The sequence below is a fragment of the Providencia sp. PROV116 genome, from assembly GCF_028482485.1.
Lineage (GTDB): Bacteria > Pseudomonadota > Gammaproteobacteria > Enterobacterales > Enterobacteriaceae > Providencia > Providencia rettgeri.
The window spans coordinates 1-57671 of the sequence record NZ_JAMPQO010000032.1; the positions used below are offsets into that span (position 1 = coordinate 1).

At 34.7% G+C, this 57671-nt stretch carries 44 protein-coding genes and 3 pseudogenes (1 of these 47 running past the window's edge); 28 read left to right on the forward strand and 19 right to left on the reverse strand.

From position 1 onward, the window contains the following. Positions 1 to 267: 267 nt before the first annotated feature. The 6 genes and pseudogenes from PSE72_RS18445 to PSE72_RS18470 all read right to left on the reverse strand — a co-directional run bounded on the left by PSE72_RS18445 (position 268) and on the right by PSE72_RS18470 (position 8544). Entirely contained in the window at positions 268 to 453 is a 186-nt protein-coding gene (locus PSE72_RS18445; protein ID WP_272691051.1) for a hypothetical protein, read from the reverse strand. A gap of 520 nt (positions 454 to 973) precedes the next feature. Next, complete coding sequence (gene lpxL / locus PSE72_RS18450; RefSeq protein ID WP_272691052.1) at positions 974 to 1900, reverse strand: LpxL/LpxP family Kdo(2)-lipid IV(A) lauroyl/palmitoleoyl acyltransferase; 927 nt, start codon at positions 1898 to 1900, stop codon at positions 974 to 976. 672 nt (positions 1901 to 2572) lie between these two features. Further along, the gene (locus PSE72_RS18455) at positions 2573 to 3898 is read right to left on the reverse strand and encodes an exo-beta-N-acetylmuramidase NamZ family protein (protein ID WP_442958895.1); all 1326 of its coding nucleotides are present in this window, start codon (positions 3896 to 3898) and stop codon (positions 2573 to 2575) included. A 51-nt stretch (positions 3899 to 3949) separates the two neighbouring features. After that, positions 3950 to 5038 (reverse strand): hypothetical protein, encoded by a 1089-nt coding sequence (locus PSE72_RS18460; protein WP_272691054.1) that lies wholly within the window; start codon positions 5036 to 5038, stop codon positions 3950 to 3952. Between the two features lie 31 nt (positions 5039 to 5069). Next, complete coding sequence (locus PSE72_RS18465) at positions 5070 to 6938, reverse strand: glycoside hydrolase family 3 protein (protein ID WP_272691055.1); 1869 nt, start codon at positions 6936 to 6938, stop codon at positions 5070 to 5072. Between the two features lie 459 nt (positions 6939 to 7397). Beyond that, a pseudogene (locus PSE72_RS18470) lies at positions 7398 to 8544 on the reverse strand (integrase core domain-containing protein). A 1562-nt stretch (positions 8545 to 10106) separates the two neighbouring features. On the opposite strand from PSE72_RS18470, the gene PSE72_RS18475 reads away from it, so the two are divergent. After that, complete coding sequence (locus PSE72_RS18475; protein ID WP_272691056.1) at positions 10107 to 10484, forward strand: helix-turn-helix domain-containing protein; 378 nt, start codon at positions 10107 to 10109, stop codon at positions 10482 to 10484. 529 nt (positions 10485 to 11013) lie between these two features. On the opposite strand, the gene PSE72_RS18480 is transcribed toward PSE72_RS18475, so the two are convergent. Further along, positions 11014 to 11316: a helix-turn-helix domain-containing protein gene (locus tag PSE72_RS18480; protein ID WP_272691057.1), complete on the reverse strand. Its 303-nt coding sequence runs from the start codon at positions 11314 to 11316 to the stop codon at positions 11014 to 11016. A gap of 1112 nt (positions 11317 to 12428) precedes the next feature. Here PSE72_RS18480 and PSE72_RS18485 point away from each other — a divergent pair. The 13 genes from PSE72_RS18485 to PSE72_RS18545 all read left to right on the forward strand — a co-directional run bounded on the left by PSE72_RS18485 (position 12429) and on the right by PSE72_RS18545 (position 23708). Continuing rightward, a complete protein-coding gene (locus tag PSE72_RS18485) occupies positions 12429 to 12770 on the forward strand; it encodes a helix-turn-helix domain-containing protein (RefSeq protein WP_123382859.1) in 342 nt (113 codons plus the stop codon). Between the two features lie 72 nt (positions 12771 to 12842). Further along, entirely contained in the window at positions 12843 to 13373 is a 531-nt protein-coding gene (locus tag PSE72_RS18490; RefSeq protein WP_110592980.1) for a fimbrial protein, read from the forward strand. A 76-nt stretch (positions 13374 to 13449) separates the two neighbouring features. Beyond that, positions 13450 to 13986 carry a fimbrial protein gene (locus tag PSE72_RS18495; protein WP_110592981.1) on the forward strand — a complete coding sequence of 179 codons (537 nt, stop codon included), beginning with the start codon at positions 13450 to 13452 and terminating at the stop codon, positions 13984 to 13986. A 100-nt stretch (positions 13987 to 14086) separates the two neighbouring features. Then, entirely contained in the window at positions 14087 to 16756 is a 2670-nt protein-coding gene (locus PSE72_RS18500) for an outer membrane usher protein (RefSeq protein WP_272691058.1), read from the forward strand. Positions 16757 to 16808: 52 nt separating this feature from the next. Continuing rightward, positions 16809 to 17585: a fimbria/pilus periplasmic chaperone gene (locus tag PSE72_RS18505; RefSeq protein WP_198634036.1), complete on the forward strand. Its 777-nt coding sequence runs from the start codon at positions 16809 to 16811 to the stop codon at positions 17583 to 17585. Between the two features lie 47 nt (positions 17586 to 17632). Then, positions 17633 to 18241: a fimbrial protein gene (locus PSE72_RS18510; protein ID WP_110592984.1), complete on the forward strand. Its 609-nt coding sequence runs from the start codon at positions 17633 to 17635 to the stop codon at positions 18239 to 18241. A 9-nt stretch (positions 18242 to 18250) separates the two neighbouring features. After that, entirely contained in the window at positions 18251 to 18787 is a 537-nt protein-coding gene (locus tag PSE72_RS18515) for a fimbrial protein (protein WP_110592985.1), read from the forward strand. A 15-nt stretch (positions 18788 to 18802) separates the two neighbouring features. After that, entirely contained in the window at positions 18803 to 19300 is a 498-nt protein-coding gene (locus tag PSE72_RS18520) for a fimbrial protein (protein ID WP_166685613.1), read from the forward strand. 10 nt (positions 19301 to 19310) lie between these two features. After that, positions 19311 to 19808, forward strand: a complete 498-nt coding sequence (locus PSE72_RS18525) for a fimbrial protein (protein WP_110592987.1) — start codon at positions 19311 to 19313, stop codon at positions 19806 to 19808. Beyond that, the gene (locus PSE72_RS18530; RefSeq protein WP_110592988.1) at positions 19805 to 20329 is read left to right on the forward strand and encodes a fimbrial protein; all 525 of its coding nucleotides are present in this window, start codon (positions 19805 to 19807) and stop codon (positions 20327 to 20329) included. Before PSE72_RS18525 ends, PSE72_RS18530 begins: the two co-directional genes overlap by 4 nt. 23 nt (positions 20330 to 20352) lie before the next feature. Further along, positions 20353 to 20895 (forward strand): fimbrial protein, encoded by a 543-nt coding sequence (locus tag PSE72_RS18535; protein ID WP_272691059.1) that lies wholly within the window; start codon positions 20353 to 20355, stop codon positions 20893 to 20895. 107 nt (positions 20896 to 21002) lie between these two features. Next, positions 21003 to 21944, forward strand: coding sequence for a hypothetical protein (locus tag PSE72_RS18540; protein WP_272691060.1), 942 nt, complete (start codon positions 21003 to 21005; stop codon positions 21942 to 21944). Positions 21945 to 23420: 1476 nt separating this feature from the next. Beyond that, on the forward strand, positions 23421 to 23708 hold the full coding sequence (locus PSE72_RS18545) for a helix-turn-helix domain-containing protein (RefSeq protein ID WP_272691061.1): 288 nt from the start codon (positions 23421 to 23423) through the stop codon (positions 23706 to 23708). Positions 23709 to 24082: 374 nt separating this feature from the next. Here the strand turns inward: PSE72_RS18545 and PSE72_RS18550 are convergent, their stop codons facing one another. Continuing rightward, positions 24083 to 27295 (reverse strand): hybrid sensor histidine kinase/response regulator, encoded by a 3213-nt coding sequence (locus PSE72_RS18550; RefSeq protein WP_272691062.1) that lies wholly within the window; start codon positions 27293 to 27295, stop codon positions 24083 to 24085. 305 nt (positions 27296 to 27600) lie between these two features. Here PSE72_RS18550 and PSE72_RS18555 point away from each other — a divergent pair, with 305 nt between their 5' ends. The 7 genes and pseudogenes from PSE72_RS18555 (at position 27601) to PSE72_RS18585 (ending at position 38128) form a co-directional block, all read left to right on the forward strand. Continuing rightward, positions 27601 to 28587, forward strand: a complete 987-nt coding sequence (locus PSE72_RS18555; protein WP_272691063.1) for a YbgA family protein — start codon at positions 27601 to 27603, stop codon at positions 28585 to 28587. A gap of 1078 nt (positions 28588 to 29665) precedes the next feature. Continuing rightward, positions 29666 to 30046 (forward strand): annotated as a pseudogene (locus tag PSE72_RS18560) (Fic/DOC family protein); the annotation flags it as partial. A 564-nt stretch (positions 30047 to 30610) separates the two neighbouring features. Beyond that, positions 30611 to 31336, forward strand: a complete 726-nt coding sequence (locus PSE72_RS18565) for a tyrosine-type recombinase/integrase (protein WP_110592995.1) — start codon at positions 30611 to 30613, stop codon at positions 31334 to 31336. Between the two features lie 433 nt (positions 31337 to 31769). Next, entirely contained in the window at positions 31770 to 32987 is a 1218-nt protein-coding gene (locus PSE72_RS18570; protein ID WP_110592996.1) for an AAA family ATPase, read from the forward strand. Then, positions 32977 to 33960: a ParB family protein gene (locus PSE72_RS18575; RefSeq protein WP_123382871.1), complete on the forward strand. Its 984-nt coding sequence runs from the start codon at positions 32977 to 32979 to the stop codon at positions 33958 to 33960. Before PSE72_RS18570 ends, PSE72_RS18575 begins: the two co-directional genes overlap by 11 nt. Positions 33961 to 34201: 241 nt before the next feature. Continuing rightward, the gene (locus tag PSE72_RS18580) at positions 34202 to 35140 is read left to right on the forward strand and encodes a RepA family replication protein (protein WP_198642057.1); all 939 of its coding nucleotides are present in this window, start codon (positions 34202 to 34204) and stop codon (positions 35138 to 35140) included. Between the two features lie 990 nt (positions 35141 to 36130). Then, positions 36131 to 38128 (forward strand): BCCT family transporter, encoded by a 1998-nt coding sequence (locus PSE72_RS18585; RefSeq protein ID WP_198635326.1) that lies wholly within the window; start codon positions 36131 to 36133, stop codon positions 38126 to 38128. Positions 38129 to 38199: 71 nt separating this feature from the next. On the opposite strand, the gene PSE72_RS18590 is transcribed toward PSE72_RS18585, so the two are convergent. The 9 genes from PSE72_RS18590 to PSE72_RS18630 all read right to left on the reverse strand — a co-directional run bounded on the left by PSE72_RS18590 (position 38200) and on the right by PSE72_RS18630 (position 47326). After that, a complete protein-coding gene (locus PSE72_RS18590; protein WP_272691064.1) occupies positions 38200 to 39057 on the reverse strand; it encodes a universal stress protein in 858 nt (285 codons plus the stop codon). A 2-nt stretch (positions 39058 to 39059) separates the two neighbouring features. After that, the gene (locus tag PSE72_RS18595) at positions 39060 to 40538 is read right to left on the reverse strand and encodes a SulP family inorganic anion transporter (protein WP_272691065.1); all 1479 of its coding nucleotides are present in this window, start codon (positions 40536 to 40538) and stop codon (positions 39060 to 39062) included. A 282-nt stretch (positions 40539 to 40820) separates the two neighbouring features. Continuing rightward, positions 40821 to 41246 carry a glutaredoxin-dependent arsenate reductase gene (arsC, locus tag PSE72_RS18600; protein ID WP_110593000.1) on the reverse strand — a complete coding sequence of 142 codons (426 nt, stop codon included), beginning with the start codon at positions 41244 to 41246 and terminating at the stop codon, positions 40821 to 40823. Between the two features lie 10 nt (positions 41247 to 41256). After that, the gene (locus PSE72_RS18605; protein WP_272691066.1) at positions 41257 to 42546 is read right to left on the reverse strand and encodes an arsenic transporter; all 1290 of its coding nucleotides are present in this window, start codon (positions 42544 to 42546) and stop codon (positions 41257 to 41259) included. 55 nt (positions 42547 to 42601) lie between these two features. Then, positions 42602 to 44353, reverse strand: a complete 1752-nt coding sequence (gene arsA / locus PSE72_RS18610) for an arsenical pump-driving ATPase (RefSeq protein ID WP_272691067.1) — start codon at positions 44351 to 44353, stop codon at positions 42602 to 42604. Positions 44354 to 44366: 13 nt separating this feature from the next. Beyond that, the gene (arsD, locus tag PSE72_RS18615; protein WP_110593002.1) at positions 44367 to 44732 is read right to left on the reverse strand and encodes an arsenite efflux transporter metallochaperone ArsD; all 366 of its coding nucleotides are present in this window, start codon (positions 44730 to 44732) and stop codon (positions 44367 to 44369) included. Between the two features lie 47 nt (positions 44733 to 44779). Further along, positions 44780 to 45115, reverse strand: coding sequence for a metalloregulator ArsR/SmtB family transcription factor (locus PSE72_RS18620; protein WP_110593003.1), 336 nt, complete (start codon positions 45113 to 45115; stop codon positions 44780 to 44782). Between the two features lie 697 nt (positions 45116 to 45812). After that, a complete protein-coding gene (locus PSE72_RS18625) occupies positions 45813 to 46220 on the reverse strand; it encodes a hypothetical protein (RefSeq protein ID WP_110593004.1) in 408 nt (135 codons plus the stop codon). A gap of 794 nt (positions 46221 to 47014) precedes the next feature. Beyond that, positions 47015 to 47326 (reverse strand): helix-turn-helix domain-containing protein, encoded by a 312-nt coding sequence (locus PSE72_RS18630; RefSeq protein ID WP_272691068.1) that lies wholly within the window; start codon positions 47324 to 47326, stop codon positions 47015 to 47017. A gap of 1430 nt (positions 47327 to 48756) precedes the next feature. On the opposite strand from PSE72_RS18630, the gene PSE72_RS18635 reads away from it, so the two are divergent. The 7 genes and pseudogenes from PSE72_RS18635 (at position 48757) to tnpA (ending at position 56099) form a co-directional block, all read left to right on the forward strand. After that, entirely contained in the window at positions 48757 to 49011 is a 255-nt protein-coding gene (locus PSE72_RS18635; protein ID WP_110593006.1) for a helix-turn-helix domain-containing protein, read from the forward strand. Between the two features lie 136 nt (positions 49012 to 49147). Next, the gene (gene ecpA, locus PSE72_RS18640; RefSeq protein ID WP_110593007.1) at positions 49148 to 49768 is read left to right on the forward strand and encodes a common pilus major fimbrillin subunit EcpA; all 621 of its coding nucleotides are present in this window, start codon (positions 49148 to 49150) and stop codon (positions 49766 to 49768) included. Between the two features lie 86 nt (positions 49769 to 49854). After that, complete coding sequence (locus PSE72_RS18645) at positions 49855 to 50538, forward strand: hypothetical protein (RefSeq protein ID WP_110593008.1); 684 nt, start codon at positions 49855 to 49857, stop codon at positions 50536 to 50538. Positions 50539 to 50557: 19 nt separating this feature from the next. Beyond that, the gene (locus PSE72_RS18650; RefSeq protein WP_198635236.1) at positions 50558 to 53053 is read left to right on the forward strand and encodes a TcfC E-set like domain-containing protein; all 2496 of its coding nucleotides are present in this window, start codon (positions 50558 to 50560) and stop codon (positions 53051 to 53053) included. A gap of 66 nt (positions 53054 to 53119) precedes the next feature. Then, a complete protein-coding gene (locus PSE72_RS18655) occupies positions 53120 to 54673 on the forward strand; it encodes a fimbrial protein (protein WP_442958896.1) in 1554 nt (517 codons plus the stop codon). Positions 54674 to 54739: 66 nt separating this feature from the next. Beyond that, positions 54740 to 55411 carry a fimbrial protein gene (locus PSE72_RS18660; RefSeq protein WP_110592917.1) on the forward strand — a complete coding sequence of 224 codons (672 nt, stop codon included), beginning with the start codon at positions 54740 to 54742 and terminating at the stop codon, positions 55409 to 55411. Positions 55412 to 55661: 250 nt separating this feature from the next. Beyond that, a pseudogene (gene tnpA, locus PSE72_RS18665) lies at positions 55662 to 56099 on the forward strand (IS200/IS605 family transposase). 262 nt (positions 56100 to 56361) lie between these two features. Here the strand turns inward: tnpA and PSE72_RS18670 are convergent. Together PSE72_RS18670 and PSE72_RS18675 are read right to left on the reverse strand one after the other, a co-directional pair. After that, a complete protein-coding gene (locus PSE72_RS18670; RefSeq protein WP_272691070.1) occupies positions 56362 to 56871 on the reverse strand; it encodes a fimbrial protein in 510 nt (169 codons plus the stop codon). 44 nt (positions 56872 to 56915) lie between these two features. Continuing rightward, positions 56916 to 57671, reverse strand: partial view of a fimbrial protein gene (locus PSE72_RS18675; RefSeq protein ID WP_272691071.1) — the 3' portion only. Its footprint extends 261 nt past the window's final position; only the last 756 of its 1017 coding nucleotides appear in the window; its start codon lies off the right edge, out of view; the stop codon is at positions 56916 to 56918.

A 57671-nucleotide genomic window follows, 5' to 3' on the forward strand; every position in this document is an offset into this window, starting at 1 on the left:
GAAACCGGAAGGTAATTACAAAATACACAAAATTGGGTGCAAACAAATGCCGATAACTTCAAATCGTTTCTGTCTAGGTAACCTACTTAATGCTATACGGGCAATAGAAGCCGCTAAAGCTTCAGGGTATAGCCTCATTAAGGTATGCTCATGTTGCATCAGTGGAAGTGCAAAGTAATAAGTTGAAAATAAAAATATACTGCCTAGTACAGCTAGTTTTTTTGTTTTCTATAACGACAAGATATAATTCACTTTGAGAGAGAAAGCTCAACTGCATTTATTTATTAGCATGAGGGTATCTGGAGGAATTCTTTTTTCACGATATTTTTCGGCGATTTTTCTGAGTCCGTCATAAGTCCCAACTATTCCCTCGCAAATAATAAGTTGTTGCATTTTTATCGCCTCATCTGAAGTAACCCCTAAATTATCGAGAGCGTGATTGAGCGACTGCATAAGAAAATCACCTGTTAATTTTATATTTTCCATACGATTAATTGAAATCAGATATTCTTATATAAAGTAAAAGCCCTAACATTAAATAAAAACTGTCAGGGCTTTTACGGTACTGCATATTTTACATTTAACATTAATGACTACTAACGTAATATTACTTTGATACTGCATTAAAAACGTACTTGCTTGTTACAATATGGTTTTTCTGAGTGACTTATTTCCTACAAACTTCGTTAAAATTAAATTTCTCTATAAAAACTAAACAGGTACATTTCTTCCTACGCGATATAGACTCTTGTTCCGTAGGCTTACTTCAGTTACTAACCATTGCAGTTGTAACCGACTAGAAAATCGCAGCCTGACATCATCGCGTTAATTACGTATTCCGTAATTATTGTATTAACAGCTTACATTTTGCTGTTGCGATAAATCTATCAAAAAAAAATTTGAAGTCAATACTGTTTTTGCTTACATATCTGATAAAATAAACAGCATTAACAATATATCATCCACTTTAATATTAACCGAGATATAAGGATCTTTCGTCTGCAGGTCTAGTTTTAAATCGTCGGTGTGCCCACAGGTACTGTTCTGGTGCTCTCATTATTTCTTTTTCTAGCACATGATTAATTGTCGTTGCATCTTGCAGTGCATCACCTGTAGGATAATTTTCTATTATTTTCCCCAGTACCAAATCATAGGGAATGCCATGACTATTGCGAATTAATGTGGCTGTAAGCGTTGACGAATGAGATAACTGGGCTAATGTTGAGGGTCCTTTAGATGTTGACGTATTTTTAACAGAAAAAAATGGGGCAAAAACGGTACCTTTTCGACCAAAATCTTGATCTGGGGCAAACCAGATAGCTTGTCCTTTTTTTAATTCTTGTACCATAAATCTTAAATTTTTACGGTTAATCATTCCTTTCCCTGATCTACAACGTCCTTTTGTTTGAATGTATTCCATAGCCTTATTATTATGTGGCCTATACATCGCATTAACTGGAAAGCAAAGCCCCATTACCCTCCCGCCTAATTCTAATGACATAAAGTGAACTCCGATGATAATGACCCCTTTATTTTGGGAATATGCTTCTTGATAGTTAGATATCCCTTTGACTTGAAAAAGTTTTTTGATTTTTTTATCACTCCAAAACCACGCTATTCCTGTTTCAAATAATGCGATACCAAGCGCTCTTAAGTTTTCTACAACTAGAGCGTCAATTTCTTTGGCATTTTTATTTGGAAAACATAATTCCAAGTTTCTTTTTATTATTGAAACTCTTCTTTTAATAAAATACTTCGAATTTTTACCCAGAAACCCACCAAGTTTAATTTGCCATTTGTAAGGAAGTTGAACCAATAAAAATAAAGTCATAATCCCTATCCATGTAGTGGCATATTTGGGATGGAGTAACTTTAAAGAAAAAGGGTTTTTAGCATACATCAGATTTCTCAACATACAGTAATAATATAAGTTATGACGATAGATAATACTGATGTTATCGACAGATATCACGTATTCTATTATCCATTTTTCGTGAAAAATGGCTTTAAATAGTCACTCTTTGTATTTAACAAAACAGCTCTAGAACAATAAAACTACGTTGTAAGCCAGCCTTTTACATAGAATACTTCTGTCTTGCAGGCACAGAATAATAGGTTTTATCTTTTGCCATAATTTTAGCGCCACTTGATGATGGTTATGTATACAGTATTGGTGTGGGTACTAGAAGGTCAAAATAATTTCTTTGTGTACGAAAGCATTCGGTTTCGTACTGACGTAATAAGTGGTGTACGAAACCAAGCTTAATTAAATTCGTATATACGTTATTATTCGATATCTATTTCGGATGGATAATGTCGTTATGTCACGAGTTTTATGCTTATTGCTGAGTTTCGACACTGGAACAAAATACAGCAAACCAAAGAAGATAAATTGAAGTAGCTGGTTTTAAAGCTGAGCCCTATTGAATTATTTAAGAACGTATTAGTGGATCGGTTGCAGCCAATGAACGACACGGTTTTTCACGTCTACGGGATAAAGCCATAAAATACACACGGATCTAATTTATTATTTGCAACAAGCCTCTTCAAAACCGTCTACCCAAATTAAGTATTAATATAGTTTGTATTTATTACGTAATTTTAAATAAGCTTGATTTTCTTCACGCCAGCTTTGTTCAATCCAGGCAATAGTCTGCTCCTGAGTAAGCCCTTTTTCGGTTGCTTCATTCAGGATTGTTAAAAGCTTTTGGTTACCAACCAATTTAGCTAACCAGAGAGGGCGAATAACAAAATACTCATCCTGATATGTTAAATACTGAGCTTCTTTGTCACTGTCAATGCTAAGAGGATAACCTTTTTCATGAAATTTAAACCACCATTTTACAAAATAACTGATCGTTGGTTTAATATTCTCCTTATCGAGATGAACCAATGACTCTCCATAAACCTGTTTACCAGCTTGTGGCCATCCATACTGTTTTTGGCTAATATCAACAGTATATCGTGCAGTTTCGTAAAATTTTTCCGATGAAAAGCCCAATAGTTCAAATGGATGATCAGAGCCACGTCCCATATTAACACTCGTAGCTTCAAATAATGCTAATGAAGGATAGAGCTTTATCGATAAATCTGTTCTCAAATTTGGAGATGGGACCCTGGGTAGATGATATGGCATATCGTGACGATAATTATTCATCGGGATCACATGAAGTTTATCCGCAGGAAATTGATATTGGGCTTGGCCATGGGCTTTCCAATTAGTATCTTCACCACCCGTTAACCACCCCTCATTCACTATCATTAATGCAAACTCACCCGAGGTTAAGCCATGAACTATAGGGATGGGATGCATACCAATACCTGAAATGAATTGTTCTTCAAGTAGGGGGCCATAAACGATATCTCCCAGTGGGTTTGGTCTATCAAACACCATAAATTCTTTATGATGTTTTTGGAGGCTTTCGAGTAGATGATGCATAGAAATCGTATAGGTGAAAAAACGAACACCCACATCCTGTAGATCATAAACAACTATATCAACATCTTGTAACTGTTCTTCTGTTGGGTGTGCTCGTGAACGCCCCTTATCATCTCGCCCATACAGGGAAACGATAGGTAACCCACTTTGGCTATCAATATGGTCACTATCACCAAAACCAGCATCTTCGTTTCCTCGAATGCCGTGTTCAACAGAAAATAACTTAGTTACTTTAAAAGTGTATTTTTCTTGTTCCGATAACAACTTATCTATGGTATGCCTTTCATCTTTGTTAACAGAACTCTGATTGACCATTAAAGCGACTTTTTTACCTTTCAGGAGTGGGCCATAAATGGCCTCTCTATCTACTCCAAGTACAATATCTTTACTTAGCTCATTATTTGCTAACGCAAATACACTATATGCACTTGTCAGGAAAAAAGTTAAAAAATAAAAAATTTTTTTCATAATAAAACTCGCTATATCCAATAATCAACGGTTCGTGACATACTAAAAAGTATGGCGTAATTCGATTGCCCAGAACCAAAAATTATTATTTTCTTTAGTTCCTTTTGTCCATGTAACCTCGGGGCGATAGTACGTATCCCAGAATATGGATGTTCCATTTGTGATAGGATAGAGCAATTGAAAGCCATAGCGGCTTCTGTCTTTTTCTTTAAAAAGAAATTCCTGATTATTAGAATCACGGAAACTTTGTTTTCCTTTTGTTAGTGCATAACGAGTATAAGGCATAATCATGAGTCCATTATCAAATCGATAACGATATACTGCCCATAGAAAATGCTCATTATTATGTAATGTATTAATTAGATTTTCATCAATATAGAGGTAATTCACCCACAAAGAATTTTTCTTATTAAAGGTATACGTACCGCCAATAAAATGCTCATCAATTGAGCTCCAATTGCGCTTATAAACACCGTATTCACCTTTTGCACGTGCATAGTCGAGTTTTCGGTCAATAAAGCGAAATGATAAGCTTCCATTAAAACTAATATTATGTGAATACTTGTAATTGAATTGAGGCCTCACCCATATTTCATGGCGTTCTTCACCTTTTCGAATATCCCCTTTATATTGAGGCGCGGCTAATGCTGGATTACTGATGGATGCGTAATGCCAATTATCATTACGATAACCAAGACGTAATTTAAAGTTTCCAGGCTTATCATGAAACGTAAATGGAAAAGTTCGAGTAGCACCAACTTGCCAGCGAGTCCTATCATACTCAGAATTATTATCTAAATACGTTTTTAAAACCTGAATATCATACATCCAAAGTGAGTTATTTTGATAAATAAAAGCGCCAAAATAAGGAGATGTCGCTACACTCCCTTTAAAAAACTTCCAATTATCATCACTATCAATTTCTTGCTCAGTGCCAAGGTAAGATTCTACGTTCCATATTTTCTCTTTATTTTTTTTCTCTAAATCACTTTTCTTTTTTTCTAATTCATTAATTCTTTGGTTCAAATTTATAATTTGTTGGTCATAATCTATTTCAAACTCATCGGCTATTGACTGTGAGGAAGTAAAGATCATCATTAGTCCAATATATAAATAGCTTTTTTTAAACATAACGCATCTCCATTCAAATTAAGGACTAATCTTAATAAGATAAACCATGGCCATAAGGGTAAAGAATATCAGTGTCCTCAGGTGATTTTATATTGACAGGTAACTTACCTTTTGGAGTATTGATAACACCTTGCGTTGGTGTTGAAAGTAAGGAATTTAAACCACCACGAATATTAGTCTCTAAACTATTTCTCACATTATTTGTGACATCGAAGCCAGTGATACCATAAATGGCAATATTTGCATTTACGTTTTCTAGATACGCAATATCATAAGGATTTCGCGTTGAAATAACGACAAGTGGAACATTATTTTTATTAGCAATATTAATTATTTTTTGTGCATTTTTAGGTTGTAATGCAAGGTTATACGTCGCTAGGAGAACGAAATCCTGCCCCTTAATTATCTTTTCTATTTCATTTTCACTAAGGTCATCCGCCATCATTTTCACGACATGATCTTGGGTGGTAATTTTGATATCAGACTGGTTAGCAATATTCGCAAGATGTTTTTTAATTAATTCATTTCTTGGTTTTTCATCTGAAAAAATAATGAGGTTGTTATCACCCTTAAGTGAGTACGGTAAAACCCCTTCGTTCTTAATTAAAGTAATCGCATTTTCAGTCACCATATCTTCAATATTTTTATTGAAAGGCGAGGCTACTATTTTTTTAGCCTGCGCTATATCTTTCTCATCTGCACTAATTTTATTTTTTAATTTCGTCAAAACGACACGTTTTGCTGATTCATTAATACGCTTTTCCAGCTCTTTATTTGTTTGTGCTTCTTTCTTTAAATAGTCATAAAGTCCATCAAGTTTTGTTATATGTTCAGGGTTAGAAAGCTCTAATGGCATTAAGATAATATCATTACCCGCTAAGATGGCTTGTTTGACAGCCCAATTGCCATCAAAATTTTTAGAAATTGCCCCCATATCCATGGCATCCGTCATAATTAGCCCATTAAAGCTCAATTCATCACGTAAAATATCCGTTAAAATCGTTTTAGATAAAGTGGCTGGGGTTCCAATTTCTTCTCCATTCAACGCCGTTATTGTATTATTGTCTAAGGAAGGAACAACAATATGCGCGGTCATTACTGCATCACTGTGGTTGATTGTATTTTTAAATGGGACCAACTCAACACTTCGCCAAGTTGCTGCATCAATAGGAATGATAGGGAGTGAGAAATGGGTATCTGATGAGACATTACCATGACCTGGAAAGTGTTTTATCGCCGTAAGAACAGGATATTTGTGTATCCCCATTATATAACTATTAGCGAGTTCAGTTACCAATTGAGGATTGTCTGAATATGAGCGCACGCCAATTACAGGATTATTTTGATTATTATTAACATCAACAACAGGACCAAAATTAAAATTAAAACCTAAATGAGATAATTCATATCCGTGGATCATCCCTGTTAGTTCAGCTAAGCCTTGAGAACGCGTCGCCCCTAACGCCATATTTCCCGGCATCTCTGTACCTTCGCGCAAACGAGTAACATATCCACCTTCTTGGTCAGTACTAATAAATAGTGGAAGATTACTTCTGGATTTTTGTAGCGCATTAATCAAATTAACTGTTTGAGGCGTATCAATTAAATTTTCTCTAAATAGGATGATTGAGCCTAAATGATATCTCTTAATGATATTTTCAATTTGTTCATTTGATTGAATAAATGGTTTTTTATTTCCCTTATTATCAACGCCCCAATATCGAAAATCTGGCATCAATAGCTGTCCAATTTGTTCTTCTAGGGTCATTGAATCCACAATAGTATTTGTGGAAACCTCAGGGTCACTCCAATATGTCTTTAATTTTTCATCAGGAATAATTTCAGCATAGGATAGGGATGTAGAAATTACCAACGATAACGAAACCAATACTTTTTTCATTTAATGTACCTATTTATTATTTACTTATAAAATAAGTTTTTTGATTAATATATCTGTGACATCACTCTCAATTAGAACTATTCCACTTTGCAATAAGAAGGGAATAATTAAATCAAAAAATAATATTTCACAATGAGATAACTTACAAATAGACGAGCTCACTCAGGAATATAAAAAAACAGAAAGGAATAAATCAATTGTAAGTATATGTTACAAGATAATATAAAATATAATTCTCTAACCAGATCCATCGGGGGATTCGAACAAAAAAGTACGGTTCCACTTTTGGTGATTTATTTAAATCATAAATTTTTGCATTTCCGTACAATCTAAGAATACTTTAATGCCTGTAGCCAACGATATAATGTTGGTATTTTAGCGATATATGGAATATCTTATTTCTGAGTTGGCAGATAGTTATTAAAAGGGGCTGTAAACGATGTATTTGCCCCTATATTTTTAGAAACTTTTATTACTTATTTCATTATAAATTCGACACCGCAGGTACTCTCGCGGAGAACGATGACCCAGAGCACTGTGAGGATACCATTCATTGTAATGCTAGAAGGCTGCTGTAAGATTCTTTACTGTCGTTACTCCATTAGGTTTTGGTATTAAACTAATGTAATCTCTCTTCATGATTTTTATAAAGCTTTCTATAATACCGTTACTTTGGGGGCTACGTACCGCCTTATGCCTAGGGGATAAACCAACTTGATTAGGGAACCACCGTCTTTCATGGGCTCAATATGCTTAACTATTATCGGCCAATCACTCCACTGGCTTTTTCAGTAACACGTTACTAAAGCGATTCTCCACTGCGCTTATCATGACATCTTACAAGGTTTCACTGTCAAAGCCTCACGTACTAGCTGCCCAATGCACTGTTTTTCGAACACAACAGTCTAAAGCTAACGTGACATACAGTTTTGCAGCATTATCACATCGGAATTCAAAATCACCTGAACACCAATGTTGATTGCTTTCATTCACCGCCACTTTTCTTGTATGAACTCGTTTCGAGACCGAGATTGCGGGTTTACATTTCAACAGTAATGCTGACTGCTTCATGTAAACATGTTTGTCATTAATAAGAGCGATATTTTCATTCTCAGATTGCCGACGTCAAATCGGCTTGACGCGGCGATAGTCATACTTAAGCATCTTATCAATCACGTTATGTATACGAGCAAGCGCATCGCTACCATCTTGAGGGGGTATCTTTCCAATCTCTTTTTCGTTTTACTGGAACGTATAACTGCGCTCGTGAAACACATAAGGTTCGGCTCACTAAGCTTATTTTCTATCCTTGGGTAATAAGGGTACGATCATTATCAAATTTTTTTCTCGGCCGTACTCGGTTGCTTCTTTGAGAATTTAATTTTCCATTGTTTTTTGCCGAGCAACCGCTATAGCTCTTTAATTTACTTTATAGCTGAGGCTAGCTCAGAGGCACGAACAACCTGTTACCTGCTGTCACAGCGGTCAGACTTCGTTCTTGATACTGTTTACGCCAAAGGAAAAGCTGACTTGTCTTGACACCATGTTGTCGAGCAACTATGGAAACACTCATACCTGACTTAAAACTTTGCTGAATAATGGCCATTTTTTCTTGTATGGAACGTCATTTTCTGCGTTCAGGACCTAATATCTCGAATATGTTGTCTTCAAGAACTAGTTTAGAAACTAGTATTAAGATTATCACTAATTTAAGTGATACCAACTGTCTGGAGACCTAAGGGATCAGTCAAACGTATTTATTTTAAGATCAATAATTTTCTCCCATTAGCTATAGTGTATGTAGAACACTTGTTGCCAATCAAGTTATGAGATGGAGCTTTTTTACTCAAAACTGGCTACACAACATAAATACGCTATTCATTAGGCGCACTTTATTTAGTGATTGAACATAGTAAAAATACTTAATTTGATAATAAAGTTCGACTTTATCCGTATTAATGACTCAAGTAATTTGTCATTCTTGGCTATGATCTAGTGTATTTGAAATATAAAAATCCCAATTTGATTTTTCAGTACTGATTTCGATGTGATTATCTTTAAAGTGCATTTAATTCAGAAGGTTATCGGTTAGATATCAATAATACAGCCGAGCAAATATCGATGGTTGTAACTAATTAATATTAGTATATGAAAAATAGAGTCTATATGGGATATTTTTTACTCTCATATTAATGTGCCAGCTTTAACTCACTAAAAGGGAGCTATCGTTAGTTAAAGAGACGTGAGTTAGCTAAGGATCAAATGAGATAAATAGCTGAATTAATACAGTTACAATTTACTCCATCGGTGAGTATTTGTGGTGCTATATAGAACAATACAATTTTTAGTTATCGAATGTAAAATATTATCTAAATAGAATTGGATAATAGGAAAGGTGATAGAATAAGCAAAGAGAAAATACATAAACTAAAATATGAGTTCATGCGTGTCCAGTATGAGGTACTTAATTGATTTTAATTAAGTATTTTATGTCATTCTTCGATATTTTTATGTGAAATTTTGAGATGTAACGATAAAACGTCCATTAAATATCATATCAAGTTTTATGATTATTTAACCTCTAAATATACGGAAATATAGCGGGTTATTTTTATAATGATATTACATTTTCTGAATGTAAATATTTATTATATAGCTGGTTATAAATAGTACTAAAAATCTTGATTTAATAGAGGTTTTGTTATTTTTCTTTGGTTAAAATATATTAAAATCAATAGATAATGATTTTTTCTGCGCCTTAATTGAGATGTGTAATAGAGCTATGAGCATTAGAAATTGACCTATTTAAATAGGTTTTATTATGTCTAATTATGAAAAAATATTACATACAGACTTTTGTTCTTTATTTCTTCTTTATTTTGATTGTTTTTAGTTTAATGTTCTTTTGTATTTGTTTGTTTTATATTGTTTTTTAGTTAATGAGTTACTTTAGTTACTGTCTTATTTGGTTTTTTTGAAGTTAAGGATGGTGCTATTAATATATTAATGTTGTATGCCGAGTGTTTTTTGAAGTTTGATTTTGATTTTGATGGATACTATAGTTGTTTATCTTGATTTGTGTCTTCTATGTATATGACGTATAAAAAGTCACTAATAAGCACATCTGTTTATATGAATCTTTAATTCAACTTCTTTATGAGTTAAATCATGGATAGTACCGAAGAAAAAAAATTTGTTAATGTTAGTTATCCTATATCAGAATTTGCCTATGAAATTGGAAGAGAGATCTATAGATTACGTAAGGCAAAAGGAATTACAGGAAAAGAGCTTGCCAAAATGTTAAAGGTGTCTCAGCAGCAAATTTCTCGTTATGAAAGAGGTATTTGCTATATGAACTTTGATACTTTTTTGTTATCTCTCTTTTATTTAGATGAAAACTTTGATGGTTTTTTCTTCAAAGTATGGGGGAATCTTAGTAAGAAAAATATAACGAAATATAGAAAATATGGGGCTGTTTTTAACTCATTAAAAATTATTAACGAGTTTAACGAGCATTTTTCTGAATGTTTTTGTAATATTAAATAAAATTATTTTTTTATGAAGATTAGGAATAAATGATTTATTGGTTTTAAATAGTGTTGAATTGAAAATTTTGATACATAAGGTTAAAATCAATTACTTTAGTGCGTTAACTTTATACCTGTAAGCTTACTTGTACTTATATTCATAAACTGAATATGATAAAGATTTTTTATATCATTTCTAATGATATGCTGATATGTGTTTTTTATTTTAACTGCGTTGATGCAATCAATATATTGATTGCATTTGTTTTTAAATGTCTAACTTTAAAAACATAATAATATTTTTATTTTTTAATTGATAAGTTTATAAATTAATTTACGGATAAAAATTTTGTTACTGAATATTTAATAACTAATTTAATAATACTCTGGTGCTTTATAGTGAATTTATTTTGAATGAGGTAATGACTCTAATTATTACTAGGAGGTGAGAGGGGGATATTTATACATGAGACTATATCATGGAGCTGTCATTTATCAGTTAATGATAACAGCTCCATGATCATAAACTAAAATTTATCTAGTTTTTTTCAGTGTGATAATTCTACTTGGAAAAAATCATTAACAAGGTATTCATTTCTCTCACTTTGATTTTTTATCCTCTTAATTTCTGAGTTTAATTCAGAAAAGAAATGGTTAATATCTATTTGTAATACTTCTAGGTAATTGATTATAGTATCTAAATCAATTTTATTTACGCCTTTTTCATATCTAAATAATTGCTGATCACTTTTGTTTAATTTAATAGCCATATCATGAACTTTGTAGCCATGTGATACTCTTAGTTCTTTAAGTTTTCTTGCTGCTAAATCAGATATTAATGATTTTTTCATTATTTGTCTCCTTTGTTGTTTTCGTCTTTATAATAATAGTTTACTAATGGTTATAAAGTGAACTTTACTTTTTTGTTTAAGAATTATTTAACTTAAGCATCAATAATTTACTTGTAAATGTTTATCATTAACAAATAGGATTTATATTTTAATCTTTATAATTGTTAATGAAATTATTGTGCACGTTACTAAAAGTTTGTCTAATTGTTTTATCATTAAATACACATAAGCTATTTGGTTTATTTTCTTATAAATATATCACATTAAGAATAAATGTAAATCCAATTAAATATAATTACTTAGTAAACTATCACTATAATTATTAGCGCGTTGGATTTTAAGGCTTTACTTTATAGTAAGAATTGAAGTGAGGTAGAATCTGCAATTGATATAAATTAAATAATTACAAAAAATTTATGTGCATACATATAACTCATTATATGACTGCTATTATTAAAGCTTAGATGATAAATATGTTTTGTGTATATCCCTATAGAATATATTGCCAGTTTGATTTTTTATTCTGTGATGGTGAGGTATTAATAGTATGATGCTCGGTCATTTTATGATGTAAAAATTGGTGAGTGTAAGATAAAAAGCAAATCACATATAAAATATGTTAGATAATATTTCATTTTTACTCGTTTAATGGGTTTTGTATAACTTTATGATGATTAAGGGTTAATTTTCTTATTTTCAGGTTTTTGTTTTTTTCTTAACACTTAAAAGGCGTAAGTTCTGGTTGTTTTTCATTTTTTTATTACATTTTGATATAAAGTATTAATAAATATTAATTTCAGGTTAAAGTTTTGTTTTTTGTTTATTTGTTGAATTATAACACTGTGGTCATGTTATCAAATTGTGATTGTTTAAAATTTAAACAAATGAGATTTCCTTTTTAACTATCTGATATTTAAGTTAATTTGTTAATTATTAAAAACTGTAACATTTAAATATTTAAGTAAATGTGCCATGAGAGGGGATTTGCTTTTAAAGGTTCACACTTTATAATTGTATCCGTTCAGCCAAGTCCGTTTCGGATATTATATACGCTTATTTAATTACTAATTTTAAATTGGTAATTATTTTCATTTATTGGAAAGATTACTAATATGAATTTTGAAGAGAGTAGAATTAATAGCCAGTGCGACAATCAGGATAATCAAGTTTCAACTTACTGTGGAGCTGTTATTAAACAGATAAGAAGAGAGTGTGGAATGACTGGCGCTGAACTGGCAAAGAAACTAAATGTTTCACAGCAACAGATGTCTCGATATGAACGAGGTATTAATAAAATCTCAGTAGATATGTTATTTAATTTATCAATAGCATTAAATGTTCCATTTGAGAAAGTAATTAAACATGTTTTACTTGAGATGGAAAAATCAAATTCTGATGACGCATTAATGTTGAAAAAATTGATAGCGGCTTCTGATACTGTCTACTTTTATTAATTATAGTAGAAGAAATATTTTGTAGTAATAGAAATAAATCAAGTTGTTTATTTATAATTCATTGAGGAATATATGAAAAAATTATTTTTATTAGCATTAGTTTCTAGTGCTATGAGCACTTCTGTACTTGCTGCAGATATGGGGCACGGAAAAGTGAATTTCAAAGGCTCTATTATTGATGCACCATGCTCTATTTCACCAGATTCAATTGATCAAACTGTTGAGTTGGGCCAAATATCAAATATGGCGTTAGTGGATGGTGGTAAATCTAGTCCACGTAGTTTTGATATTGCTTTAGAAAATTGTGATGTAACAGCATTAACAAAAGGCGTTCAATTAACATTTAGTGGTGCAGCAGCTTCATTTGATAATACGAATAAAACGTTAGGTATCGTTGGTACTGGTTCAGGTGCTGGCGTACAAATTACGAATGGTAGCGGCAATATTATTACTTTAGGTACACCAACGCCATTCCAAAATATTCAAGATGGCAATAATACTCTGCGTTTTTCTGCGTATTTAATGGGTAATGGCGGTGATATTAAAACGATTACCGCAGGTGAATTTAGCTCCGTAGCTGACTTTACACTGTCATACGAATAATTGTTATTTAGTAGCCAGCAAAAAAGGACATTTTGCTGGTTTATTTTAAAGGGAAGCCTGCGTAGAAGAGGAAGCAATGAAATATTTAACGCTCAGTAAACTGCTTTCATTGAGTCTCAGTATCTGTGCCCTCATCGATATTTCCCCTGCCACTGCGTTAGGCTCAGTAAAGATGAATGGCAGTATCATTGAAACGGCCTGCGCTATTGATGTAGGGAGTCGTGACCAAACTATTAATATGGGCAGCCTCTCTCTCAGTGATATCCGTCGAGATGGACAAGGACCTACACATCCGTTTGTTATTAAGTTAGTTAATTGCGTTCTTGAACGTCAAAACCCAAATAAACCTAATTGGCAATACTTTAGAGTCACCTTTGATGGTGCACATCAACGCGGATTATTTAGTGTGAATGGACAAGCCAAAGGTGTCGGATTGCAAATTCAGCGCAATGACGACGGAGCGATTATTGTTCCAGGACAGGCTCTGTCTCCTCAAACATTAACACAGGGCTCCCATGATTTAGCTTATGAATTAAAGTTGGTGGCTAATCATGCTCCATTAGTTTCAGGACAGTATTACAGCCAATTACGCTTTAAATTGGATTATGAATAATCCATTAATTGATTTTAGATGCCGAAATCCACACTTGGTTTTGCATCAAAATTAAAAGCTAAATGATTTTATTAATAAAAAAAGAAATAAGAAGGTCGAGATGATGGCCCTAGGTTATATTCATATGCCGTTGTTACGGATAAGCCGTCCTCGGTTGACAGCAATGCTTGTTGCTGTGTCCTTAAGTTGTAACAGCTATGCTGAGCAGATTGAATTTAATACGGATATTTTGGATGTTAATGACCGCGCAAATATTGATTTAGCCCAGTTTTCGCGTCCGGGCTTTTTAATGCCGGGTGAATATCGTTTTTCTATTTTTATAAATAAACATCAATTACCGGAACAAACCGTATTTTATTACGTCCCCGACGGCCAGCCAGATGAGAGCGTTGCCTGTTTAAGCCCTGTGTTAGTTGAGCAACTAGCGCTTAAACCTGATTTATTGCCAACATTAAAATGGTGGCATGATGGTCAGTGTTTATCACTCGATAGCTTACCGGGTACGGAAGTTAAAGGGGATTTAGCCGCTTCTGCTTTGTATATCAGTTTACCCCAAGCCTATTTGGAGTATACAGCCGAAAACTGGGATCCGCCTGCTCGCTGGGAGGATGGATTACCCGGCGCCCTTTTTGATTATAACCTCAATGCTCAGGTTGGTCAGCAAACTCGGGGCGGACAACGAACAAATGCTAATGTTAGCGGCAATGGTGTTGCGGGTGTGAATTTAGGTGTGTGGCGTATGCGTGCGGATTGGCAACTACGTTTAGACAAGCAGCAAGGTCAAGGTACTTCCCGTTCATTAGATTGGACGCGGTATTATGTCTATCGTGCAATTAAATCTCTCGGAGCAAAACTCACCTTAGGTGAAGATTATTTAGCTTCCGATATTTTTGACAGCTTTCGATTTACGGGGCTGAGTTTGATCACTGACATCAATATGTTACCGCCAAATCTACGGGGATATGCTCCCGAAATAACGGGGGTAGCCAAAAGTAATGCTACTGTTATCGTGAGTCAGCAAGGCCGTATTATTTATCAAACGCAAGTTGCTGCAGGTCCTTTTCGTATTCAAGACTTAAATGATGCGCTATCCGGTGAGATTAATGTTGAAGTTAAAGAACAAGATGGAACTATTCAAACGTTTACAGTGAATACAGCCAGTGTTCCTTACCTCACTCGCCCTGGGCAATTGCGTTATAAGCTTGCCGCTGGACGCCCAACTGATTGGCGCCACCAAGTGAGTGGTGAAACATTTGCGAGCGGCGAGTTTTCGTGGGGAGTCAATAACGGCTGGTCATTGTATGGTGGCGGTGTTGCTGCAGAGAATTACGCTTCTGCAGCGGTCGGTATCGGTCGAGATTTAATGATGTTTGGCGCGCTGTCTTTTGATATCACCCATGCGCGTTCACGGTTAAAAGGGTTAAGTGAAGTCGGTGATAAAACGTATCACGGTAATTCATATCGTTTGAGCTATTCAAAACGATTTGATGCCTACAATAGCCAAGTGACATTTGCGGGATATCGCTTTGCTGAACAAGGTTTTATGAGTATGTCTGAGTACTTAAATGCACAGTCTACGGGTGTCCGCCAGTATAGCAGTAAGGAAATGTATACGGTTTCCTATAACCAACAATTTCCGGCGTTGGGGCTCAGTGCTTATATAAATTATTACCATCAAACCTACTGGGATCAGCCTGATAATGACCGTTATAGTCTGTCTTTAGCGCGCTATTTTGATATCGGTAAATGGAAAAATTTAAGTGTTAACTTGACGGCTTATCGAAATCGGTATCGGCAGACTAATGATGATGGCGCCTACCTTTCCCTTTCATTGCCTTGGGGGGAGAGTGGTTCGCTTAGCATGAACAGCAGTTGGGATGAGCGTGACAATTCTCAACGAGTTAGTTATTACGACCGATTAGATGAACGGACTAATTACCAATTAAGTACCGGATGGTCTCGTTCTGGTGGGTTAGTGAGTGGTTATTACACGCATCAAGCTGATTTGGCTCAAATAAATGCAAATGCCACTTATCAGCAAGATAGATATCGTTCTGCTGGCTTATCACTTCAAGGTGGTTTTACGGCGATTAAGCAAGGTGTGGTGATGCATCGTGGTAATCAGCTTGGGGGGACTCGAATTTTTGTTGATACGGATGGTGTTCCTGATATTCCATTACGAGGTTATGGCTCAACCATACGAACAAACTATTTTGGTCAGGCTGTATTAACAGACGTGAACAGTTATTACCGTAATCAAGTCAGTGTCGATTTAAATACATTACCTGAAGATGCTCAGGTATCACAATCGATTAAGCAAGGTACTTTAACAGAAGGTGCTATTGGCTACCGCCAGTTCGATGTTGTGGCTGGGCACAGTGCAATGGCCTTATTGCGTTTATCTGATAATAGTGTTCCCCCATTTGGGGCACAAGTTTTCAATGTGAAAGGCCAACAAGTGGGAATGGTAGGGGATGATGGGAGTACGTATTTAACGGGGCTCAACCCTAACGATAAGTTACAAGTTCGTTGGGATGATAAAGCACAATGTGAAATCACCTTACCTAAAATATTGCCGAAGAGCGACACATTGTTAACTAATTGGTTATTACCGTGCCATGCGACTGACATCTTACCTCTTGAGCAGACTGAGACGGTTGTTGAATCGGATGCGGTAAGTTTACCGTCATTCTCTACGCCTCATTCATTAACTTCTGGGGCATCGGATAAGCCAAATTTGGTCAGCTCAAAGAGCTGGTTAAGAAAATAAAAACGACATGATTGAAGAGGTTTATCTCTTCTTCATACTAAGGTAAAAGAATATGTTACAGAGCAATAAAATCAATAAAAGAAATCATCATCCTATTGCCACTTTTTTGGTTGGAGCGATGTTGATATCTACGACACTGTCTTCCGCACAAGCTGCAGTCGCTTTAGATCGCACTCGTGCAATTATGACGGGTGAAGATAAATCCATTAGCTTAAATATCAGTAATGAAAATAAGCAATTACCTTATTTAGCACAAGGTTGGATTGAAAATGCCCAAGGTGAAAAAATCACGGAGCCCTTTACGGTATTACCTCCCGTTCAGCGTGTTGAGCCTGGCGCTAAAAGCCAAGTAAAAATTCAAGCACTGCCGAGTGTAGCGTCACTGCCGCAAGACAGGGAGTCCGTTTATTATTTCAATTTACGTGAAATCCCACCTAAGAGTGATAAACCCAACACACTTCAGTTGGCGTTACAAACGCGAATTAAGTTGTTTTATCGCCCAAAAGCGATTATTCCAACTCGCCAACAGATGGAAAATCCATGGCAAGAAAAAATCACACTTACTCGTCAAGGTGATCAATACAGTGTAGAGAATCCAACGCCATATTTTGTAACGCTTGTTGATGCCGCTTCAGTGAAAGACGGAAAAACGGTCTCGGGATTTGAACCGTTGATGGTTGCACCTAAAAGCAGTTTGCTGATGGGGGGGAGTGCAAAAGCCTTAGGAAGTCAGCCTGTGCTTACTTATATCAATGACTACGGTGGGCGACCAACGTTGACGTTTACTTGTCAAGATAATCGCTGTCATGTGGTATCAGATAAACAGTAACTTCAAACAAGATGACGTTAAAGCAGATTTCAACGCAGGAGAGCATCATGAAAGAAGCCAATAAGATACCTCATTATATGATGGCGTACGGTTTAGGATTGTGCTTATTCAGTAGCACAGCCCTCAGTACTGAACTTGACAAAGTGGATAACTGGGATGTCGATGGGGCTAATGGCACATTGTATGTACATGGGGCTTTAACGGAAAGTGCTTGCCGATTAGCGATGTCCTCCGCATATCAAACGATTGAACTCGGGACATTAGGCACGGCGCAATTACAGAAAGTCGGTGAAACAGGTACCCCTGTCGCGGTACAACTGCGTTTAGAAGATTGTTTAAGTGGTGAAAGTCGTAATCGTAATAAACTCGGCAACTTATTGTGGAGTCCTGATATGCCTGCGATGAAAATTCGTTTTTTAGCTGCGGCAGACAATCAAAACCCACAATTAGCGGCCGTTACGGGGGCGAAAGGAATTGCATTACAATTGAGTAATGCTTCTTATCATCCTCTTGCAATAGGGCAATACAGTACTCCTGAGCTTGTTTCTCCGGGACAGAATCAATTGACTTATTATGTTACCCCGATTCGCACTACAGCAGGTTTAAGTTCGGGAGCTTATCAGGCAATTATTCGCTTTCAGGTAAGTTATGATTAGGAGTCAACGATGTTATTGATACAGCATGTGACCGTAGGAATTAAAGGCCTTATTGTGTTCAGCGTTCTTTTTTTTAGCACGCTATTGTTTGGAAGTTTATTCTATGTCGTACATGCCGATACCGCAAATCTGAATTTAACGTTGACCATTACGATGCCCCCACAGTGCACGTTTAGTAGTGGCAGTTCAATACAAATTGTGCGTTTTGAAGAGGTACAACAAGGATTAATTGATGGGGTGAGTTATAAGCGAACCCCCATTGATACCGGATTATCTTGCAGTGCATTAGAAAAAAATGCGTTGAATATGGCGTTGTCATGGGATCCAGTAACCTTTAATGGTGTTTCTGCTATCAGCACAAACCGAACAAATTTGGGTATTGCCATTTATCGGGATTCGACTCGCTTAAGTAACGGAGCGTCAATTAACTTTACTTACGGTAATCCGCCGAACTTGTATGCGGTACCGATAAAACCTAGCGGTATGATGCTCAGTGATGCGGGATCTTTCACTGGCACAATGACCGTGACGTTAAATTATCAATAAACGCGGGACTATTTCATGAATAATACTCTCTTTGTTAGGTATTTTATCGGCCTACTTTGTTTATTGAGTCCGGTATTATCACGAGCATTGGATGTCTATTTTACAGGAACGCTGGTTGTCACGCCGCCAGAATGTACCGTGAATAGTGGTACGGTGGCAGATGTCAATTTTGGCGATATCCATGAAACACTAATTGACAATAGCAGTTATAAACGCACACGTATTGATTACACCTTAAATTGTACGAATGTCTATAGCAATGCATTAAAAATGACGGTCAGTTGGAGCCCGATTACGCTCAATGGACAAAATGTTATTCGTACTGGTCGGACGAATCTCGGGATAGCGGTTTATCAGGATTCGACTCGATTAAGTAATGGTGATGTTGTGAATTTCACTTATGGTAGCAATCAGCCTGCGCTTTATGCGGTGCCAGTAAAACCATCGGGAACGGTATTAACTGATGGCGGGAATTTTAATGGGACATTAACTTTTGTGGTGGATTACCGTTAAGGAGAACAAGATGAAATTTATTCACCGACAACAAGTGGCACTCTGCTTTTTTTGTGTAATAAGCTCTCCATTTGCATGGGGGTTAGGGGCAAATCTTTATGGTAATTTAATCGTGACGCCACCTGAATGTATTCTAAATAACAATAATCAAGCGGCGATTCATTTTGGTGATATTTTATTAACGCGCATTGACGGTAATAACTACTTACAAACATTGCCATTGAGTCTATCGTGTACAGGATTAGCAAAAAATAATCTGACATTGACCTTAGAAGGCGACCCTACATTGTTTAATAGCAATGGCGCATTAAAAACAAGCAATGATAAATTAGGCGTTATTTTTTATGTTAATAATATCCGGCAAGCAATTAATCAGCCGGTGAATATTAATTATACCTCTTTGCCTTCTTTAAAAGCCGCGCCGATTAAAAATATGACGGCGGGCTTTAATGATACAGATGGTGGTAGTTTTACTGCGTTGGCAACATTAAAGGTGAACTATCAATGAAAAAATTACTGATAAGCACAAGTCAACGTTATTGTTATTTATGCAGTTTAGGGGGGCTATTCATTATGATGTCCTCAGTGGTGGAAGCCAATTGGGTTTTTGATGGTACGCTAGTACTGCCCCCCGCGTGTGAATTAGGACAAACAAATCCTATACGCGTTTCTTTTGGAAAGGTGGGGGTGCGTAAAGTGGATGGGAATCTATTTAAACAAGACATTCCGTATCAATTGAATTGTCAAGGTGACTTAAATCAACCATGGAATGTGACATTGACGTTCAGTGGAACTCTGGCGGGTACGGGATTTGATAATGCGACATTACGAACAAGTAGCCCGATGAATAACGGAAAATTAGGCATTCAAATTCAAAAGGACGGGATACCGTTAGAGCTGAATAAGGCGTTTGCCATTGATAGTTCAAATCCACCGAGATTATCGGCGGTTCCGGTTAAGCGTGCTGGAACGGAACTGGTTGGTGATAATTTTTCTGCGACCGGGACATTGACCATCGATTTTCAATGACACGATAAAAGGAAATGAAAAAAATGCAAATACCATTACATCAATTATGGCCTTTAGTCTTGTCATTGAGTTTATTGGCTGTGCCGCTTTGCGCGCAGTCGGAAACCGTACAATTTGATGGAACGTTGGTTGAGGACGCTTGCGAAGTATATCCTGGCGATGAAAATATCGAATTAGATTTTGGCACTATTGTAGATAAATATTTGTATTTGAATACTCGAACACACAGTCAGCCATTTACAATTCGGTTAATTAATTGCGATTTAGTGTTGGGGAAAGAAGTTCAAGTGACCTTTATGGGAACTGAAAGTGTCGCTTTACCGGGATTATTAGCGCTTAATGCTGGGAGTCAAGCAAGTGGTATTGCCATAGGATTAGAAGCTGGAAATGGAACACCAATTTTATTGAATAAACCAAAAAACTATATTCAGAAATTACATATGGGGAATGGTAATAATCTTAATCTGAAAGCGTATGTACAGGGTGAACCTACTCCCTTATTGACTAAAACAATAGGACGAGGAGCCTTTGAAGCGACTACAACCTTTATTTTAGAGTATGAATAATTATTTGAATTTTTATATATGAATAAATTATCAAAAATATATTTTATAATTGAGATATCTTTTTTATAAAAAATAAAATCATTAATTTTAAATATTAGGATATATAAGTGAAAAATAAACTTAATATAATTATGGCTTTACTAATTCTAATAGTCAGTGAGCAAAGTATTGCAAAAAATGTTACCCTTACTCCAGGAAGTAGTGAGGCGACTACAGGTAGGGTTGTCTCCTCAAAATGGTTAGATTATCAGATAACTAATGGCAGATTTATAGGAAATTTAGAAATACGAGTTCGTCTAGTGCGAGCTTCGTTTTATAGTGGTTCAGCAGCTACTAGTTACAATTTGTCAGCTCAGGGCTCTCCTCTTACGGTAACGCCTTGTATATCAAATGATGCTGGATATGGTGGTTGTTATCATAGGACTCCTTTTCCTGTAGTAGGCTGTACTAGTGCAGATCAAGGGGATATTAACATTTGTATGAATCGTATAGTTGGCACTGAAGGAACGATAGTGATTCCAGTAAATGAATCGACATATCAGCTCTCTAGTCCTAATTTCTGTATGCGAAGTTATTTAGAATATCCTGATGTTAAAGCCCCTTATCCTGTCGGTAGCTTGAGCATTTATTTTGACCCATATACAGTTTGTGGCGAGGATAATGGCGCACCTCCTCCTATACCTGAGCTGACTGGTTCTGTATGTAACCTAAATAGCCAAAATTTAAATTTAAATTATTCATCAACAAGCTTGAATGTTGGAGGTATTACAAAAAGTACAAGTTTAAATGTCTCATGTACTACGGGTGCTCCCCAAGATTACCAATTAAAATTAATCGGAAGTAATGTAGTAGCTGGGCGTCTTAATTTTGGAAATGGTGTTTCTGCTCAAGTCTCGTTAAATGGGAGTCAAGTTGAAGTTAATGGCCCAGGGATTCAATTAAACAGTTTAACTAGCCAAACTATTCCGGTAAGTGCTACGTTAACTGGTAATGCATCAGTATCTGGTGTTAGTCAAGCGACAGGAATATTAGTATTAGAAGCGTTATAGATAGGGGTTAAACTACATTATTGTATTAACTAATTAACTAATTAACTAATTAACTAATTAACTAATTAACTAATTAACTAATTAACTAATTAACTAATTAACTAATTAATTTCTTTATCATTATATACTTGATTAGAAAGGATGTTAAATTTCAAAATACACATAAAATTTATTTGGCTTCTAAATTTTGCTATTCAAAAAAATAATTTATATTAGATAATGAAAGGCTGATTTTTTCTTAGGATAGATTGTATAGATCTTTCCTAAGAGAAATTTTATTATTGATAATTTCACAATGTTGCTTATATATAAACGGTATTATACATGCATCATTGCATATGTGGTTGTAAGTGATTATTTTAAGCAGAGTAGTGATTTAGTTATAGATATGGCTGAGAATTAGATACTAAAATCATCGCTATCATTTTTTTTGTATATGTGTAATCTGTTAATTTTAAAATATATTCCTATGTTATGATTGTATAGCGATCAGAAATTAGATATGCTTTTTCATATATTTTTATAAAAACTGTATTGAATGATTTAAATATGAAAGAATATATATAATTATCTTGATAGTATAATAATTAACCATAATATGAACTAAATACTAAATTTCAGCTCTGGTTGTAAATGAGATAAGAGTGCTTAGAAAACAAATATTATTACACTTGTGTATGAAACAAAAGTCGAAGATGAGATTATTAATGAGTTTACCAATTTTCAAATAGAGATGAATATTAACGATGAACATGTGATAATTATTCAGTGTAAGGGTTTATTTTAGTATTTTATTAATAGGCGTAAATAGTAAATTGATTGTAGATTTTTATAACATTAAATCTACATATAAGTAATTTTTGTAATAGTTCTCCCTAGTGTAGTCTTTTCTAAAATATAATTCCTAATATCATTGGGCTTTAACATCATATCCATTTCTTGCTTAACATAATTAATGCAATCATTATTATATATGAAATTTTTTTTGGTTAAAAAATATACATATAAATAAGATTGCTGATGTTTTAATTTTGTTTTATTTGTGTGTTTAATGTTTGTTAATTGTTTCAAAAAAATGTTATGTAACTTTTTATATCAAGAAATGGGTTAAATTTACAGAAAAATAATATAACTAATTGAATATATTTGCTTTTTAAATCTGTCGAAATATGATGCATTATACCTGTTAAAAAATATTTTAAATTATGAGTGTGTGTAAATATCAATCATTACGATCATTTTTTTGCTAAAATTTAGTGAAAAATTCTTAACATAAGTTATTTTCAAGAGAGTTATCACAAAAAATTTTTTTATCATATTGTTTTTTATTAAATAAATTTTGAGGATTCAATTTTAGTTGTGCCCTATCATATAAAGACGACCATTTGATTTTTATTTCAAAATTACTACATTATTGAGTAAATACATCTAATCACTCTATTTTAGCCGGTGATAAAATTTCTTATTGGAGTTGCTATGATAACTGTAAATGATAACGTTAACATTATGGTGGGAAATCACTTTTCTAAAGCTGTTGCGTCTGAAATTGCATATTTAAGGAAAAAAAATGGTTATACAGGTAAAGAGTTGGCACAATATGTCGGAGTCTCTCAGCAGCAGATATCTCGCTATGAATCAGGTACAAGCAATATAAATGTGGATACACTAGCGATAATTTTAAACATTTTGGGATGTTCTCTTGAGAAGTTTTTTAAGAAAGTTGATACTCGTATGAAAGAAGATATTCAATCATTGGTAAATTAATTAACTGATTTCTATATTTTTTATTTTTGTGCTGATGAAATAATACTGAATACAATATTTGTTATTGAAATTCTTAATAGAGCTACTCTGTAGAAGTGCAGGGAGACAGTAAAGTTGCTTTTAAAAGTGAAATTATCAGCGCTCTTTGTTAGATTAAACCGAATTCTATAGATAAAACTATAGAGTTCGGTTTAATAATTAATTTAAAATGTGAAAATATAGAGTTTATAACCAGTACTATTTGCAGTTTAACTTTACTATTGAGTATTACCCAACAATTATCAATTAATGGTAGAATTTATGCTAACTATTTCAAGTAATTGATTTAATATTGAATTTTTGGTGTTGAAAGTAACTAACTGCTTTTGGTATTTTTAATCATTCGCTTCATTAAGTGATCTAATCCATTGTTCTAACCTATTGCATATATTTTTCCATTCATCTAAGTGTATTTCATCACTTCGCTGCTTTGTTAGTTCTATTTCTAATTTTTGTAATTGGGCAGAGATATCTTTTCTATTTACAATGCCTAAAGCCCCTCTTAAGCGATGTACTAATTGTTTCATATCATCACTATTTTGTTGTTCAATGGCGTCATTAAGCTGAGTGAGATCATTCTGTAAATACTCAATTATTTTATCTTTATCTTTTGTTTTTAGAGGATTAATAAAGCTTAAAGGTAAGTGCTCATCCGTAATTAACTTATGAACAAAATATTGTTCTAATAATTGAGATAATCGCTTCAATTCAAGTGGTTTAACAAGCCAATCATTCATTCCTGAATGAAGGCAACGCTTTTCTTCTTCTTTTAGCCCATTTGCGGTAACGCCAATAATTGGACATACGGCTCCTTCATCTCTTAATATTTGCGTTAACTGATATCCATTCATGTAAGGCATATTTACGTCAGTGAGTACAAGGTCAATATTTCCACTGTAGCTATCCCATATTGCTAGCGCTTCTTCACCATCATCAGCTAATAAAACATTACAGCCAAATAACTTTAATTGTTCTGTTAAAACAGCTTGATTTATCGGATTATCTTCCGCAATTAAAACAGTACAATCATATAGTTGGGTATGTGTTGTTGTACTTGTTTCAGAGACGTCCTCATTGTTATATAGGCTCAAAAGTTGTTTTGATAAGGTATGAATATTGATATTTAAATCATGAATAATAATTTGTTCTCCATGAAATGTAGTTAATTTATCTATATTATCTGCACCTATACATAATCTAGCCGCTTCAATATTTTTTTCTTGAAGTTCGATTTCATCCAGCCACACATTTACTTCCCAATGAATTAACCAAGAGTAGATATTCTCAGTTATTTTTTGATAAGGTGTTTGTAACCAAATATTCATACCGTTCAAACTAGGCCATGTTGTTTGATTTGATGAGGGAGGAAGGAGGATCTTAACTGTAAATTTACTTCCTTTATTTATTTGACTCTCAACATTTATTGTTCCGCCCATTAGTGTAACTAAATGTTCGCAGATAAATAATCCAAGGCCGGTTCCACCATACGTGTGTTGATCTGTATGCGCTTGAAAGAAAGGTATAAACAGTTTCTCTTTTTGCGATGATGATAGGCCCATGCCTGTATCAACGACAGAGATGTCTATCTGAGCATCTTCTGATGAAACATAAATTGTAATTGAGCCTGTTTTAGTAAACTTAATTGCATTACTTAATAAATTACCTAAGATTTGTTGAAGTCGATATCCATCGCCAAATCTTTTTGGAGCAATCTTGCAGTCAATACAACTGAAAAGAAGTAATCCTTTCTTATCAGCTAAATGGGTATAGGTTTCTATGGTAGAATGTATCGTATCTAGTATATCAAAAGGCTGATTATGTAAATGCAACTGATTAGCTTCAATTTTACTCACATCCAGTATGTCACTAATTAAATGCATGAGGAGTTGTGAGGTTGTAGATATACGATTTAAATATCGGTTTTGCTCCTCTGATAGCTCCGTTGTGGGAAGTAGTTCGAGTGTTCCGATTAAACCATACAGGGGGGTTCTTATTTCGTGGCTCATTGTCGATAGGAAGTTTGATTTTGCTCGATTAGCATCTTCAGCTGCCATTCTAGCGTTATCAAGTTGTTGCTCAATTTCTATTTGCTTAGTAATATCTGTAAATGCACATAAAATAACCTCTTGCTGTCTATAATATGTAGAGGTATAAGCAATATATAATGTAAATTCACCAGAGGTAAAAGATGAAATATTACCGTAACTACTATTTTCTATCGATAACGAAGATATAAATTGACGATATTCACGAGAATAAAAAGGGTTGTTATTTTTGGGTAATTTTAACCATATTTCAGCTAATGGATTTGCAAAAATAATTTTTTGATCGGTTTTAGAGATAACACAGATCCCAATAGGTGTTGTATCAACAAGTGTTCGATTAAATGATTCACTTTCAAGTAAATGATTTTGAAATTCAATGGCGGGTTCAAGGACTGTACGTTTATACCATAGCTGGTATAACCAACCACAAAGAAGGCTAAAAAATACAGCACCAATTAGGCTAAGCGGTAACCATAAATTATCATCAAAAAAAGAATGATATTTAACCTGATAATAGCCTATCCATTCACCTGTTTTATTTTGTAACTTTAGAAATAAGCCATCTTTAGTATAATTCAAACCATCAGTGAGACCTTCAGGCAGAGATGAAGAACCTAGCAGTTGTCCATATTGATGATGTATTAACCAAAAATTATGGTTTAGTGTTGGATTAAGGATCCTTTCTAAAACACTAATCCTCTGAGGATTAAAAAGTGTTACTGCATAGATATCTTTTGGTGATAACTCAGCACCTTGCCATAAGTTAAAGTCAAATCCAGCGGGAATGATACCGACTAAATCATTCCCTAGCTCTAGAGTATGTATCCAGATAATTTTATTTTCATACGTATGTTTAGCGAGTTGCTCTTGTTCGTTTGAATAGTGGGTGAGTTTTTCTTTGATGTCGGGAATTGAGCGACGTACGGTTTCTGTTACTGTTTTAAAAAGCTCTGCGTCAATAGATTCATTACCAGTAAGTGTATTCACTGCGGGTACACTGATACTGATATTATCATGTTCATTGACAAAAAATACAGCAGCAGCCGGGAAGTAAGATGAACCCCAAAATGTGGAGTAATAATCAGCTAGATAGGCACCTAATGAAAATAATATGCTGGGAAGATGTGTACACTCTAAGTTATTATCACAAGCTAGGGTGAATGGCATTCCAACTAATGATTCTTTTCCTTCCAATAAGCTTAAAGGCCAATCTGCTGGGGTTTGTTGATATTCTAATGAATAATTTCGGCTTTCTATCATTTCAGAAAGATGGTTATTCTCTTTAGCTAACTCGAGTAAAAATTTCTCTTGTTCTCTTAAATATCCAATATATGATGAAAAATCAACTTCAAGGCGACGTTTTTCTTGTTCAATGATTCGCTCGGCACTCCAGAACAAGGCTGCAAGCAATACAAGAAGAAGAGGAAGGGCGACAAAAATCAAACTATTGAGTTGATTTGAGGTATGTGTAATACGTGAAAAAGGAGATGGATATTTTTTCATAATATTGATAATTTCTATACAATGGCTATTTATAATATAGGATTATTTTTATGAACTGTCGATTTTTCTTAGCAGTTTATCTTACTGATAATTGAATTAGTCTAAGTTATTTATTGAATATTTAATATTGAGCGTCAACTTTTAGGAGTATCAGTTATTATTTGATTCTTAATAAGAAGGTCATTAAAATTGAAATGGATTATTTTTCTATCATGTTTAAATATTTTAGAAAAATTATATAAATATCAATACTATAAATTTAATTTAACTTTATGATTTTTATGAATAATGTTTGGAGTGTTAATATGTCGCAGTCATCTGCTAGTAATGAAAAATTGAACCCTAAAAATAAAATAATTGTTGGTATTAGCTCTTGCTTATTAGGTCAGCAAGTTAGATTTGATGGCGGGCATAAACGATTAGCTTTCGCTGTTGATGATTTATCTGACTATTTTGAATATCAATCTGTTTGTCCTGAAATGGAAATAGGGTTACCAACTCCTCGGCCTGCATTGCGATTAGTTAAAGAAAATGAAATTAAATTGAAGTTCAGTGATGGGCGTGAAGGCGATTTAACCGATAACATGTTACAATTTTCTACGGGATATTTAGAAAAAATAAGTAATTTAAGTGGTTACATTGTATGTAAAAACTCACCTAGCTGCGGTTTAGAGAGAGTCCGTGTGTATGATCCCGTTGGAAATGGTAATAAAAAAGCAGGTACAGGCATTTTTACGAGTCAATTATTAAAAAATATGCCTTGGTTACCGATTGAAGAGGATGGGCGTTTAAGTGATGCTCACCTCAGAGAAAATTTTATTAATCGAGTTTTTGCATTAAGTGAACTTAACCATTTAAAAATAAACAATTTCACACGTCAATCATTGATAGATTTTCATACCAGATATAAGTTAGTTTTATTAGCTCACTCACAGCTACTATTTCGGGATTTAGGTCGTTTTGTAGCTACAAATAGAGACTGGAGCTCATTAGATACGCTTTTTGCCGAATACCGGAATAGATTTATGTCTATATTACAGCAACAAGCAACAAGGCGTAACCATACAAATGTCTTGATGCATATACAAGGTTATTTCAAACAGTACTTAACCTCTAAACAGCGTCAAGCATTGAGTCAGCTGATTTTAGATTATAGACATGGGATCCAGCCGTTATTAGCGCCATTAACACTGCTAAATCATTATTTATCGGAGTATCCAGATAGTTACCTTAGTAAACAAAAATATTTCAGTCCATATCCACAATCATTGAGACTTCGTTATGGGCTATAAATTAATTCTACATACACAAAACACTCATCTTAAGTATATTTTCTAATATGATCTATGGTGATATGTGATTATGTATTACCATAATTATGTTTTGATTTATAGCTTACTAAGCATTATCAGCGATAAATAAAGATAATAATGACGTCATACTCAAATTAATCCTTGTAAAACTGACCAATTTTTATTATATAAAGACTTAGTAAGCGATAAAATCATCTAAATAGATATAAATTACTCTAGTAAAGATAAAAAATTTCGAGTATGGGAGTGTTGACAAACAGATCTACACCTTATCATTGGAATATTGCATTTATCAATAGATTCTTCTGTTAAGAATATCTGTGAAATATATTTATCGTTAATATTTTTGATAGTTAATGAAGAAAAATCAATAATATAAATCTTTAATAGTAAATATAATGACTGATGTATCATTAAAAATGACAGCATGACAAAGTTCGACTTATTTTTAAAAATTTTTGAAATGATCAATATATTTAGTTTATGGTTTTTTTAGAATAAAGCATGATATTAATCAATAATATTTTTTTCTTGAAAGGGAATAATAATTTAGATTTATTTATTTTTTAGCATATTAAAAAATATTAAGATTAAAACTACATAAAGTTAATAATATTTATAATTAAAAAATTTTCTATCTTGTGTTATACTTGGTACTATACGAGAACATTTAAATGTTATTTTGAAGAGGGAAACTATGAGAACACCTGTATTAGTGACTAAAGAAAAATTTGTTACATCTTTGGATAACTACAAAACAAGTCTTTCTTATGAAGGTTTGTCTTTGAAAAATAAAGAAAAAAACTGTCTATTCCAGAGCTAAAACGTAAATATGCGCGATAAATATGGTATCAGTCAGGATATATACTGTTATTCAGGCACTGACGTTCTTATTAATTTGCTTAACATATGCGATGTAGAAGTTCTTGAAGAGGCCGAAAATAGCTTTTACAACAGAGAGATATCTTTCATATCAAAGTGATAAATTCGATATTTCTTAATTTAATTTTTCTCATTTAAATTTTTTTATTTTTATTTTTATTTTTATCTTTTTCAAGATGTTTATGAGTGGGCAGGTAAGATTAGGAAAGTGGATATTTCAAAAGGTAATACCCGCTTTTGTACTTTTTCAAGGATCGAACCTGAAGTAATAAAGCTTTTTAATAACATCCCACAACTTGCAGATCATACTCATCTTACTGATTTAGTTAAAGATTTGGTAAGTTTATTCTGTGAACTTAATCTACTCCATCCTTTTAGAGAAGGAAATGGACGTACATTACGATTCTTTTTTGAAGATATGCTTTTTGTACTAGGCTATGAAATAACGTGGCCCACTATCTCTCAGAATGATTGGATAGATGCGAATATTGCTGGTGTTTATCTGGATCTTGAACCACTAATTACCATTTTTACATCAGCTGTACAGCCTAGATAGTAATTATTATTTATCTTCACACCGTGGTGTCTTAAAAAGCTCGTTATTAACTTAAATCCTTGTTGGTTGTAAATCCTACCTTATTTTTCGTCAAAAAGCCTTAATATAGCTAAATCTCTCTATAATCAATTTTAAGCCATTTTTATCATTATTTAATGAATCACATTAGAAGTGGTTTGAAATCCTCTCCTAATAGGTTTTGTAAAGCCTATTTTTTGACCAATCCTTCTTGTTTTTTATTATTGCGCTTTATCGTCATTCTCCGCAAATGATGTATTTCGCTTATTTTCCCTTATTTAGTATGATCGTTATGAGGATCTTCAATATATCTTGTTTTTTTGAATGATTAATATTATCCGTGTTATGTAACTTATTGCGGTTTAAGGGAAAAAACGCAATAATACCTAAATTCAGCAGAGTTAAAAATCGGCTCTAAAAGGTGAAAGGATCCGATGATCGTCATGCGCGTGTGCGCGATTTTTCTGTTACCGCGTCACTTTTAATTTCAATAGACGATAATATTAAAGGTAACTATAAGTATAGTGATTATTAAGGTAATGTATTATGTCTGCTTTTTTTCCGGTCAAACCTGAAAGTGGTAAATCAATTTTACAGCGACAATCTCAAGCCCTTTTACAAAATGGTTATCTAGAACGTGCGCGACAATTACGAAATTTGGCCATTGCAGCAGAGTTAGATTGTCCAAAATATTTATTGGCCCCAGAAGTGAATCAACTTTTACAATTTATTCCCGATCTGCATCAGCGTACGTTGATTGATACGTTATGGAATACGGGCGCTCGTATCCATGAAGCGTTGGCATTAACGAAAGGGGATTTTTACTTAGATGAAGAAACTCCTTTTGTGGTGTTAAGGACGCTCAAGCAGCGGGAAAGGCAAACAAGCGTTGGTCAAACAAAGGTTAAATCTCGGCCTAAACGGATTGTTGCACTCTTTGATCCTCAATATGTGCAATTGATGAAAAGTTACTTTGCGACGATGCGATTGAAGAATCAAAGCCAGATTTGGCCAATCCAAAGTGATAACACGGTCCGAAATTGGCTACGTTCTGCGGTTGAACAAGCGGAAGTGAATGGTGCTTCATATGTTGTTAATCCGATCACCTGCAAAACATTTCGGCACAGTTTTGCGATGCACCTCATTTTTAATGGTGTCCCGATGAAGGTCATCCAAGCATATTTAGGACATAAAAAGTCAAGTTCTACAGATATATATACGAAAATATTCACTCTAGATACGATGTTGCATTTTGATATTTCTTTTAGATAACTATATTGGAAATTATATTTTCAATATCATGGTGATTTCAGATTGAAATACTCAGTTAAAATTTAATAATTATGATAAAAATCAATAAATTATAGTGACTCAAATGATGGGGAGAGTGATTTTTAAAGAATAATATTACATAAGTAAATTAATATTAAAATAATAAATATTTACTTATTTAATTTTAATATTAGTAATTTTTTTTACTAAATATAAAATATCTTCTTAATTTTAATTTTCCTAAGATCTATTAATATTGGCGATTTCAGGCTGAAATACATTCCCGTTTTTATAATTAAACATATATTTATCAATAACTTATTGTTTATTTCTTGATGGGGATAAAATAATTCTGAAAAGGTTGTTTACAATATCTAACTTATGTAGGATTATTCTTTCTAGTTAAGAATGCTGCATACGGAGATTATCTAGCATGGTTAGGGTAAATAATCAGTTCAACAAAATTGCAAGCCGTTCTGTAAGATTGTTACAGTCATTGACATCTCAAGTTCAATCGCAAAAAGAAGAACTCAATGAAACGACTTATTATCAAGTTTACTCTAAAGCTGCGGTCGCTAAATTGCCTAAACTTACTCGAGCTAGTGTCGATTATGCCGTCAATGAAATGGAGAATGATGGATACTTGTTTGAGAAAAGACAAGCCGGGACAGCATCAAAATATGCGATGACGATCCAAAATATTATCGATATTTATCATCACCGCGGTGTACCAAAATACCGTGATCGTTATTCTGAAGCGTTTACTTTTTTTGTTGGTAATTTAAAGGGAGGGGTATCAAAAACCGTCAGTACAGTATCATTAGCGCATGCATTACGTACGCACCCTCATCTTATATATGAGGATCTTAGGATCTTAGTGATAGATCTTGACCCTCAGGCATCTGCGACGATGTTTTTGGATCATATGCAATCTATTGGAACTGTTGATACAACAGCCGCTCAGGCAATGTTACAGAATGTTAGCCGTGAGGAATTATTTAACGAGTTTATTTTACCTTCTGTTGTACAAGGCGTAGATGTTATCCCAGCGTCTATTGAAGATGCATTTATTGCATCTCAATGGGAGTTGTTGTGTGCGGAACATTTACCTGGGCATAATATTTATACTGTTTTACGTGAGAATATTATCAATAAAATTAAGCAAGATTATGATTTTATTTTTATTGATAGTGGTCCTCATCTTGATGCTTTTTTATCTAATGCAATCGCAGCAGCAGATATCTTAATGACGCCGGTACCACCTGCACAAGTTGATTTTCACTCAACATTAAAATATTTAACTCGCTTACCCGAGCTCATTGACTTGATAGAATCAACGGGGGTAAGCGTTAACTTGATCAGTAACATTGGGTTTATGTCTAAATTAGTCAATAAAACAGATCATAAATTATGCCATAGTTTAGCAAAGGAAATTTTTGGTGGAGATATGTTAGATGTTGCCTTGCCAAGACTCGATGGGTTTGAACGTTGCGGCGAATCATTTGACACGGTTGTTTCTGCTAATCCAGCCACATACATTGGCAGTGCTGAAGCGTTAAAAAGTGCAAAAATTGCTGCGGAAGACTTCTCTAAAGCTGTTTTTGATCGGGTGGAATTTCTTCGCATGAATAGAGGTTATTATGCAAACTAAAAGAAAAACTATCGGAAGAACGTTGAGTGCCTCAACGTTAACGCATTTAGCAACAGATCAAAAGCACTCACAACGTTTTATGCTTAAATCAGGTAAGTCAGCTATTTTTTATTTGACTGACATTCCTGCCGATGAATTAGCAGAGAAAACTTTTGTAAGGTTCTTAGTTAATGGTCGAGATCAAAACGCATTAACGCCAGAGTCACTTGCGGATATTACAAGAACCATTAAGTTACAACAATTTTTTCCTGCTATTGGTCACAAAATAAATGGAAAAATCGAAATTTTAGATGGCTCAAGACGACGTGCCGCTGCTTTATTATGTCATGTTGGATTATCTGTTTTAGTCACTGATTCAGAAATCAGTAATGATGATGCCAGGCAATTGGCTCTCGATATTCAAACTTCAAAAGAACATAACTTAAGAGAAGTTGGACTGCGGCTTTTAAAGTTACGAGAGAAGGGGATGTCACAAAAAGAGATTGCTCTTTTTGAGAATTTATCAGCGGCAAAGGTTACGCGAGCAATTCAAGCAGCTTCGGTAACAGATGACATTATTGCATTATTCCCTGTTCAATCTGAATTGGCTTATAGCGATTATAAATTACTGCTTACTATAGACCAACTCATTGATTCAAAAAAGCTTATTAAGAAAGACATCATTAATGACGTTAATGAAAGAATTGAAAGACTAATAGACATAAACAAAATAGCACCTGATGAGTTAAAGAAAACAATTTTAACTACATTAAAAAATATTACAGATCAGTTAGTCTCTAAAAATAAAAAAAATGAAGTGACAGTAAAACAACTTTGGGGTTTTGAAGATAAGAATACTTATGCCAGAAAACGAGTAAAGGATCGAGGATTTAGTTACGAATTTAATCGGATGCCAAAACAATTACAGGAAAAACTAGATGAAACAATTCAAACTGTAATGCAGACGTATTTTGATAATATAAATAAAGAATAAAAGAAATTAAGCCTAAAGTGACCACGCTATAAGGTGGCAAGACATGGGATGTAACACACGAAATGTGCTGGGAACCCACAAATAGAAAACCCCTGTAATCTTCTCTATCTTGGCGGACTGAAAGATTATCAGGGGTCATCAGAACAATTCTGTTAGGGGTAATGTTGAACTCCTAATGGGGAGTATAGAATTATGCGCAAAAAAATTCAACTCCTTCCGTACAACATAAGTGCGGAGATGCATGTCTAATGAGACCTCAATTCCTGTAATTCCTTGTTCTGTCGGTAAAATTCATCGACATTACACACCAAAATTTTTAGGCGAATTACCTAAACTGGTGCCCGTACGTCGTTTTGCCGCGGCGTTAAAACGGCATGACTGGAATCGCAACCCGCATATTTACCAACTGCGTTATAGCCGAAAGCAGCGGATATCGGTGCGCTCAGAGCGTCGAGAAACCTTTGGTGCGTTAGCGATGGCAATGATTGCCTATGCGGATTACAACCCAGAAAGTGATGCATTATTCGAAGTGATGTGCTCAGTGGAGAAGTTGGCAGAGTTGTGTGGTCAACTGTATCGCTATGATAGTGGGCGTAAAAGTTACGACCCGATATTGCATGCACTGCGTGATTGGGAGCAAGCTAAGCTCATCGTGATTGACCGCGATTTTGATATCGAAGCCAAGCAATACAAAGCGATGCGGATTTGGATACGTCCGGAGTTTTTTCATGGACTCGGTTTTTCACCGTTGGAGCTGCGGGGTGTGGTATCCAGCTTTAGTCGCTGGATGGAAAAGAAGGGATTAAAAGAGAGCTACCAAAAACGGTATGCGCAGCATGTGTTACGGCTCGCCCGTGCAAATGTGGCATCCCTCGATAATAAGCACAAGCTTCGCAACTTACTTAACAAGCTCAAAACACTTGTGATTGGGGAAGATGATGCACTCAAACAAGAGAAAAAACATTTAGCGAAGGCGTTGAAGGAAAAGAAAGCTTTAGCGCAAAGTACCCGTGCGCCAGAAAGTCCGGAGCATGCGGCATGGCGGCGTTTTGAAGCGTGGCGAGTGACACAACCGATAGCCGCGGTTATGGCATTTGAGCGTGAAATGAAAGCGTTATACCCGAGTATTCAAGGCCAGGCGATTTATCTTTACTATCTAGCGCATTTACCTGACGCCTAATCCTTCTTTTTAAATTACCGTCTTAATTGGCGGGGGTTCTGTTCACCCTAAATTTGGTTCTCTTATTTTTTAAGCGAAATTCTTGTCACTTTATGCTTCTCATTCATCCCGATAATGAAGGCACCTACATATTCGTTCTTTATTTATCCCATTAACTTCGAATGTTGTTTTCTTCTTCAATTACCTTCGAAGGGTATTGGTCTTTTACAGTTAAATTCGTTTTTAGGTTCTGAACTAAACGACCTTATAAATAAGGAGTTGCGGCTCTGCTTTTTCAAGCCGCACTCTCTAAAGAGATAAAACCAATAAAGCCTTCGCTTACAAGCCATAAATGGCTGTCGCTCAGAACATAGCTTCCGCACCGTGCCATTGCCCCCGTAAAGCTGGCCATAGGCCACCTTAACGCGCAGCTACAGCCGTTCATCGAGGCTACGCCTCTCGTCCGTCTCACTGCGTTTTTCAAAGGGGCAAGGAAATAAAATTATCGTTTTAATTTCACTAGGCTTAACTAGGACAGGGGATAGATAGGGGAATTAAACAACCTAATACCGCTAACGCGGGTCTCGACGGCCCTAACCTAATATTGTTCTCTGACACACTGTTTGCCGTCTACAGCCCTTCGGGCGGATGATGTCGGTAGGAGCTTTAAAAATATGAGGTCAATGTTGATAATGAAATAACATGCTAATAAATAAAAAAATAATTCAATAGTATCGTTAGATGAAATCTGTATATATTTCTAATGTAAAACTACAAATCAGGTCTATTAGATTAGATAATAATTAGAATTCAACTATGGTAGTTATAATGAAATTAATCATTTCATTAACCTATATATCTATATATTTCTTAATAAAGGTACATATAAATAATACAGAAAGTTACATTTTTAGAATCAAGTAACTTGTGAAATAATGTTTTAATTCGATAATATAACGTTATCATACTCAAGTTATGATAATGATTTTTACTCATTTAAAAGGAAATAGAATGCCATTATCATCAGAAAAAACAAGAAAGTGGGGGAAAATAAATCCGCCCGTTTTCTTTATTTCTGCCTTTATTATTTTATGCGTCGTTGCAGTAGCCGCTATTTTTCCTCAACGTTCTGAAATTTTGTTAAAAGCCCTACAAGCTCAACTTTTTGAGAATGCCAGTTGGTTTTATATTCTAGCCGTCGCATTGATTTTATTGACAGTCGCCTATTTAGGACTCTCTCGATTTGGTCAAATTAAACTCGGTCCAGATCATGCTCAACCACAGTTTAGCTATCTTTCCTGGTTTGCTATGTTGTTTTCCGCAGGAATGGGTATTGGACTCATGTTTTTCGGGGTAGCTGAGCCAGTAATGCACTATCTTGCTCCCCCCGTTGGAGACCCACAAACGGTTCAAGCTGCAAGAGAAGCAATGGAAATTACATTTTTCCATTGGGGTTTACATGCCTGGGCTATTTATGCCATTGTCGCCTTAATTCTCGCTTTTTTTAGTTATCGACATGGCTTACCGCTTACATTGCGTTCAGCTCTCTATCCCATCATTGGTGAACGTATCTATGGCCCAATGGGACATGCTGTTGATATTTTTGCTGTTGTTGGTACCGTTTTTGGGGTTGCAACTTCGCTTGGATTTGGTGTTTTGCAAGTCAACGCAGGATTAGCGCACTTATTCGGTTTTCCTGTCAGTCCAACGATGCAAGTAATTTTGATCGTTGTGATTACGGGATTAGCGACGTTATCAGTCGTCAGTGGTTTAGATAAAGGCATACGAATTCTCTCTGAACTCAATCTAAGTTTAGCGGGTTTATTATTATTATTAATTGGGATTTTAGGCCCGACAGTACTGTTACTTAAATCTTTTGTCCAAAATACCGGAGCTTATCTTTCAGATATCATTAATAAAACCTTCAATCTTTATGCCTATGAGCCGCAATCGAGTGAATGGTTGGGGGGATGGACATTATTGTATTGGGGATGGTGGCTTTCATGGTCCCCTTTTGTGGGCATGTTTATTGCGAGGATCTCTCGAGGCCGCACTATTCGTGAGTTTGTTACAGGTGTTTTGTTTGTTCCTGCTGGGTTTACACTGCTTTGGATGACTTTTTTTGGAAATAGTGCCATACATTTGATCCGTGATAATGGAGCAGAAATGTTGGCACAAGTCGTACAAAAAGATGTTGCTCTCGCCTTATTTGAATTTTTAAATTACTTTCCATTTTCATCTGTTCTTTCTTTTGTCGCTATGTTGATGGTCATTGTTTTTTTTGTGACATCTGCGGATTCTGGGGCGATGGTTGTCGATACATTAGCCTCTGGTGGTGAAATACACACTCCTGTTTGGCAACGTATTTTTTGGGCCTTTTTGATGGGTGCTGTTGCAATCACACTTTTACTGGCAGGCGGATTAACGGCATTGCAAACCATGACGATAGCTACCGCACTACCTTTTGCAATTATTTTATTGATTGCTATTATCGGATTACTAAAAGCCTTACGTATTGATGTGTATAAAAAAGACAGTCAACAGCTTGCTACCTTAGCACCAAGTACTGGGCGAGGGGGATTATCATGGCAACGTCGATTACGTAAAATAGCTTTTTTCCCTAAACGTAATCAAGTTAAACGTTTCATGGCGGAAGTGATTGAGCCGGCTATGCAGTCTGTCGTTACTGAGTTGGAAAAGCAGGGGACCGAGGCCGCTATCCATAATGAGAAAGACGATAGGGTGACTCTTGAAGTACAATTTGGTGAGAACCTCAATTTTCTCTATGAAATACGATTACGAGACTATTTGACGCCTTCTTTTGCATTAGTGGGTATGGATGATGATGAAAATAATGAGTCTCAGAAATATTACCGTGCTGAAGTTTATTTAAAGGAAGGTGGGCAAGACTACGATATTATGGGATGGAGTGAAGCGCAGATTATTCATGATATCCTCGATCAATATGAAAAACACATTCATTTTATTCATATTGTCGATAAATCGTAGCCATTTATTATGATAGGGAGGTGACGAAAGCGAGTCACCTCTCTTGGTAATAATGACTATAGACGAAAAGACTAACGAATGATGAGTAATGACACGGGCGTTTTATGTATCATCTCTGTCGTATGACTTCCGGTAAAAAATTGCCTCAATCGCGAATGACCAAAAGCCCCCATGATGATCAAATCAATATGGTGTTGTACTGCAAAGTTACACAACTCATCAACGATGCTATTGTCACCCTCAAGTAAATTGACTTTCACCTGAATACCGGCTTGATGAAGTTGGTTTTGTGCTTTTTTGAGCTGACAGTCTTGGTTACCGTACATCACCAGATAGCAATCACTACCAGCTAATAATTTCACTTGTGTTAACCGATGAATGACTCGTTCACCTTCCTCACTGCCATCAAATGCAATCATTATCTTTTTCGGTGGGGTAAAGTTTCGCTTACAGATAAGCACTGAGTTTTTTTGAAGTCGAATAATGCCTTCGAGTTGACGGCCAATATGGCCCGTTAATTCAGATTGCTCGCCTCGACGACCAAGTACAACAATATGCGTATCTTCTTGATTTAGCACTTCGGCTAACGTTCCTTGTCGCTGAAGTGTATTAACATCATGAAGACCTAAATCTTGAGTGATTTTTTTTGCACTCATCAATAATTGTCGGCCTTCCTCACGGGTTAAACGCGCTCGCTTTTCCTCAATATACACTAGTTCATTCAATAAAGTTTCTCGGGTATCAAATCCGATGATCCCACTTAAATCATGGTGTGCTGATGTCGAGATTTTTTCATTCATGTGTAACAGTGTCAGTGGTAGGTCGAGTGTTTGAGCTATCCAAGCACTGGCGTGACATACAGCAATTGCCGAGGACGAACGGTCAATACACCCAATTACGCAATTTTTTTGAATGATATCTGCTGCCATAATTAATGACCTCCCATGAATTTTTCAATTTTTTTCGGATCGTCATGAATACCAAATTTATCAACCAATGTTGCAGTGGCTTCATTCATCCCCTTAATTTCAACATCAATCCCTTCACGTCTAAACTTAATCACCACTTTATCTAACGCACTGACTGAGGTGATATCCCAAAAATGAGCTTGATTCACATCGATAATCGCTTTATCAATGTCTTCTTTAAAATCAAAGGCATTAACAAAGCGTTCTGATGTGGCAAAGAAAATTTGCCCCCGAACTCCATAATGGCGCACTTTTTTATCTAGCGTTGATGTAACTGTCATGTATCTCGCCACTTTATTGGCAAAATTAAGCGCTGCAATGAGCACTCCGACAAGTACCCCATAAGCCAGATTATGGGTCCAAACGACAACAATTACTGTGGCTATCATAACAACGCTGGTTGATAGCGGATGAACTCGTATATCAGCAAGGGATTGCCAAGAAAAGGTCCCAATTGATACCATAATCATCACAGCAACTAAGGCCGCCATTGGAATTTTTGATACCCAATCATTAAGAAAAACTACCATTAGCAATAAAACAACGCCTGCAACCAGTGTCGATAATCGACCTCGACCACCCGATTTAATATTGATGATGGATTGACCTATCATGGCACATCCTGCCATCCCGCCAATAAAAGCGGTGGCAATATTGGCAATACCTTGCCCTTTACATTCTCTATTTTTATCACTGGTTGTATCGGTCAAATCATCCACAATCGTTGCGGTCATCATCGACTCAAGTAACCCAACAACCGCAAGAGCGAGCGAATAAGGTAGTATGATAATGAGTGTTTCTACGTTTATTGGCACATCGGGTAAAAGGAAAATAGGTAAGCTATCGGGTAAAGCCCCCATATTCCCGACGGTGCGGATATCAAGGCCAAGGCCTATTGAAATGACCGTTAATACAACGATACACACTAATGGTGAAGGAATGGTCTTATTGATGAATGGAAACAGATAGATAATCCCTAAGCCTGCCGCGGTCATCGCATAAACATGCCAACTCACATGGGTTAACTCAGGAAGTTGGGCTAAAAAAATCAAGATAGCTAACGCATTAACAAACCCTGTTACGACAGAGCGTGAAACAAACCGCATTAAATTACCGAGCTTTAAATATCCTGCGATAACTTGAAATATCCCGGTTAAAACCGTCGCGGCTAATAGATACTGAAGGCCATGTTCTTTCACAAGAACGACCATTAAAAGTGCCATTGCTCCCGTTGCGGAGGAAATCATACCGGGGCGTCCCCCGATAACAGCAATAATCACTGAAATAGAAAATGCTGCGTATAACCCCACTTTAGGGTCGACGCCGGCAATAATTGAAAAAGCGATTGCTTCAGGAATTAACGCTAAAGCAACAACAATACCGGCAAGCACATCCCCACGGATGTTACCTAGCCAGTCCTGACGAGAGGAGGACAACAGCATAGTGGACTACCTTGTAATCTATCTATCCCATGATGGGCGAGTATATTTTTAAATAAGCGAAATTATCCCTAAGAAGGGATGACGAAATTGGCTGATTTAGTATCAACCTAAAAGGAGGAGGGGATCTCAGGGTGGCGTAAGACGCATAATGTAATTATTTGTTCCTATTGATAGTAAGTTTTAAAAAATCATGACTAACAGTACGTAATTAAGTACCCGATTAGCATGAGCGTATTGGTACTATACATCAATACGCTCACCATGATAAGTATTGTCAGAGCGTTACTTAACTCTGACACCTTGTTTGTCTATAATTAGCTCGCCATCTTCTTTGATAAACTCACGCTGTTGCGGATGAGATAATATCTCTAATACGACTTCTGAAGGTCGGCAAAGTTTAGTTCCTATTGGCGTAACAACAATGGGTCTATTAATCAGTATTGGGTACTGCAACATAAAATCAATCAGTTGGTCATCAGTATAAATATCATTTTCTAACGCTAATTGTTCATACGGTTCAACATTTTTTCGTAGTAACGCCCTTACCGTGATTTTCATATCGGCAATAAGTTGTACTAACATATCCTTAGACGGCGGTGTTTCCAGGTAATAAATAATCGTTGGCTCAACACCACTATTGCGGATCATAGCAAGCGTATTGCGTGAAGTGCCACAATTTGGATTGTGATAAATGGTAATTTCATTCATTCGGTTAGCCTTAATTTAACAGTGAAAGTCGAAGCACTAAAGCAACGAGAGTGACAATGAGCACAGGGAGTGTCATGATGATCCCCGTTTTAAAATAATATCCCCATGTAATGGTCATGTTCTTTTGTGATAAAACATGCAACCATAACAATGTTGCCAAGCTGCCAATTGGTGTAATTTTTGGCCCTAAATCGGCACCAATCACATTGGCATAAACCATCGCCTGTTGGATTAACTCTGTCGCATCACTCCCTTCAATAGATAGCGCACCAATTAATACCGTTGGCATGTTATTCATTATGGATGATAAAAATGCGGTAATAAATCCAGTGCCTAGAGTAGCTGCCCATAACCCTTTATCGGCAAGGTAATTGAGCGTTTCAGAAAGATAATCGGTTAACCCTGCATTTCTTAAACCATAAACAACCAAGTACATACCTAAAGAAAAAATGACGATTTGCCACGGTGCTCCACGTAACACTTTTTTGGTATTAATCGTATGGCCTCTGGCTGCAATCACCCAAAGAATTAAGGCGCCAATAGCCGCAATTGCACTCACTGGAATACCTAATGGTTCTAAGACAAAGAAACCAATAAGTAGCAGTACCAATACCAGCCAACCTGCTTTAAACGTTGTTATGTCCCTAATGGCTAAAGTTGGTTCACTCAGTTTGGTAACATCATATTGTTTAGGAATATCTTTACGGAAAAACCAATGCAGCATCACGAGTGTTGCAACAATTGCTGCAATATCCACAGGCACCATAATCGAGGCATATTCCGTAAATCCAATATTAAAGAAGTCCGCAGAAACGATATTCACGAGGTTCGAAACGATCAGCGGCAAACTTGCCGTATCTGCAATGAACCCAGCAGCCATGACAAATGCTAATGTCGTGCCTTTGTTGAAACCAAGTGCCAATAACATCGCAATCACAATGGGCGTTAATATCAATGCCGCACCATCGTTGGCAAATAAGGCGGCAACAGTTGCACCAAGTAACACGATATAACTGAATAATAGCTTTCCATTACCCCTGCCCCACTTGGCAACATGTAATGCAGCCCATTCAAAAAAGCCACTTTCATCTAAAAGTAGGCTAATGATAATGACGGCAACAAATGTCGCCGTGGCATTCCACACAATATTCCAAACGATTGGAATATCTTGAAAGCTAATGACACCAAAAATAAGGGCTAAAACTGCCCCTGCCGTTGCACTCCAGCCAATACCCAGTCCTTTAGGCTGCCAAATAACAAAGGTGATCGTTAAAATAAAAATTAAAGCGGCAATAAACATAACAACCTCATTTAAAAGGTGCTTTTCCGCACCTTTTATTTTTAGAAAATAAAACTTATTCTGCGAGCTGACTTAATGCAGATATCCCCACAGGCTCTGTTTCAAGCAAAGGAACGATAGCAACACGTTTTGCCAATGTTGATGTCACCTTTTCAATCTGAGCGACTTCCTGTTCTGCTCTTAAAAGTAACAATGGTGATGTTGTTTCCGTGATAGATAAACTGTTATTGATCACCCACGCCCACGGATGTATGTCTGCCCGTATTAAATCATTTTGCAAATTTTCCGCCTCAAGCACAGGCGTTGTTTCAGCGAGAGTCGTAATAATAACTTTGGTGCGTTCAGGATCTTGTAATTGCATCATCGGCGTTAAATAGTGGCCTTTTTCACCCATTTTTTTAGCAATTTCTTTATGGTATGCCCCTGTTGCATCCAGAAGTAATAATGTATGCCCAGTCGGTGCAGTATCCATGACGACAAAACGTTTACCCGCGTCTCTAATGATGCGAGAAAAAGCCTGAAATACCGCAATTTCTTCTGTGCATGGAGAGCGTAAATCTTCCTCAAGTAATGCACGCCCCTCGGCATCTAAATCTTTCCCTCTGGTTTCTAAGACATAATTACGATAACGCTCAGTTTCAGCGATAGGGTCAATTCGGCTAACTTGAAGGTTGGGTAAAACACCATCGAGGGTTGATTCAATATGTGCTGCTGGATCAGATGTGGTCAGATGTACATCAAGCCCTTTTTCTGCCAATTTAACTGCGATTGATGCCGCAATCGTTGTTTTCCCTACACCACCTTTGCCCATTAACATAATCAGCCCATGCTGTTGCTGAGATATTTCGCCAATCAGTTCTGACAAGGTAGGTAAAGAAATAGGTTGTTTTGTCGGGGTAATAGTTGGAATTTGTGGCATGTCATTAGATAACAACTGCTTCAGTGCATCGACACCCACCATATTGATCTTTTGTAAATAAAGAATATCGACAGGTAACGAGCGTAGTGCTTCAGGCATAGACTCTAATGCCGCTTGTTCACGAGAGTACAGCGCATGGGATAACTTATCATTTTCAGTCACCGCAGTTTCAGGCAAAACACCATTGACAATCAATTGCTGATTTTTGATACCCAGAGATGATAACTCACTATAGGTTCTTGCGACTTCCCTCAATGCGGCAGACTGAGGTCGTGCAACCAAGACTAGCCTTGTTAGTGATTTATCACTCAGCGCTTCCACCGCCATGCTGTACTGCTCACGTTGTTTATCAAGACCAGACATTGGCCCTAAACATGACGCACCATCAGGATTGTCACTAATAAAATCACTCCATGCACTCGGGAGTTGTAATAAACGGATGGTATGCCCCGTTGGTGCGGTATCAAAAATGATATGGTCAAATTGCTCTGTAATTTCGGTATTGGTTAACAACCCAGTAAATTCATCGAAAGCTGCAATCTCTGTGGTACAGGCACCTGATAGCTGTTCCGTAATACTCTGAATTACCGCTTCAGGTAAACTTTCTTTGATTGGATTAATAATTTTGTTTCGATATTCTTCGGCTGCGGCTTGAGGGTCTATTTCAATAGCAAATAGATTTGGAACCAATGTTACTGGCTTAATATTGTTGCCTATCGATTGAGAAAATACTTGCCCAACATTAGAAGCTGGATCAGTGCTCACCAGTAAGACTTTTTTCCCTTTTTCAGCCAACTTAATTGCGGTCGCACAGGAAATAGAGGTTTTACCCACACCACCTTTTCCAGTAAAAAATAAATAATTAGGTGTGTTATTTAAAAATTTCATTTTATTGCTCCTGTTAACAACACGTTGTACCATTACCACAACACGATTTAACAATTTCGACTTTTTCAATATTCGGTCGAATACCAAACCATCTTGCTAGCTCATGTCGTTTTGGGTATCGACCAGTCAGCACAATCTCACCATCAAGAATCAATAGTGGAAGTGACTCGGCACCTGCGGTTTCCAAAAATATTTTTGCTTTTGTGTTGTTAACGAACTCTATAGGCTCTTGCGCTAAATTAAAACGCCTTATACTTGCCCCTTGTTTTTTTAACCAATCCACATCTGTTGCGAAGTCTACCAATGCTTGATCGACTTCGGTTCCGCAAACACCAGTGCTACAACATAATGCGGGATCAAATACTTCTAGTTTTTTCATACCTCAACCTTATATATGATTTTTCGAATATGTTAACTTAAAAATTTTTATATAGAACAGCTACTCGCAGACTCTTTTGTCTCTAGACTCTTAAGCAAACCTGCAACTCTATTTTTCTCTGTGGCGTAAGTGACATCAATGATACTCTTCACCCAAGGTAGTAATGCCGGAGATAATCGATAATGAACCCATTTGCCATGCTTTGAATCGAGCAAAATACCTGATTCTCTTAGCATTGCTAGGTGCCGAGAAGTCTTTGGTTGCGATAAATTTAAGGTCGTATAAATATCGCAAACACACAGCTCACCTGATGCTTTCAAAAGCAACACGATATCTAATCTTGTATTGTCACCTAGAATTTTAAACAGCTGAAGTGGCTCCATATTTTCTCCTAATATTAATATATATAACGTACACGTAGTAATCACATCCGTCAAACTGTATGTGTTGCACGACTATAAATTGCCTAAAAAGTTATTTATAACCGTCTGCTAATGAGTTTAACCCATCAAGTTTGGCCTAGTTCTATAAGTCTTTGTATCAATGACAGAATGACAATCTAAATATTTCGAAGAAATATGGTCTAATTCTATAAAGTATTGATTTATTAAGATAATTAATGGATTGTGTTTTTAGCTATTAATAAGTGTAATAAGTATCATGACAATATTGATTATATCAACTAGTTTTCTTCCTTAAAAACGTAATCAAGCTAAATTTTTTTATGTTAATGTGATTAGATATATTATGCAATTTATCGTCATCAAACTGCAAAAGCGGGAAGGACAGAGAAGATGCTATTAGTAATAGAAAATTTTTTTACGCGGGAAGCATAATCTGGTAATAATCTCAATCTTTGTTTGATAGGGTGTATCTTTCTAAACTTCTTATGATAATAATACAAGTATAAATTAGTATTTTTTTATGAAAAAAATCATTTTTATTTTGGTGATTTCATCATGAAATAGATATATTTTTTTGGTGATAATCATTTAATATCAATTAGTTGTCCTGGATATTGTACTTGGAGCTGACTAGATGAATCTATTATTTATATCAATATATAATAGATTTTATTTATCATTTCTTTGTTACACAACGAGTTTCCCAAAGGCTATCAAATTCATCTTGTGATAACATGTCATCAATTTTTTCTGCCATAGGGATTGATATATCTATATCACCGTTAGAGTGTTTTAGTGTTCTAACAAAAAAACGTTTGAATCCATAAGGTAACTCATTTTCGAATCCAAAGACTTCCCCACAATAAAAACCTATTTCACGACCATGACTATCACTTCTAAAACTATGGTAAGTCATATTCCTAAAGCTAGCAGCAGCGGGATATGCTAATAAATCAAGAACAGATTCTTTAGCACGCGCTTCAGGCTCCATTTTACTATGAGATGAAACAGGTGTTAGCAATCCCCCAATGTATGAGACTAAAGCTATTAGAAAAACGATTAAATAAGAATATATATGTTTCATATGCGCTCTTGTGCTGCCTTCTACCTGAGCAATTATTCAATATAACCCAATATTAGTTAGATACTTTTATATGTATGAGTTACCACCAATCAATAGACATCAATTAACCATCATTATGCATTTTTTTGTGCTCTACTGAAGTATGCTATTTTGTCTAATCATGACAGTATTGAATGTTCTAGAGCATCATTATATGTCAAACACTGTCTATACATCTCCTTTCTAAAGTTAAATCACCTTTTCTCGTTTTAGGCATTGATAAAATACTTTAACAATCAGATTATTATAATTATTTCTTTCAGTGTCGCAAAATTCGGCATATCTTTCTATAGCCATAAACAGTATCAGACCTTATCTAGAGTTGTTTAATCTCTCTGAGAAGTAAAGAATATGCTTTTTATGCTGACTAAAATATTAGGATTTGAGCTTAATAGCATCTAGTAGGAATGCTAAAAATTTTATATGTGAGATGAATTAGCCAAGCAGATTCAATAAAGGGAATATCTTCATTGGGTTGCCTTGTAAAGCAAGTTGCTGTTTTTTTCATGTATCTTGCGGTTTTGTAACGCGTTATGATTTCTTTTTCAGCTGATAAATATCATTAGAAACAAAGAGATATTTGATACGGATAAGAGCTTGGGTTAGGGAAGCTTAATACGTTCATAAAAGATAGGTATTGTTATACACATCTGTTAGTAAGCTAGGTTCGCACTAACTTTAGGATGTCAATAAAGTCTATAGTTATTTGGTAATTATTATAGAAGCATCTTGTATTTAGATGCTCCTATATAATGTTAATAATTAATGTCTGCAAGTTGGCTATTAAATTTATTTTTTTCTTTATATATGCACAAATGTTTTTGATCTTCTTCCTCAAATTCTAAAGATAGAGACTGCATAAAATCGCACATATTTGCATTTAAGGCCTTTAGATACAAAAATAGTGTTTCTAAGTCGATTTTTGTTATGCCTGACTCATAGCGTATTAGCTGTTGCTCACTTTTTTGAATTAGTGCAGCAAATTCAGATATTTTATATCCTGCTTCTATTCTGAGTTTTTTTAATTTAACTCCTGCAGTTATTGATATGAGGTTAGCTTTTTTCATACCTACCTCCATTTTTTTGTTACATTTAGAAGTGATATTTTACATTTTGATTTTGTTTGTCATACTTACTATACCTTATCGTTTTTTGCAATAAAATTCTGCACCTTTATCTATTTTGTTTTTATTTTAATTTTTTTGTCTGTGTTTGTTTGATTTGTTAGTTTTTGTTACTGTTGTGGTTCGGTGGTATGGTGCTTTGTGCTTGTTGTGTTATGGATTAGTATGTGGAGGATTATCTTTTTGAGAAAATGGTTCTTAGTGATTGTTTTTATTTTGTTTTTTATAGTTACGTATTTCACAAAATATAATTTTGGATTTTAATTTTTCTGGTTAACTAGTATTAATCTTTATATTTTCTTATAGAAATTGATTTGTAGCACCTACTTCATAGATAAGTTATATTAAAAATATTATTAATTTTAATTAATGTTTAGTGATAACATCTATTAATTTACTATTTATGTGATTAAATTAAAAGGATATACCGAAATTAATATAATAAAAACTAATAAAGATTTTAAATAGATTCCATCTGTGAGACGAATGAAAGGCTAAAAGTAAAATGCAATCCTAAAATAAACTACAGTGGCTTTAGTATGAGCTAAGTGGAAAAGAATTAATAAGCTAAGAGCGTTTTTGCAATTTTATTATTACTCTTTACGATTTATTTTAAAGTTTTATAGGCAGCCTTGCTTACTTAAAAATAGAATGATAATACAAAATTAGATATAGATTATATCATTATATAAGCAAGCATAGAATTTAACTGATTTAAGATTTTTTAATGAAAATTAGATAGCGCTAATCAGTATATATATAAATTAATTTCTAGCTCTATAAATATGACTGCAATAACCAAGAGTAAAAAATAATTAAACTAAATTAATGGTTATTCGATTAACCCTATTGTTTTTACTTGGTGAATTTATTTTTTTATATACCGCGTTAAGATTGTTCTTATTTTTTTAGTGTTTTTTTTATATAGAAATAACTCTTACAAATTTAATTTGTATTAATTTTATTTGAACTTCCACTTACACGCATTCAATGTGTATTATCTTAACTTTAAAGTATGAATATATTTATTGAATTGTAATAAAATGTAATATTTTATTGAATTTTACTCGGTTTTATTATGATTACATATATTTAAACATAATAGATAATAAATTTTTATCTATAAAACACAAAAAAATAAAAACATTTAATTTAATATTACTAATCATACGCTTATAAAAACTAAAAACACTCCGTTTACGCGTAAAATTGGTATTTAGTTGATATTTATCACGTTTTAATGACTTTTTGATTGCTTCTATCTATTGTTATGTTGTTTTTGATTGGTTATAACACTTTTACTCTTATTTTAATATATTTATTATTAACGAAAATTAAATATGCAGAAATTAAGTTTTTATAGTAGGCACCATATGAAAAATAATATACTAAGTAATAGAGTAGGTTGCTTTTTAAGAAAGGCTCGTAAAGATAAAAACTTAACAGGAAAAGATGTAGCTAAATTAATAAATGTTAGCCAGCAGCAGGTATCGCGTTATGAAACAGGGATGACTTCACTAACATTAGATCAGTTAGATCAGTATTTAATTGTATTAGATAAAAAATGGATTGAACTATTTAAGTATATGGAGAGTGAATCAATTAGAAATAAAGCAAAAACTTCTTAATTTTATTTTTTAATAATAAAAGTTTCTGTGTTAATTAATAACATAGGATGATTATATTTTATAAAAAGCACGGTTAAAAGTGTTTTTTATACTATGTAATTAATTTTTGATGTTCATTTTAATTAGAGAGAATAATATGCTAAATAAAAAATTGGGTACTGTTTTATTATCAACAGTTATTGCAGCTTCTTTTGCTACCGTTGCTAATGCTGAAACTCGTACTGCTCAAGCAACAGCAACATGGCAAGCAACAGCAATTAAAGATACAACGAGTATGTTAGTTGTTACTCCATTAAAAAGCCTTACTTTTAATTATGCCGAAGGTCAAAAAAGCTTCAATCAGCAAAACGGCGCATTTGATATTGCTATTCAAGGCCAGTCTGGTGCTACAGATTTTAAATTAGCATCTAAAATTATTGCTAATACTTTAGCAAGAACAACAGATGATTCTAAATTAACAGTAGGTGTTAAATGGAATGGGGAAGATTTAACTAAAGATTCTGATACTGTATTAATTGATACATCTACTGGATTGACTTCAGGTTTAGACAATTTAGCTGCTGATGGTGTTTATAATAGTTCTGATCGTGCAACAGATCGTGGTGAATTCACTTTTGTGATTGCAAATGCAGAAGCTGCAGGTGCAGCAACAGACTTTAGTTCTCTCACAGACGGTACATGGGATGGTGATGTGAAAGTTCAATTTACTGCAACTTGGGATGGTTCCTTTACTCCAGCACCTAATCCAGAATCTTAATTTTTCCTAAATTTTATAACTGATATTAAGATAAAGATATTATAAGGAAATAATATCTTTATCCTTCTATAAATAGAAATTTTATTATGAAAAAAATAATTTTTGCATTAATTTTATTATCAATTCTACCATTAAAAAACAGTTTTGCTGTTAATGTAGGTAATATTACCGAAATAATATCAGCTGATGAAGATACACTAGCAAAAGAAATTGAAAATACGGTTGATACAGCAAGGTTAGTAAATTTAACAATAGAAAAAATCGATTCTCCACTAGAAAATGGAAAAGTTATTTCTGTAAATGACCCTAATGAAATTTTATCAACACCTGCAAACTTAATTCTTCCTGGTAAAGCAAAAGATGTATTTAAGATTATTTATCAAGGTCCAATGGATGATAAAGAACGTTATTATCGATTAAATTGGAAAGATGATCCTATTGGTGAAAGTGGTGTAACAAAAAGTTCAAAATCAGCATCAGCTACAACATCGGCAACAATTAGTACAATTCTTGTTGTTTCACCAAGAGTTGAAAAATTTAATTATGAATTTATTAATTCACAAGTATCTAATATTGGTAATAGCTCATTCCGTGTAGTGGCTTCAGGTCCTTGTTTAGCAGAAAAACAAAAATATGGAGTGGATGGAATCTGTCGCGAGCGTTATTACCTCATGCCACATTTAGCCGTTAAATTACAATTTGTCGATGTGAAAAATAAAAAATCAAGCGTTGGTATTTGGCACAAAGGAGAGTTCATTGTTGTCAAATAATTAAGAATGGACTTAAATTATGCGTAAGAGTGCTATTGCTTTATCAATATTGAGTATTGTTTTTTCGAATTCAGTTTACGCCAATGGAATTAAAAGCATAAAAATTGGTGGATATATTATTCCTCCTGCGTTTGTTAATGCGCTAGAAGAAGGAATGTCTGTTCCTGTTTTTTTACGATTAAATGATGATACTAAAAAGAATCAAAGTGATAGTAAAATTGCAGATGCAGTCATTGTTATTGAACAAGATAAAATTAAATTAGCAAGCATTCATCTCATTGAAAATAATAAAGGCGCAAAGCTTAATAATTTATTAATGGATAACCTTGAAGGCCTGCAAAATGTTATTTTTAATGGTGAAAACAATATCGCTATTGATAATAATGCAACACTTCAATTAAACATTTCTTCATTTAATTTATCATTAGATGTTGATAAAACTGCATTTTCACCAAAAGAACATGAGAGACAGTCTTTACTAGGAAATTCTTCAGTTAATTCATTCTCAGCGGTAGCTAACTATGATTTAGGTGTATTTCAGAGTCGAGTTAAAGATGCTAAAGACTCATCTAGTAGTTATTTCAATTTAGATACATTATTCGCAGCAGCAGAACATCATTTTAATGTTAATGCCTCAGCATATAGTATTGGAAAATCTAATTCGAATATTGAGCTATATCGTGCAATGTACGAAAGAGACTTTAACGGACTCCGTTTTGCTCTTGGATTAATGAGTACTTGGAATTTACAGTCCATTGCCAGTTTAACTGCTCTTAGTAGTAGTAAAATTTATGCAGCTTCAATAGGGAATAACTCTGCCAGTATGGTGACAAATAAACAGCAATCACTCACGCCGATTTATGCTTTTTTAAATAGCCCTGGTGAAGTCCGTATTTATCGACAAGGTAAATTATTAAATATTCAAAATTTTCCAATGGGTAATTTTGAAATTGATACAAGTGTATTGCCATATGGTATTTACGACGTCACTATCGAAACAGTTGTAGATGGTAAAGTTGTCACTACACAACAGCAAACAATTAATAAATCTTTTGGTGCGATAACAGGTAATTACGACAAACTGAATTGGGAAATATATGGTGGTTATATTGATTTTGATAAACGTCACTATGTTAGAGGTGATGATTCATATAGCCAAACGCCGGGGAAAAGTGCTTTAGCTGGCGTTTCTTTTGCATATAACTTTCCTGTACTATCGGGGGTTCGTTTCCAAATGTCAAATTATGGATTCGATAAATTTGTTGTTCAAGAAACAAGCGTAAATGCATCATTAAATAATTATATTTCAGTGGCTTGGCAAGGTTTATTGGATAACCATGGAAGTCATCGTAATATCACAACTATCTCTGTTAATATTCCTGAAGGCTATGGATCTTTGTGGGCATCTAAAGAAAAGACTATAGTGAGTGGTGAGTTACCACTCTACGATGCAGACAGTTATTCTTATGGTGGAACCATTAATTTTGACAAAATTATTAATAGAACAGGATCATTTACTATAAGTAATACGAAAGATAATCGTGTTGGTAGTGATTCTATTAACTATGAATACGCAAATACATTATTCTCTGGTCGCTATGGTACTGTTGGATTAAGAGCAGGCGTTCAGCGTTATCATTATGATAATCAAAACAGCACAAACGAAAAATATATTAACCTTGATTTTTCCTTACCACTTTCCACTTGGTTAAGCACTGGTGTTTCATCTACAAATGGTAATGTTAAAGCGAATATTTATGCGAATAAAAATTTTGAAGATTCGGTGATTACCAATGCAGGGGTTTCCGTTTCCAAATTAGTCAGAGATAAAGATAATGGTGAATCTGATTTTTCAACATTAGGCTATGCTTCTTATGATACTAAATATAACTCAGGTACTGTGACGATTAATCGCCCCGATAATGATAGACTTAATGGCAACTTAACCTCTCGCGGCTCTGTGGCATATAGCGACGGCATGATCACGCCTAGTGGTCAGCAAGGTAAATCGGGCGTTATTATTAATTCCGATATAAAAGGTAGCGGCAGTATGGTCGCAAAAGTAAATGGACAAAATTATCCAATTAGTGGAAAAAATACCTTTATTCCGTTATCTCCTTATTCTGATTATGATATTCAATTAATGAATGACGGCAAATCAAAAGACAGCTTTGACATTATCTCTGGGCGAAATAAATCTGTCACGTTATATCCTGGAAATATTGCTCTCTATCAGCCTGAGGTCAGACAACTTATAACAGTTTTTGGACGTCTAAAATCGCCTGATGGTGAATATATTAAATTTGCTGCAATTAGAAACCATATAGGGCATACAAAAACAGACGCAAATGGTGAGTTTTCTATGGATGTTGATGTTAGATATCCAGTTATATCGTTATTACAAGATGATCAGCAAACTATTTGTGAAGCAGATTTAGATCTTCAAGGCGCAAGAGGTGCATTGTGGGTCGGAGAGGTTACTTGTGAACCTCAGTCTAGCTTGGCAAAAAGATAATAGGGTATTTTAATGAGAATAATTCTTAAATTAACATTAACTACATGTGTTATTGCTAATTACTTAATGGCATTTAGCGCTCTCGGGGCAAATGTAACAAATAGCTATGTTTTTGTTGAAAATAATGTGGATAACGAATATTTCATTACTCCAAGAACAACAGATCCTCGTTTCTCAGGTTCCAATAAATTTACTAAATATGCGGGAGCTTCTCAACTTAGTCTCGGCTATATGGGATATGTGAATACAGGAATTCAGGCTAATCGAAATATTGATATTTGGTTAGAAAACTCGCAAATAGACAAGCCATTTACAGGAAATCGATGCATGCGAGGCTATTGTTCAGATAACAGTGGTTACTGGCCAGCTCAGTACATCGGAAAAAATGGGGCTTATAAAATAGTCCAAAGTAATATTAATGGAGAATCTTATTACGCACGAGGTATATTTAGCGATTCAGCCTATCATTACTTTCTTCAATTACCGGTAGGTACAGTTGAAAATTATAGTTACAGAGCTTGTATGACTAATATTGATTATGACCCAAGCAAGGGCGAGTCTTGTCAAAGTGTTGGTGGGAATATTATAGCCTCACACGAATTTAATATAACAAAGTCAGGACATATAAAATTAACATCAACAGGCGCATTACAAGAAATTTTTATTGACAGTAATGGTAATCCTAATATAGGTTTGGGATCACAATTTTGTCGAATAGGCATTATATCAAATCAAAATGGTATTATCTGTAAAGTAATTGATCATGAAACAACAGGTGATATATTTGCAAATATTAGATTGGCATTAACCATAAATCGAACATTAATACCTTTTGCACCAGCTGCAAATACTATATTAATAGGCCCGGATGATGGTAGTAATAGCTGGTATTATTATAATACAACATATCCCGCAAATTATTACTTTAAAAGTAATAATAAAAATGTATCAATATTTTTATCTAATACTTTTTTAAAACAATTAATTACTTCTGGTGTTGATTTTACTAATAGTCAGGAGTTTTTTACTTTTTCTTTTACAAATACTGCTGTACCTCAATCCGGTTACTATGAGTTCACTCCATCAAATACATTGATTATAAAACCCAGAGATTATGGTATTAGTATTATTCCAGCTGATTTTAATCCTAATCAATCTAAAACAGGGAAAGTCGGTAATGATGAGCCTCCTATCGAATTTAATTATATAGTTACAACGAGTGGACCACGACAAGCTGATTCTATAACAGCTAAAGTAGAAGGGCCTATGACTACGCTTAAAGGCCAACCATATTGTTTATTTAGCTCAAATGATGATAAATTTAAAGTTCCTTTTTCTGCTTATCTTTCATTTAAAAATAGTGATGGCACAGATGCAAAGTTTAGAGCTAGTTGTGATAGTAATGAAATCTCTCTAAAAAATGCTTTGTGGTCTGAAACGCCTTGGGATAAACCAAATCAAGATTTAGGTTCATTTTATAGAACAAATTTAGATTTATCCTTTCCAATGAACGAGTCGAATTCTTTTTTCACTTTAGATGGAATTGATTGGTTAGGGTCTGTCTCTGCTACGGGCAACGTAACTGTTAAGGCCATTTGGACAGGGCCAGATATTCAATAATCTTTATCTTGGGCTACATAATGTTTTAGTAGCCTACTTTTTTTATATAAATTTAGATGATTAGTTATGAAAAAAAATCTATGCAATATAATAATATCTTTAACTTTATTTTTTAGTGAAAGTGCACATGCATTATATATAAACTCAGATATATCCTCTATGGAGTCAGGTGAAGAATTTTTTTCTAAGTCATATATAAATGATACAAAAAAAACAAACTTATATACATTTTCTGCGTATAAAATAGATAAGCCTGGTAGCAATGAACATGGTCAGCCAATTGAAAATGGTGAAATAATATTTACACCTCTTAAGAAAATTTTGTTACCAGAAGAGCAGGAGTTTTTTAAAATTTTTTATAGAGGAAAGAAAGATAGTATTGAACGGTATTATAAAATTACTATTAGTGAAACATCATTAGACATCACAAGCGATGACAATAAGAATAAAAAACCATTATTCTATCCAACTGTAAGCTTAGAAACATACTTTGTAGTCAGGCCATTGAATCCAAAATTTACATATGAGTTTGAAAAACAGACTGGTAGTATCAAAAATACGGGTAATACTTACTTTCGAGTTCTGATTCATAAGAGTTGCGATATTGATGAAAATGAAGAGCCTTTAGTTCTTTATTTACTACCTAATCAACAATTCCAAAATGATATTCTAAAGAGTAAAGGTCATAAGTATATTGTTATTTTTAATAAGTATTATTCTATAGGAAATTGCGATTAATTATACGATTAAATTCAAAAGCTGATACGATAATGCCGTCCAATGTATTAATTTAACATAAGATAGATTGAGCGAATCTAAGTTGTAATAGCAAAGTTATAATATCAGTTATAAAGACTATTCTAATATTTTATTGTCAGCCTTAAACCACCTCCTAAGGAGGTGGTGATTGACCCTGTGAGGCTATAGCCTGAAGGAAACCCATGTTAAAAAACTACCTCTTACTCACCACTAGTAAAGAGGAAATAACATGGGGTTATACAGAAGTTCATCACATGTGTATTGGCGTTGCAAATATCATCTAGTTTGGACACCTAAATATCGTTATAATATATTGAAAGATAAAGTAGGAAAAGAGCTTTATAGAACAATTTATATTCTCTGCAATATGAAAGACAGTGAAGTATTGGAGCTAAATGTTCAGCCAGACCATGTTCATTTAGTTGTAATGATCCCACCTAAACTATCAATATCAACACTAATGGGAGTCCTGAAAGGACGTAGTGCGATAAGGTTATATAATCGATTTCCACATATACGTAAGAAACTTTAGGGTAATCATTTTTGGGCTAGGGGATATTTTTCTGATACGGTGGGGGTTAATGAAGCCATCATTAGGCGTTATGTAAGGCATCAGGATAAAGTTGATCAAGAACTCGACCAACAAATGGAATTGTTGGAGGATTAATAAAGAATATAGCCCCCTTATAGGGGGCCCAATTTAAAGCCACCTCTTTTAGAGGTGATATTTTACTAATGCTATTTAATAAATCAGTTATCTAAATAGAGGTAAATTTAGCTACCTCCATTTAGTAAATTGATCCAATGAATGCCAGATTTTAGTATGAAATTAAGTGAGCTATTAAGCTGGTAACTCTTTATTATGTATTTTTGTTCATTTAAATAGTTGAAAAGATAACCGTCATCAAACTATTTAAATAGATATTAATTTAATTATAGGATAAAGTAAAATTAATGTCAGCGTTAGCTTCTCCTTCAGTGACTTTGCCAGTAGCCTGATAAGCAGCATAAAAAGTTAATGTTGTTGCATTTTCTGTTGAAACGATTTTACCAGATGACGCGGAGTTTATATCTATTCGCGACGTTTTATCACTATCATAAAGTGCAATTCCAATATTTCTTGCCCCCCCTGCTTGTAATGCAATTAACTGTGGATTTTCTGTTAGTGATTCTCCCGTAAATGTTACTTGAACATTTGTGTAATTTTGTGGACAGTCATCAACAGTTAATTGAAAAGGAACCAATGGTGTTGTTTTTCCTATATTATCTAAATACTCTGTGCTAAAAGTTCCTAAAAAAACTGATGGCGTATTAACTAAGTTCACTGAACATGCGCCATTTTTTATAACTCCTGAAATATCGAACCTAATATCACTTGCTTGGGCAACGATAGTATATCCCAATAATAATCCGATTACACCACTACAAAATATACGCATTCAACCTTCCTCTTTGTAATAATTGGTTATATTCACTATCAAGGTTATTGATATGAAAACGTCACTGTAGCTGCTGCATTTGCAGTTCCTGGTGTTACAGCTGTTTGTGTGCGAATATATTTAAAATTTAATGGGATTGTTATTGTTTGGCCCGTAGTCGTTGTTTTGTTCCCGATTGAAAATTGGTTAGTATTTCCTTTTGCTGAACTATCAGGGCCAAAAGCTCTTGCTATGTTATTATAGAATACTTGTATACCAATCCCTTTTGCTGTTGAATCTGCTGTTAAGTTTAATTGGTCTGTTGTATTACCTGCGTTAGATGCATCTGTAATTGTCATCCATGGAACCACGTTTGAATCACATTTCAGCTCAACCGTTGTCGTGTAGGAGCCAAAGGTCTGATTTACAGCAGGTAAATCCGTCGTGATATATTCTCCTAATGGAATAGATACACTAGGAGATGACTCAACTTGACAGCTCAAAGCTGATACATTAATTGCTGTAGTATTTACATAAATATATCCTGTCTGTACTAAACTGGCATTTTGATAACACCTAAAATCAGCAATCTTTCGTCCTACAAACGTATTGGCACCCGATTCAAGAGATCCTGGTAGTTTTACAAATGCGAACTGTACCATTGCACCCAAAGTCTGAGCTTGATGAGAACTACCAGAAAATGGATATACAGTTGTTTCTATATTTGTTAATGGAGTCCAATTAGGGTTGTTTGTATCCTTTGCCCCCATGATCCAGCCAACACTTGGAATATTAGTTGAAAATATACGATAATTTGTTCC

What these genes read in the sequence shown, in the direction of transcription:
- PSE72_RS18445 (WP_272691051.1), bottom strand. Translation starts at nt 453, where the DNA reads ATGCAGTCGCTCAATCACGCTCTCGATAATTTAGGGGTTACTTCAGAT.
- lpxL (WP_272691052.1), bottom strand. Translation starts at nt 1,900, where the DNA reads ATGTATGCTAAAAACCCTTTTTCTTTAAAGTTACTCCATCCCAAATAT.
- PSE72_RS18460 (WP_272691054.1), bottom strand. Translation starts at nt 5,038, where the DNA reads ATGTTTAAAAAAAGCTATTTATATATTGGACTAATGATGATCTTTACT.
- PSE72_RS18465 (WP_272691055.1), bottom strand. Translation starts at nt 6,938, where the DNA reads ATGAAAAAAGTATTGGTTTCGTTATCGTTGGTAATTTCTACATCCCTA.
- PSE72_RS18475 (WP_272691056.1), top strand. Translation starts at nt 10,107, where the DNA reads ATGGATAGTACCGAAGAAAAAAAATTTGTTAATGTTAGTTATCCTATA.
- PSE72_RS18480 (WP_272691057.1), bottom strand. Translation starts at nt 11,316, where the DNA reads ATGAAAAAATCATTAATATCTGATTTAGCAGCAAGAAAACTTAAAGAA.
- PSE72_RS18485 (WP_123382859.1), top strand. Translation starts at nt 12,429, where the DNA reads ATGAATTTTGAAGAGAGTAGAATTAATAGCCAGTGCGACAATCAGGAT.
- PSE72_RS18490 (WP_110592980.1), top strand. Translation starts at nt 12,843, where the DNA reads ATGAAAAAATTATTTTTATTAGCATTAGTTTCTAGTGCTATGAGCACT.
- PSE72_RS18495 (WP_110592981.1), top strand. Translation starts at nt 13,450, where the DNA reads ATGAAATATTTAACGCTCAGTAAACTGCTTTCATTGAGTCTCAGTATC.
- PSE72_RS18500 (WP_272691058.1), top strand. Translation starts at nt 14,087, where the DNA reads ATGATGGCCCTAGGTTATATTCATATGCCGTTGTTACGGATAAGCCGT.
- PSE72_RS18505 (WP_198634036.1), top strand. Translation starts at nt 16,809, where the DNA reads ATGTTACAGAGCAATAAAATCAATAAAAGAAATCATCATCCTATTGCC.
- PSE72_RS18510 (WP_110592984.1), top strand. Translation starts at nt 17,633, where the DNA reads ATGAAAGAAGCCAATAAGATACCTCATTATATGATGGCGTACGGTTTA.
- PSE72_RS18515 (WP_110592985.1), top strand. Translation starts at nt 18,251, where the DNA reads ATGTTATTGATACAGCATGTGACCGTAGGAATTAAAGGCCTTATTGTG.
- PSE72_RS18520 (WP_166685613.1), top strand. Translation starts at nt 18,803, where the DNA reads ATGAATAATACTCTCTTTGTTAGGTATTTTATCGGCCTACTTTGTTTA.
- PSE72_RS18525 (WP_110592987.1), top strand. Translation starts at nt 19,311, where the DNA reads ATGAAATTTATTCACCGACAACAAGTGGCACTCTGCTTTTTTTGTGTA.
- PSE72_RS18530 (WP_110592988.1), top strand. Translation starts at nt 19,805, where the DNA reads ATGAAAAAATTACTGATAAGCACAAGTCAACGTTATTGTTATTTATGC.
- PSE72_RS18535 (WP_272691059.1), top strand. Translation starts at nt 20,353, where the DNA reads ATGCAAATACCATTACATCAATTATGGCCTTTAGTCTTGTCATTGAGT.
- PSE72_RS18545 (WP_272691061.1), top strand. Translation starts at nt 23,421, where the DNA reads ATGATAACTGTAAATGATAACGTTAACATTATGGTGGGAAATCACTTT.
- PSE72_RS18550 (WP_272691062.1), bottom strand. Translation starts at nt 27,295, where the DNA reads ATGAAAAAATATCCATCTCCTTTTTCACGTATTACACATACCTCAAAT.
- PSE72_RS18555 (WP_272691063.1), top strand. Translation starts at nt 27,601, where the DNA reads ATGTCGCAGTCATCTGCTAGTAATGAAAAATTGAACCCTAAAAATAAA.
- PSE72_RS18565 (WP_110592995.1), top strand. Translation starts at nt 30,611, where the DNA reads ATGTCTGCTTTTTTTCCGGTCAAACCTGAAAGTGGTAAATCAATTTTA.
- PSE72_RS18570 (WP_110592996.1), top strand. Translation starts at nt 31,770, where the DNA reads ATGGTTAGGGTAAATAATCAGTTCAACAAAATTGCAAGCCGTTCTGTA.
- PSE72_RS18575 (WP_123382871.1), top strand. Translation starts at nt 32,977, where the DNA reads ATGCAAACTAAAAGAAAAACTATCGGAAGAACGTTGAGTGCCTCAACG.
- PSE72_RS18580 (WP_198642057.1), top strand. Translation starts at nt 34,202, where the DNA reads ATGTCTAATGAGACCTCAATTCCTGTAATTCCTTGTTCTGTCGGTAAA.
- PSE72_RS18585 (WP_198635326.1), top strand. Translation starts at nt 36,131, where the DNA reads ATGCCATTATCATCAGAAAAAACAAGAAAGTGGGGGAAAATAAATCCG.
- PSE72_RS18590 (WP_272691064.1), bottom strand. Translation starts at nt 39,057, where the DNA reads ATGGCAGCAGATATCATTCAAAAAAATTGCGTAATTGGGTGTATTGAC.
- PSE72_RS18595 (WP_272691065.1), bottom strand. Translation starts at nt 40,538, where the DNA reads ATGCTGTTGTCCTCCTCTCGTCAGGACTGGCTAGGTAACATCCGTGGG.
- arsC (WP_110593000.1), bottom strand. Translation starts at nt 41,246, where the DNA reads ATGAATGAAATTACCATTTATCACAATCCAAATTGTGGCACTTCACGC.
- PSE72_RS18605 (WP_272691066.1), bottom strand. Translation starts at nt 42,546, where the DNA reads ATGTTTATTGCCGCTTTAATTTTTATTTTAACGATCACCTTTGTTATT.
- arsA (WP_272691067.1), bottom strand. Translation starts at nt 44,353, where the DNA reads ATGAAATTTTTAAATAACACACCTAATTATTTATTTTTTACTGGAAAA.
- arsD (WP_110593002.1), bottom strand. Translation starts at nt 44,732, where the DNA reads ATGAAAAAACTAGAAGTATTTGATCCCGCATTATGTTGTAGCACTGGT.
- PSE72_RS18620 (WP_110593003.1), bottom strand. Translation starts at nt 45,115, where the DNA reads ATGGAGCCACTTCAGCTGTTTAAAATTCTAGGTGACAATACAAGATTA.
- PSE72_RS18625 (WP_110593004.1), bottom strand. Translation starts at nt 46,220, where the DNA reads ATGAAACATATATATTCTTATTTAATCGTTTTTCTAATAGCTTTAGTC.
- PSE72_RS18630 (WP_272691068.1), bottom strand. Translation starts at nt 47,326, where the DNA reads ATGAAAAAAGCTAACCTCATATCAATAACTGCAGGAGTTAAATTAAAA.
- PSE72_RS18635 (WP_110593006.1), top strand. Translation starts at nt 48,757, where the DNA reads ATGAAAAATAATATACTAAGTAATAGAGTAGGTTGCTTTTTAAGAAAG.
- ecpA (WP_110593007.1), top strand. Translation starts at nt 49,148, where the DNA reads ATGCTAAATAAAAAATTGGGTACTGTTTTATTATCAACAGTTATTGCA.
- PSE72_RS18645 (WP_110593008.1), top strand. Translation starts at nt 49,855, where the DNA reads ATGAAAAAAATAATTTTTGCATTAATTTTATTATCAATTCTACCATTA.
- PSE72_RS18650 (WP_198635236.1), top strand. Translation starts at nt 50,558, where the DNA reads ATGCGTAAGAGTGCTATTGCTTTATCAATATTGAGTATTGTTTTTTCG.
- PSE72_RS18655 (WP_442958896.1), top strand. Translation starts at nt 53,120, where the DNA reads ATGGCATTTAGCGCTCTCGGGGCAAATGTAACAAATAGCTATGTTTTT.
- PSE72_RS18660 (WP_110592917.1), top strand. Translation starts at nt 54,740, where the DNA reads ATGAAAAAAAATCTATGCAATATAATAATATCTTTAACTTTATTTTTT.
- PSE72_RS18670 (WP_272691070.1), bottom strand. Translation starts at nt 56,871, where the DNA reads ATGCGTATATTTTGTAGTGGTGTAATCGGATTATTATTGGGATATACT.